A 57,534-nucleotide genomic window follows, 5' to 3' on the forward strand; every position below is an offset into this window, starting at 1 on the left:
ACTGGAACGCATCCTTCCGCACAAGGACGTCGATGGTTTCCACCCTTACAACCTGGGCCGCCTCGCCCAGCGTCTCCCCCTACTCCGCCCATGCACGCCGAAAGGCGTCATGACCCTGCTCTCGGCCAGCGGTCTCGAGGTACGCGGCCTGGACGCCACCGTGGTCGGCGCTTCCAACATCGTCGGCCGCCCCATGGCGCTGGAGCTGATGCTGGCTGGCTGCACCACCACGGTGTGCCACCGCTTCACCCGCAACCTCGAGTCGCACGTGCGCCGCGCGGAACTGCTGGTAGTGGCGGTGGGCAAACCGGGCATCGTCAAAGGCGAATGGGTGCGCGACGGCGCCATCGTCATCGACGTGGGCATCAACCGTGAGGAAGACGGACGCCTGGTGGGCGACGTGGCATTCGCTCCCGCCGCCGAACGCGCCGGCTGGATCACTCCCGTACCGGGTGGCGTCGGCCCCATGACGGTGGCCTCTCTGCTCGAGAACACCTTGTTCGCCGCCGAACTGCACGACGCCATGGCTCCCACCAGCGCCTGACAGCCGCGGGCGCATCGTCTAGAATGTCGCGCCCTTCCGCCACCAGCCGGAGCTCGTCCATGAGCGACAAGATGAACGTCGAAAGCTTCAATCTCGATCATACCAAGGTGAAAGCACCCTACGTACGCCTGGCCGACATCAAGGCCGGCGTGAACGGTGACCGCATTCACAAGTACGACATGCGCATCTGCCAGCCCAACCGGGACCACATGGAGATGCCCGCCCTGCACTCCCTGGAACACCTGATGGCCGAACTGTCGCGCAATCATTCCGACAAGGTCGTCGACATCAGCCCGATGGGCTGCCAGACCGGCTTCTACGTCGCCATGATCAACCACGATGACTACGACGACGTGCTGCGCCTCTTGCAGAACACGCTCGAGGACGTTCTGGCCGCCGATTCGGTACCGGCCTGTAACGAGATGCAATGCGGCTGGGCGGCCAGTCACAGCCTCGAAGGTGCCAAGGACATAGCCCGTGGCTTTCTTGCCAAGCGCGATGAATGGACCCAGGTCTTCGCCGAGCCGCACTGACCGTACCCTTTGACCTCGCCGGAGCTCACGGACAGATGAAACGCATCGGTATCATCGGCGCCATGGCCCAGGAAGTGGCCCACCTCGCTTCCCTGCTGCAAGACCGCCGCACTCGCACCCACGTCGGCTGCACCTTTCACCACGGTCGCCTGCATGGCGCGGACGTGATCATCCTGCAATCGGGCATCGGCAAGGTGAATGCCGCCATCGGTACGACCCTGCTGCTCGACGTCTACCAGCCGGAAGCCATCATCAACACCGGCTCGGCCGGCGGCTTCGGCGAGGGGCTGGGAGTCGGCGACATCGTGGTTTCCAGCGAAGTGCGCCATCATGACGTCGACGCCGTGGTGTTCGGCTACGAGCACGGCCAGGTACCGGACATGCCGGCCGCGTACCTGCCCGACGAAAGACTGGTGCAGGTCGCGCGCGAATGCGTCGAGGCGCTCGGCGAGGTGCGCGTGACGGAAGGCCTGATCGCTACCGGCGACGTCTTCATGGCCTGCCCCGAGCGGGTGGCCCAGACGCGCACGCGCTTTCCCACCATGCTCGCCGCCGAGATGGAGGCCGCGGCGATCGCCCAGACCTGCCATCTCTACGGGTGCCCGTTCGTGGTCATTCGCGCCCTGTCGGACATTGCCGGCGGCAGCGACAACCACCTCTCCTTCGCTCAGTTCCTCGACCAGGCCGCCGACCATTCCGCACGCATGGTCGAGGCCATGGTCGCCCGCCTGGCCACCCCCGCCCCTCAGGCGGACGCCGAGCCCGTCGCCGGCTGAACGCGTCGCTTTCGGAAACGGAGACGGCCGCCTCCGAGGCGGCCGTCGCCGTTCACGGCAAACGCTGACGCGCTCAGCCGCGCAATCGCCACGCCAAGGATTCGCCCGCCAGCAGCGGAACGATGCGCTGGCCGTCGGCATACGGCAGCGATGCCGGCAGCTCCCATGGCTCGCGTACCAGGGTGACATTGTCGCGGTTGCGTGGCAGACCATAGAAGTCGGGGCCGAAATGGCTGGCGAACCCTTCCAGACGATCCAGGGCATCGACCTGCTCGAAGGCCGTGGCATAGAGTTCGATCGCCGCCGGAGCCGTGTAGGCGCCAGCACAGCCGCAAGCCGATTCCTTGTCTCCCCGAGCGTGAGGCGCACTGTCGGTGCCCAGGAAGAACTTGGGGCTGCCCGAGGTGGCCGCGGCCAGCAACGCCTCTCGGTGACGCTCGCGCTTGAGGATCGGCAGACAGTAATAGTGAGGGCGTATCCCGCCCACCAGCATGTGATTGCGGTTGAACAGCAGGTGGTGGGCGGTGATGGTCGCTGCAATGGTGTTCGGCGCTTCGCTGACGAACCGGGCGGCATCGGCGGTGGTGATGTGCTCGCACACCACTTTCAGATCGGGGTGGCGCTCGACCAGCGGCTTGAGCACGCGCTCGATGAACACCGCTTCGCGATCGAAGATGTCGATTTCGCCGTCGGTCACCTCGCCGTGCACCAGAAGCGGCATGCCCAGCCGTGCCATGGCAGCAATGGCGGCATCGCACCTGGCCGTATCGGTGACGCCGGAGTCCGAGTTGGTAGTCGCTCCCGCCGGGTAGAGCTTCACGGCGTGCACGAGGCCGCTGGCATGGGCTCGTTCGATCTCTTCGGCCGAGGTGTTGTCGGTGAGGTAGAGCGTCATCAGCGGCTCGAAAGCGCTACCTTCGGGACGCGCGGCGAGAATCCGCTCGCGGTAGGCCAGCGCCTGCCGGGTAGTGGTGACGGGCGGTTTGAGGTTGGGCATGATGATCGCCCGGCCCATCTGGCGCGCCGAGGCGGGCACCACGGCCTGAAGCGCCGTGCCGTCGCGCAGATGCAGATGCCAGTCGTCGGGTCGCGTCAAGGTGATAGCGTTCACGGTCGTTCCTGTGGTCGGCATGGATTCGCGGATCGTTCGGAGATGACCAGTATACCGTACGGCAAAGCGCCTGAGCCGACCGACATCTTGGCCCAAGACGATCGTTCCCAGATCGGCCGACCACCCAAACGGCAGCAACGCCATGCGTTTTGCCGTATCATCGTCGCCGTTTGCCAGTCGGAGAGTCATCGCCATGCCCAGAGTCCGCCACTACGCCGACATCGTCGCCATCCTGGCCGGCCTGATGTGGATCCTGGTTTTCTGGTCGGTGAGCATCTCGGCGCACCTGGACAGCATGGAACCGGTGCTCGCCGCCCTGCTGCTGCTCGGCACCATGATTCTGTTGAGCTTCGCGCACCGCCCCATTCGCATCCACCTGAGCCGCTACCACGTACGCAAGCGGCGCACGGAAATGTGGATGCACATTCTGGCACTGCCCATGCTGCTGGCCCTGCTGCTGGGCGTGATACTGGAAGCGCTGATCACCCCGCTCAGCGGCCAGCAGAAAATGCTGCTGTTCAACGTGCTGGCCACCGCCGGCTGGGTCGTCTACGTCATGACGCTGGTGGTCAAGTTCGTGTTCCACCAGCTTCGCCGGCGCCGCCGGGGCTGACTGGCCAGGAGCCTGGCCTTCTAGAAGCGGTCGGCGCGGAAGGGCGCCATGTCCACCACTGGCGTCTCTCCTTCCATCATCTCCGCCAGCACGCGGCCCGTCACGGGTCCGAGGGTGAACCCCTGATGCCCATGACCGAAAGCGAACCATAACCCGTCATGGCGCGGTGCCGGACCGATCACCGGTTTCATGTCCGGCAGGCACGGCCGCGCACCCTGCCAGGGCTGCGGATCCAGGCGTTCGCCGAGACCGGGATAGAGGCGGCGCGCGGCGGCTTCGGCGGTGGCCAGCTGTCCGTAGCGAGGCGGGGCGTCGAGGCGTTCGAGCTCGGCGCCGGTCGTCAAGCGAGTACCGGCCTGCATGGGAGCCAGAATGTAACCGACTTCGACATCGGCCACCCAATGGGCCAGCCGAGTCGACTCGCCGCCGTCGAAATGCATATGGTAGCCGCGCTTGACGAAGGTGGGCAGACGATAGCCGAGGGTTCTCAGCCACGACCCCGACCACGGGCCCAGTGCGACCACCACATCCTGAGCCTCCTCGATGCCGGCATCCGTCTCGACGCGCCAGCCGCTGGCCGTCTGGGTCACCCGCTGCAGTGAAGCTTCGAGATAGCGCCCCCCTTCGTGCAGAAAGGCATCGGCATAGGCCCCGACCAGGGCGCCGGGGTCGACCACGCCCCAGGAGTTGGTCCAGTGAATGGCTCCCGCCAAGGCATCCGACAGGGCCGGTTCGCGACGCCGAAGAGCTCCACCGTCGAGCACCTCGTGCGTCACTCCGAACCGTTCGGCTGCATCGACGGCCTCCCCGGCACGAGCGGCGAGACCGGCCGAATCGCGATAGACCTCCAGCCAGCCATCCTTGCGCACCAGGTGGTCGGCATTCGCCGCCTCGATCATCGGCGCATGCTCTTCGGTCGCATGCATGATCAGCGACGCATATTCGGGAACGATGCGGGCATAGCGATGCCGTCCGGAGTGCCGCCAGTAATCGAACAGCGGACCGGCAGATTCGAGCATGCCGCGCCAGCCATAGCGGATGTCCGCCCGCCGATTGGGCAAAACGGCCAACAGCTTGCCAATGGACCGAGGAAACGGATAGGGGCGTACCGCCTCGCGCTGGATCAGTCCACCGTTGCCGAAGGAGGTTTCCTTTCCCGGGGCACGACGGTCCACCAGCGTCACCGAGCGCCCCCTCCGCGCCAGGTGCCAGGCAATGGACACGCCGACCATGCCGGCTCCCAGAACGATGGTTTCGCGAGACATGCTTCTCCTCCGGATGAACGAACGATGACCCCGCCGGCAACCGCTGGAGCGGCGATGAAAAGGACTGTCGCATCAGCAATGCCACTCGGGGCCGATCCGCCGACAGGTCTACGGGACCTACGGCGGCGAAGCGACATTCTAGCAGGCTGCTCGTAGCGGCGCCGAGCCACGGCGGACGACATTCAGCCCTCGGAGGCAGCGTCCTGCGCCTGAAGCTTGGTTCGAATGAAGTCGGAGTGACTGACGTGAAGCAGATCGGCAAGCCGACGGATACGGTGCTCCTCCAGGTGGTGCGCCTCGCCGTCGGCAAGTGCCAGGGTCCACATCATGCGTACCAGTTCGCAGCGGCTGGCATAACCGTAGTGCTGCTTGATGAGGCTGACGAACTGATAGTGGTCGACCGCTTGCTCCGCTTCCTCTCCGGCCAACTGCATCAGTTCGTCGAGGGCGGCAGCATCGAGAGAGAAGCGTCGTCCCAACTGCTCGCGCAGCAACGCCAGTTCGCGCTCGTCGAGATGATAATCGGCTCGCGCCACCTCGAAGAGCAGAGCCGCCGTTGCCAGCTCCAGAGTGGCGGTGGAAGTATCGGTATCGTTCCCCGGATCGGCCAGTGTCTGCTGAAAGAAACGTTGAATCTTGTCGAGCATGTCGGGCTCCTTAGCGGTACGCAGATGGGACAGAAGACGTCTGGCCACGTTCCCCGCCATCACCCCAGCGCGTCGGCAATGCCTTGAACCACATAGTCGCGGGCGACGCCGATGTGGTAATCGATCGCCTCGCGGCAGCGCCCCTCATCGCCACTCGCCAAGGCATCCAGCAGGCTCCAGTGGGAAGTCGCGATACTGTCCGGATCGGCATGAGTCTTGCCGATCAAGGCAATGCAGAGGCGCAGTTCGTGGGACAAGCCATCGAACGCCTTGAGCAGGCGACGGTTACCGGCCAGCTCGATCATCTGCCGGTGAAAGGCCAGGTCCTCTTCGATCTTGCGGCTCTCGCTATCGCTCGCCGCCGCCTCGCACATGCGCTCCACCTGCTCGAAGAGAACGCGTTCCGCCGCGGCATCATAGCGCGCCATCAGCCGCCCCATGGCGTGCCGTTCCAGGCACAGACGCAGATCGAAGACGTCTCCCAATTCGGCTGCATCCAACGCGCGCACGAAGAATCCGCGCCGCGGCTGCGAGACCAGCAGGCCGCGACTTTCGAGCAGCCGCGCCGCTTCGCGCACTGGAGCCCGGCTGACGCCCAGGTCACGAGCGAGCTGCACTTCGGAGAGGCGTTCACCGGGAGCGAACCGCTGGCTGATGATGGCCTGGGTCAGATAATCGGCCACCTGCTCGACCAGATTGCGCTGCTGGATGAAGGGCACGTGCCGGCTAGCGTCTGAAGATGGCGCGGACATGGCGAATCGACTCGAAGGATACCTGGCTACAGTATGAACGAAGCACCCTGTTTGTCGACCGTCGATTGACGACTGTCGACAGTATTTAGCGGCACTGCTATGTTCAGAACGGACCCGGAAAACAACGGTAACGATACCGGGCGCGACAATACCGCACCTCCGCTCGACAACAGCATCAACAAGACTGGAGCAGGACGATGAAGACACCTATCGCCATTGCCGTGGCCGCTGCGGCATCTCTTGGCACCACCGCCATCACGGCCGACGAGCCCAAGTCCGGCGGCGTGATCGACACCATCATTCAGCCGGAGCCGCCGGGCCTGGTACTGGGCATGATCCAGAACGCCCCCACCCGCACGGTGGCCGGCAACATCTACGAAGGCCTGCTGCGCTACGACACCGATCTGGAACCCATGCCACAGCTCGCCGAATCGTGGGAGATCAGTGACGACGGCCTCACCTACACCTTCCATCTGCGTGACGACGTCACCTGGCACGATGGCGAGCCCTTCACCGCCGAGGACGTGGTGTTCTCCGCCGACGTCTTCCATCGCGAGCTCAACCCCAGCGCTCGCGCGGTGCTGCAGCACATCGAATCCATCGAAGCCCTCGACGAACACACCGTCGAATTCACTCTCGAGAAGCCCTTCGGTCCCTTCCTGATCTCCTTCGAGGCCGGCACCTTCACCATGGTGCCCGAGCACATCTACGCGGGCACCGAGTTCCGCGACAACGAGGCCAACAATCACCCCATCGGCACCGGCCCATTCAAGTTCGACAGCTGGGACCGCGGCACCGTGATCCAACTGGTCAAGAACGAAGACTACTACGAGGAAGACCTGCCGTATCTCGACGGCATCAACTGGCACATCATTCCTGACGGCGCCTCGCGGGCCGTGGCCTACGAGAACGGCACCGTCGACGTGCTGCCCTACGGCACGGTCGAAAATTTCGACATTCCCCGTCTCACCGAGATGGACAATACCTGTGTGACCGACAAGGGGCACGAATACTTCAGCCCCTTCGCCATGCTGTGGATGAACAATCGCGAAGGCCCTACCGCCGACAAGCGCTTCCGCCAGGCGGTGATGTACGCCATGGATCGCGAGTTCGCCCGCGACGTGCTGTGGAATGGTCTGGGGCAGGTGCCGCTGGGTGCGTTCGGCTCCAATGCCAGGTTCCAGAACGACGATCTCGCCCCCTACGACCACGACCCCGAACGCGCTCGCGAGCTGCTCGACGAGATGGGTTATGACGGCGAGGAGGTGCGCCTGCTGCCGCTGCCCTACGGCGAGACTTGGACGCGCTGGGCCGAGGCCGTGCAGCAGAACCTGAAGGAAGTGGGCATCGAGGTGCGTACCGAGGCCACCGACGTGGGCGGCTGGAACCAGCGCCTGGGCGACTGGGATTACGACCTCGCCTTCACGTACCTCTACCAGTACGGCGATCCCGCCCTGGGCATCTCGCGCACCTACCTTTCCGACAACATCGAGAAAGGCTCGCCCTGGAACAACGTCGAGGGCTACGAGAACGAGCGGGTCGACGAGCTGTTCAACGCTGCCGCCACGGCCTTCCCCGATGAAGAGCGCGAGAAGCTCTACCACGAGGTGCAGGAAATCCTTCAGGAGGACGTGCCGGTAGGCTGGCTGCTGGAGCTCGGTTTCCCGACGATCTATCGCTGTGACGTCAAGAACCTGGTGACTTCCGGCGTCGGAGTCAACGATGGGTTCAAGGACGCTTGGCTCGATCGCTGATGGCCAGCCCATGATCGGTGAAGGACGGCGGACGCCGTCCTTCACGCCACGCACGTCGTCCGAGGCACTCGCATGCTCTACGCTCGACTGATCGCTTCACGGCTCGTCAAGGCCGTGATCGTGCTCTTCCTCATCATCATCTTCAACTTCGTCCTCATCCAGCTGGCCCCCGGGGATCCGGCTGCCATCCTGGCCGGCGAGGCCGGTGCCACCGACGAGGAGTTCCTGAACCAGCTACGCGAGCGTTTCGGGCTCGACCAGCCGATGTACGTGCAGCTCTGGCATTACGTCTCGGGCATCGCCACGCTGGATTTCGGTTTCTCCTATCGTCAGCAGATGCCGGTGCTCGACCTGATCCTGGCGCGCCTTCCCGCCACGCTGCTGCTCACCGGCACCGCCTTCGTGCTCTCTCTGGGCCTGGGCATCCTCGCCGGCTCCTTGGCTGCCGCCCGTGTCAAGAAGCCCTCCGGCTCGCTGATCATGGCACTGGCCCTGCTCTTCTACGCCACGCCGCTGTTCTGGGTCGCACTCATGGCCGTGGTGCTGTTCTCGGTCTACCTGGAATGGCTCCCCGCCTACGGCATGCTCACCGTCGGTGCCGGGCATACCGGGCTGGCCCTGGCGCTGGACGTGGGCAAGCACCTCATCCTGCCCGCCACGACCCTCGCGCTGTTCTTCATGGCGATCTACACGCGCATGACCCGCGCCTCGATGATCGAGGCGTCGCAGCAGGACTACGTCAAGACGGCCCGCGCCAAGGGACTCAGCAACGGCGTCATCCAGCGACGTCATATCCTGCGCAATGCACTGTTGCCGATCATCACCCTGGCCGGCCTCCAGGCGGGACAGATGGTGGGCGGTGCCATTCTCACCGAGACGGTGTTCGCCTGGCCCGGAATCGGCCGGCTGATGTTCGAAGCGTTGCAGCAACGCGACTACAACCTGCTACTCGGCATCTTCTTCTTCTCGGCGGCGCTAGTGATTCTCTTCAACATCGTCACCGACCTCGTCTATCGCCTGGCCGACCCGCGCATCAAGGAGGCCCCATGAGCTTCTTCGCCCGCTTCGCCCAGAACCGCGGCGCCCTGATCGGCGTGATCATCCTCGCAGTGATCATCGCCATGGCGGCCCTGGCACCGTTTCTCTACCCTGAATCGCCCTGGCGCATGGTACAGCGCCCGTTCCTCCCACCGCTGGAAATGGACGGTTTCCCGTTGGGCACCGACACCATGGGCCGCAACGTCGCTGCCGGTCTGATGCACGGCGCCTGGGTATCGCTGCTCATCGGCTTCGTCTCGACCAGCGTCGCCCTGCTCATCGGCGTTCCACTCGGCGCCGTGGCCGGCTATTACGGCGGGCTGATCGACGACGGCCTGATGCGCTTCACCGAATTCTTCCAGACCATTCCCAACTTCGCGCTGGCCATCGTGCTGGTGGCCATCATGCAGCCCAGCGTGACCTCCATCGTACTGGCCATCGCTCTGGTGAGCTGGCCGCCGGTAGCACGCCTGGTGCGGGCCGAATTCCTGTCGCTGCGCCATCGCGAGTACGTGGAAGCCGCCCGCCTGGTAGGCCAGGGCAACGCCACCATCATCCTGCGCCAGATCCTGCCCAACACCCTGTCGCCCATCATCGTGCTCGCCTCGCTGATGGTGGCCACCGCCATTCTGCTGGAATCCGCCCTCTCCTTCCTGGGGCTGGGCGACCCCAACGTGATGTCCTGGGGCTACATGATCGGCGCGGCGCGCACCGTGATCCGGCAGGCCTGGTGGCTCAGTTTCTTCCCCGGGGTGGCGATCTTGCTCACCGTGCTCGCCCTCAACCTGGTCGGCGAAGGGCTCGATGACGCCCTCAACCCCAAGCTCGCTCGCGAACGCTCATGAGCTGCACGCAGGAGAACGTCATGACTGAGACCGTATTGAGCATTCGCGACCTGACTCTCGCTCTGCCCAAGGGGGCCGACCGGGCCTTCGCCGTGGAGCACGTCAGCTACGATGTGAGCGAGGGCGAAATCCTCTGCGTCGTCGGAGAATCCGGCTCCGGCAAGTCGATGGCCGCCAACGCCGTAATGGGGCTGCTGCCCAAGGGAGTGCACGCCACCGGCGGTGAAATATGGTTCGGTGGCCAGAACCTTTTGACCCTCGACGAACGAGCCCACCGCAGCTTGCGCGGCCTGCGCATCGGCATGATCTTCCAGGAACCGATGACCGCACTGAATCCGCTGATGCGCGTGGGAGCCCAGATCGCCGAGGTGTTCGAAGCCCACGGCCGCCATACCCCGAAGGAGCGCCAGGCACGGGCCCTCGCTCTGCTCGAGGAGGTCGGCATTCCCCAGCCGGAGCGCGCCATTCGCGCCTACCCGTTCCAGCTCTCCGGTGGCCAGCGTCAGCGGGTGATGATCGCCATGGCGCTGGCGCTGGAGCCGGAATTGCTGATCGCCGATGAGCCCACCACGGCACTCGATGTCACCACCCAGGCACAGATTCTGAAGCTGATCCGCGATCTTCAGCAGCGACGCGGCATGGCAGTGATGTTCATCACCCATGACTTCGGCGTGGTCGCCGAAGTCGCCACCCGGGTGTGCGTGATGCGCGAAGGCGAGATCGTCGAACTGGGCGAGGCCCGGGAGGTGCTGGATCATCCCCGGCACGACTATACCCGGGCACTGATCGATGCCATCCCCAACGATGCCGTTCCCAACCGTCACCACGCTGCCGAAGCGCAGCCTCTCCTCGAGGTACGCCACCTGGACAAGGTATTCCGATCGCGTGGCGGGATGCTCAAACCCAGCCGGGAAGTCCACGCCCTCGACGACATCAGCTTCACTCTGAGCCGAGGCGAGACCCTGGGCATCGTTGGCGAGTCGGGCTCCGGCAAGTCGACGCTGGGTCGCTGCGTGGTGCGTCTGGAACGACCGGATAGCGGACAACTGTTGCTCGACGGGGTCGATTTCACCACCCTCAAGGGCGAAACCCTGCGTCGCGGGCGTCGCCGGGTGCAGATGATATTCCAGGATCCCTATGCCTCGCTGAATCCTCGCACCCGGGTCGGCCTGGCCATCGCCCAGGGCCCCATCGCCAACGGCGTGCCTCGCGATCAGGCCCTGGCCAAGGCCGACGAACTGCTGGAGCTGGTGGGTCTGGGCGGCGTGGCCGACCGTTTTCCCCACGAATTCTCCGGCGGCCAGCGCCAACGCATCGGCATTGCCCGCGCCCTGGCACTCGAGCCGGAGCTGATCGTCGCCGACGAAGCGGTCTCGGCACTCGACGTTTCCATCCAGGCGCAGATCCTCGAGTTGCTCGAACGGCTGCAGCAAACTTTCTCGCTGTCGCTGCTGTTCATCACCCACGATCTGCGCGTCGCCGCCCAGATCTGCGACCGGCTGATCGTCATGCAGCACGGTCGCATCGTCGAGCACGGCACCGCCGAAGCGATCTTCCGCACGCCTCGGGCCGCCTACACACGCGAGCTGCTCGAAGCCATTCCGGGGCGGGATGCCGTGCTGGCCAGCGCCTGATCCCCGCCCCTCTGCAAGGAGACCGAATGGACGCCCTCCTCAATGACATCGCCACCGTCGTCGGCCAAGGCAACGTGCTCACCGGCGCCGACGTGGTCACCCGCCGCGTCGACTGGCTGAGCGGCGAGCCCTGTCGTGCCGGCGCCATCGTGCGCCCGGCCGATACCGACGAACTGGCGTCGGTGATGCGCCTCTGTCATGCCGCCCGCCAGCCGGTGGTCGCCCATGGCGGGCTCACCGGCCTGGTCCACGGCGCCACGACCGCCCCCCACGAGCTGGCGATCTCGCTGGAACGGCTGAGCGCTATCGAGGCCCTCGACCCCATCGGCGGCACCCTGACCGTGCAGGCCGGAGTCCCCCTGCAGCGCGTGCAGGAAGCGGCCGAAGCCGAAGGGCTGCAGTTCCCCCTCGACCTGGGCGCTCGCGGCTCCTGTACCATCGGCGGCAACATCGCCACCAATGCCGGCGGGGTTCGGGTCATCCGCTACGGAATGATGCGTCAGCAAGTGCTGGGGCTCGAGGCGGTGCTGGCCGACGGCACCGTGGTCAGCTCGCTCAATCGCATGCTCAAGAACAACGCCGGCTACGACCTCAAGCAGTTGTTCATCGGCAGCGAGGGGACATTGGGTATCGTCACCCGTGCCGTCCTCAAGCTGCAGCCGCGCCTGCCCAGCGAACAGACCGCCCTGGTGGCCTGCCCCGACTTCGAGGCTCTCACCGCTTTGCTGCGCCACCTGGGCCATCGTCTGGGCGGCGCCCTGGGCACCTTCGAGGTCATGTGGGACAACCACTATCGACTGCTGACCGAGGAGAGCGGCCGCCACGCGCCGCCCCTGGCACTCGGCGCCCCCTTCTACGTACTGGTCGAATCCCTGGGACTGGATCCGGAGCGCAACGCCGTTCAGTTCACCGAAGCCCTGGAAGCCGCCCTGGCCGATCGTCTGATCAGCGATGCCGTCGTGGCCCAATCGGCCACCCAGCGCGACGCTCTATGGGCCATACGCGAAGACATCGAGGGCTTGCTCCAGACCCTCGCTCCACTCTTCACCTTCGACATCAGCCTGCCCATTGCCGAGATGGCGACCTACGTCGCAGAGCTCGAAAGCGCGCTGGCCCGCGACTGGCCGGAGGGACGGCTGGTGGTGTTCGGCCACCTGGGCGACGGCAATCTGCACGTCTCTGTCAGCGTGGGAAGCGCCGAGCGCGAGGTTCGCTGCGCCGTGGAGCACCTCGTCTACGCTCCGCTCACCCCACTGGGCGGTTCGGTCTCCGCCGAACACGGCATCGGCCTGGAAAAGCGCGACTACCTGTCGCTGTCGCGCAGCCCCGAAGAGATCGCGCTGATGCGCACCCTCAAGCGGGCCCTCGACCCTCACCATCTGCTCAACCCCCACAAGGTTCTGCCCCCTGCACCGGAGGACACCCCATGAGCGTCACTCTCACCACGCCCACGCTGGCCGACCGCCCCCATTGGGAGCGGCTCTTCCGTGGCTATGCCGACTACTACGGGCTGCCCGCCTCCCAAAGCACCCTGGATACGGTCTGGAACTGGATTCACGATGCCGAGGAGCCCTTCCACTGTCGCTTGGCAGTCACACCAGACGGCGAAGCCGTGGGGCTGATGCACTTCCGCGCCATGCCTTCACCGCTGCGCGGCACCCGGGTCGGCTTTCTGGACGACCTCTTCGTCGACCCGGGCCATCGCGGCAGCGGTGTCGTGGACGCCATGCTCGAAGGGCTCACCGCCGAAGCCCGTCACCTCGGCTGGCCCTTCGTACGCTGGATCACCCGCGAGCAGAACTATCGGGCACGTGCCGTCTACGACCGCTGGGCCACCCATACGGATTGGCAGACCTACCAGTTGGAAACCTGAATCGGTTGCTGGATCCCGGTCGCCCGTTCAGCATGAAACCACCCCACGACATCGAGAGGTTGCCATGCCCCGCTTCCCCGACCACCTGACCGGCCAAGGCCCCAGCAATCCCTTCCCGGGCATCAAGGTACTGGAGCGCCGCATCGGCCGCGAGATTCCCCATCGTCTGGGCTCCAACGAGGGCCTCGACATGCCCCACCGAGCCCTGCGCGAACGCTTCGGAGATGCCATGGTGGAGCATGCCTACTGCTACGGCGATGCCGAAGCGCTCGGCGTGCGCCAGCGGTTGTGCGAGCTGCACGGCTACCCGCTGGATGCCACTCTGGTGGATGCCGGCGCAGACAGCCTGATCGCCCTGGCATTGCGCACCACCTGCACGCCCGATTGCACGGTGGTGAGTGCTGCAGGCACCTACCCCACCTTCGGCTATTTCGCCCAAGGGCAGGGCTGCCGCCTGCAGGAGCTGCCCTATGTGGAACGACCCGGCCTGCTCGCTCCCGACCTCGACGCCCTTCTCGAGACGGCTCACGAGCGCCAGGCACGGCTGGTCTACCTGGCCAACCCCGACAATCCCAGCGGCCACCTTCATGACGATGAGGCCATTCGCCGGCTGCGCCGGGACCTGCCCGACGACTGCTGGCTGCTGCTCGACGAGGCCTACCACGACTTTCGCGACGACGCCGAGGCACCCTTCAGCCGCGAGGTGATTCCCGGCGTGATTCGTCTGCGCACGCTCTCCAAGGCCCACGGCATGGCCGGACTGCGCATCGGCTACGCCCTGGCCGAGCCCGACACCCTGGCCATGATGATGAAGGTACGCATCCACTACGCCGTATCGACGCTGACGCAGGCCGCCGCCGAAACGGTACTGGACCACAACGACGAGGTGCGCGAACACGTGAGTGCGGTGAAGGAGCGCCGTGAACGACTCGCCGGCCACTTCCGCAACCTGGGTGCCGAAGTCCTGCCCAGTGCCACCAACTTCATCGCGTTGCGGTTGCCCGACGCCGAACTCGCGAGCCGGCTTCACGGCGAACTGCTGGAAGCGGGACGCCTGATCGCCCGGCCCGCACACCCCGATCTCGGCCATATCCTGCGCATCACCGCCGTGGCCGACGCCTTGGAACCTGGCCGCTTTGCCATCCTCGAACGAGCGCTGGCCACCGTCTGAGCGCTCGGGTGGCGACGCTCAACACTGACGCGGTAGCGGCACGACCGCTGAGCGGCTGCGAACCCAGGCAAGCATGTCACCGACGGGCTGTGGGCGGGCGAACAGAAAGCCCTGGAACCCCCCACACCCCAGCTCCTGGAGAATGGCCAGTTGCTCCTGCGTCTCGACGCCCTCGGCCACCACCTTCAGCGCCAGCTGCTCGGCCAGGGTCACGATCGTCCGGGCAATGGGCTGTGCCAGCGGATCCTGGGTCAGGTCACGCACGAAGGCGACATCGATTTTCAGGGTATCGAGGGGCAGCGCCTTCAGGTAGGCCAGCGACGAGTAGCCGGTACCGAAATCGTCCAGGGCAAAACGGATCCCCATCCGGCGCAGCAGGGCCATCTTGCCGATGACGTCATCGAGCTCCTCCATCAACAGCGATTCGGTCAACTCCAGGGTCAGTCGATGAGGCGAGACATCGTGGCGCGTCAGCACCGACAACACCTGGTCGACGAAGTCGGGCTGCTGGAACTGCTGAACGCTGACGTTGACCGACAGCCGACAATGTCCAAGCTCAGGATGCCCGGACCACTCGGCCAGGGTGCGGCACGCCATTTCCAGCACCCATTCCCCCAACCTCACGATCAGGCCGCTCTGCTCGGCCAGGGGGATGAATACGCCCGGCGACACCAGACCGCGCCGCGGGTGCTCCCAGCGCACCAGCGCCTCGGCCCCGAAAACGACTTCCTCGGCATCGACCTGCGGCTGCACATAGAGACGTAGCTGTCCCTCATCGATCGCCACGCGCAACTCCCGCTCCAGGCGCAGCCGCTCCTCCAGGGCCACCTCCATGCCGGAATCGAACACGCTCGGGCAGCCATCCCCGCGGCGCTTGGCATCGAGCAGTGCCAGATCGGCCCGCTTGAGCAGCTCGTCGTGCCCCGACTCATCGCCCTCTATCACCAAGGCGCCGCCAGTCACTCGGCAAGGGTAGGCATGCCCCGCCAGCTCGTAGTCGCCGCCCAGCGCGGCCAGCACACGAGTCACCCATTGTCGCGCCACCTGATCGGCAATGTGGAAGTTGCCCTCGGCGAGGGGCCCCACCAGCAGCGCGAATTCATTGCCATCCAGCCTCGCCACGGTCCCTGAATCGGCGGCAAGATCGTGGAGCCGGCCAGCCAGCTGGCGCAGCAGTTCATCGCCCATGGCATGCCCGAGGCTGTCATTGAGCAGCTTGAAGTGGTCGACATCGACCAGCACCAGCAATGCCGGGCCGCATCGCTGCTGCCGCATGCTCTCCAGCATCTCATCGAGGCGCTCCTGCAGGGCTCGCCGGTTGGGCAGTCCGGTCAGGTTGTCATGGTAGGCGAGATGCTGAATGTGCCGTCGAGTCCGAACTTCGGCACTGATATCGGTCAGCATGGCCACGTAGTCACGCGTCGTTTCATCGGCATAGTTCACGCGGCTGATGCCGAGCCTGGCCGGAAAGGTCGTGCCGTCGCGGTGCCGTGCTTCGATGGTACCGCGCCAGGAACCATCCCGGTTGAGCGCCTCCTGAATGCGTTCATTGAGGGCCCTCGCATCCTCGGCATAGTCCAGTGTCCAGGCCGACACACCCAATAACGCCTCGGAGGAGACGCCGACCATACGCTCGAAGGCTGCGTTGCAGAGCCGGATTCGCGCCCGGTCATCGAACAGCACGATGCCATCCTGCAACGCCGAGATCACCTCTAGCAGACGGGCACGCGTCATGCTCTGAGACTGCTCGCTGACCAACAGGCGCCGCTGGAAATGCGTTCCCAGCAGGGTCAACAATACGATGGCCGCGGCACTGGCACTGACCAGATAGACCAGCCAGACGGAGTGCTCATGATGACGGGTTGCCATGGGGTCGATGGCCGCATCGGGGGCGAACCAGGCGGCGGCCATGGCTACGTAATGCATGCCGCTGATGGCTAGCGAGACGATGACCGCCGCCAGCACCGCACAGGCACGTGCCTTGGCGCCATTCGCTACGTAGCGACAGGCACGATACGCATACGTGCCCAGAACCCCGAACACCAACGCCACCAGCAACGAGAGCAGGAAGTATGTCGTGGCATAATGCAGCGTTGCCGACATGCGCATGGCCGCCATGCCCAGGTAGTGCATCGCGCCGATCCCGGTGCCCAGCGCCAGCCCAGCACTCAGCAGCATCCGGTGTGCGACCGGCTCATCCCGCGACACCACCCTCAGTACGACGAAGCTGCCGAGGATCGCCGGCAGGATCGACATCATCGTCAGGCCCGGAGCATGATCGAAGGGAAACGGCAACCGATAGGCGTGCATGCCGATGAAATGCATGCTCCACACACCGATACCCAGCATGAAGGCGCCAGCGGCAAGCCACACGCCCTCTCGGCGCGTGCGCCGGGCGGAGCTCACCAGCTTGCTGACATCGAGCCCGGTGTAGGCGGCGCTGAAAGCGACCAGCCAAGAAAGCAGTACGAGGTCGATACGATGCGAGCCCTGCAGCAGGCCAAGCGCTGCAGGCTCGTCGATGAGGCTGATCGGCATAGATGATTCACGTCAGGGTTTTTCGGCCATCCTACCGCAACGCTTGCCCCGCTCTACACCCTGTCATCGCCATCCACAGCACCCGCGGCCGCGCCCGGCACACCGAGATTTGACCCGGGCAGGCGGCTACGGCATTCTCGGTTGACCTCAAGAGACTGAACTGACAGAGGAAAAACGATAATGAACGGTTTTGCACGCAGCACGCTGGCAGTCGGCATCGCTTTCGCCCTGACCGCAACCGCCAACGCCTCGGAGTTCTCCGACATGGAGCCGGTCACGCTACGCCTGGCCCACGTCGTCAACGAACAGGACGGGTTTCACATCGCTGCCACCCGGTTCGAGGAACTGGTCGAGGAACGCACCGAAGGCAAGGTGGACATCGAAATCTACCCCAATGCCTCCCTCGGCGACGAACGCACGCTGCTCGAAGGCATGCAGATCGGTACCGTGGACATGGGCGTGATCACCAACGGCCCGGTGGCCAACTTCGTCGAGGAGATGGCGGTCTTCGAGCTGCCCTTCCTGTTCCCTTCGCCGGAAGCCGCCTACGAAGTACTCGACGGTCCCATCGGTCAGGAGCTGCTCGACAAGCTCAGCGAAGTCAACCTCAAGGGCCTGGCCTATGCCGAGCGAGGTTTCCGTAACCTGACCAACAGCGAACGCCCGGTCGAAACCCCCGAAGACCTCGACGGCCTGCGCATTCGGGTCATGGAAAACCCCGTCTATACCGACACCTTCCGCGAACTCGGCGCCAATGCCGTCCCGATGGCCTGGACCGAAGCGCTCACCGCCATGCAGCAAGGTACCATCGACGGCCAGGAAAACCCGGTCAACGTCATCCATTCCTTCAAGCTCTTCGAGACCCAGGACCACATGACGCTGTCGCGGCATACCTATGCGCCGGCCATCTTCGTCATGGGCATGAGCGTATGGAACGAACTGCCAGCAGCCGCTCAGGAAGTCATGGCGCAAGCCGCCCAGGAAGCCGCCGAGCACGAGCGACGGGTCAACGCCGAGATGGAATCCGAGCAGCTCGCCGAGCTGCGTGAAGCCGGCATGCAAATCGTCGAGGAGCCCGACATCGGGGCGTTCCAGGAAGCCGTGGCACCGGTCTACGACCAGTACGGCGAGCAGTTCGGCGATTACCTGCCGCGCATCCGCGAGGCGCTGGAATGAGCGTCGCCCGGCATGCATAGGTTGCTGGATCTGCTGGAACGCCTCGAGCGAGGCATCGACGCCGTCATTCAGCCCGCGGTCTTCGCGGCCATGGCGGCGTTGATCGCTGTGATCACCCTGCAAATCGTCTCTCGCGTCTTCTTCACGGCCGTAGGCTGGACCGAGGAAGTCGCGCGTTTTCTGCTGGTATGGATCACCTTCCTGGGAGCGACCGTGGCCTTCCGGCGCGGTCGCCACATCGCCGTGACGTTCGTGATCGATGCACTGCCCGAGCGCCTGCAGCGGCATGCCCGGATTCTCGCCATGGTGGCGGGGCTGGCGTTCCTCATCGCATTGGCAGTGATCGGTCAGCGCTACATGCAGGCGCAGAGCTTCCAGAAGTCCGCTTCGCTGCGCCTGTCCATGACCTGGGTCTACGCGGTAATCCCCTTGAGCGCGGTGGTGATGGGCAGCTATGCCCTGATCGACGTGATTCGCCTGCTGGTCAGGGGCTCGCCGGTCGCCAGCAGCGTTGACGACGAAGGGGATTCTCCATCATGACCGCTCTGCTCTTCGCCCTGTTCTTTGCACTGATGCTGCTGGGAGTCCCCATCGCCCTGGCCATCGGCGCCAGCACTCTGGTGGCGCTTTCCGTCCAGGGCGTGCCGCTGATGGTGGTCACCCAGCAGATGTTCCAGGGCATCAATTCCTTCGCCCTGGTGGCGGTGCCCATGTTCATCCTGACCGGCGACCTGATGGCCCAGGGCAAGGTCAGCGAACGGCTGGTGAACTTCGCCGATTCGCTGTTCGGCTTCCTCAAGGGCGGGCTTTCCATCGTCTCGGTGGGAGCCGGCATGTTCTTCGCCGCCATTTCCGGTTCCGGCGCCGCCACCACCGCAGCGGTGGGCTCGACATTGGTCCCCGAGCTGCGCAAGAAAGGCTACGAACCGGCATCGGCAGCCAGCCTGATCGCCGCCAGCGGTACCATCGGCGTGGTCATTCCACCCTCGGTGCCGATGATCATCTACGCGGTGATTGCCCAGCAGTCGGTATCGACGCTGTTCCTGGGCGGGATCCTGCCCGGCATCGCCATGGGGCTGGGGCTTGCCGCCATCGCCATCTACCAGGCTTACCGACGCAACTACCCACGTGGCACCGCACTGTCGACCGCCACGATCTGGCGTACGTTCAAGAGCGCCAGCTGGGGACTCGCGACCCCGGTGATCATCCTCGGCGGCATCTTCTCGGGCGTGTTCACACCCAGCGAGGCGGCAGTGGTCGCGGTGAACTACGCGCTGCTGGTGTCATTGTTCGTCTATCGCGACCTGAGCCTTGGCGACGTTTACCGCATCCTGATCCGCTCGGCGATCACCACCTCGGTGATCATGCTGGTCATCGCCACGTCGGCGGTATTGAGCTGGACGCTATCCAGCTGGCAGGTGCCGGGCGCCATTGCCCAGGCGGTGCTGTCGCTTTCCACCAATCCCTACGTCATCATGCTGCTGGTGGTGGCCGTCATCCTGCTCACCGGGGTCTTCATCGAAACCGCCAGCGCACTGATCATTCTCACCCCAGTATTGCTGCCGCTGGTGACTCAGCTGGGCATCGACCCCATCCACTTCGGCCTGATCATCGTGGTAGGGCTGGCCATCGGCATGATCACCCCTCCGGTGGCGATCAACCTGTACGTCGCCTCGTCGGTGACCCAGCTACCGCTGGAACGAATCACGCGGGCCATTCTGCCTTACCTGCTAGGGTTGATCAGCGTGCTGCTGCTGGTGGTCTACGTGCCCATCCTGCTCGGCCTGTCGGGATGACCGACGCTTGTCTACCGCCATGCCGACGCGCCATCATGGCGGCATCGACGTCATCCGATGGAAACCGCTCTTCTCAGGAAGGACACACCATGCATCGATCTTTGCTCCCCATGGCCGCGCTGGTGATCTCCCTGCTCGCGGGCTGCACGACCTATACCTTCGAAGACGGACACCGCGAGACGGTGTGGGGGGTCCCGGCCGAAGACGAAACCACGACCCGGGAAGAGCGCGAATCCCAGCCGCCTCGCTATCGCGAGCCGGGCGAGATCCCGGAGCGCGAGTGACCCGCCCTACGACTCGAGGCGGTCGTTCGAGCCTGGGTAGCGCAACACCACGCTGAGATTGTTGGCCGGCATCTCCACCGTCTCCGTCAGCCGCAAACCGTAGCGACGAGCTTCGTCCGCGACGGCTTCGAGATCGCGTACGCCCCAGCGCGGATCGCGACGTCGTAGATCGGCATCGAAGGCCGCATTGCTGGGCGCGGTGTGTCCACCGTTGCGCCGATAGGGGCCATAGAGATAGAGCACGCCTCCGAGCGCCAAGCGTTCTGCCGCGCGCGCCATCAACGCTTCGGTCACGCGCCACGGAGCGATGTGCACCAGGTTGATCGCCACGACGGCATCGAATGGGCCTGCCGGCCAGGTGCTGGCATCCGTGGTATCCAGACGGATCGGCGCGGCCAGATTGGCGAGTTCGGTATGGGCCCGCCAGGCCGAGATGGAAACCAAGGCAGCCTCCTGGGCATCGCTGGGCTGCCACTGCCAGCCCGGCATGGCATCGGCACAGTACGCGGCGTGCTCGCCGCTACCGCTGGCCACTTCCAGGATACGAGCCTGGGCCGGGAGCAGCCGTTGCAGCACCTCGCGAATCGGCTGACGATTACGAGCCGCCGCCGGCACCCGTTGACGATGATCGGGCATGGAATGTCAGACCCCCATCCGTCCCCAACGACATCGACCACCCACAAGGTGGTCGATGCAAGGCGTCAAGCCCGTGGGGCAGGCCCACGGACACCCTCGGGCCGATGATCACTCGGCCTGTTGTTGCTGTTGCTGCTGTTGCTGCTGTTGCATCTGCTCCTGCATCTGGCGCATCTGCTCTCGTTGCGCCTGCATCTGGCGCTCGAGCTCATCGCGCTGCTGCTGAGTCAGGGTCGCCTGTAGCCGAGATTGCATCAGCACGCTCTCGGCGCTCATTTCCCCGGTGAGATCGCCCAGGCGATCGGCATCGCGGCGGATGCTTGCCTCGTCGTAATCGGCCCCGACCTGTTCCTGCAGCTGCGCCTGAAGCGTTTGTGCCTCGCTCTCCAGTTCCTGGAGGCGTCCCTGGGTGTCCTCGAGCAGAGCCAACAGCTCCTGCTCCTGGGACTCGTCAAGATCGACCAGTTCATCGAGCTGGCTGACCTGATCCTGTGCACTGGGCGGCTGCTGCTGAGGCATCGCTTGCTGGGCAGTGACGACGGCAGGAGCGACGAGCGCCACGGTCAAGGCGGAAACGGCGAGAGACTGGCTTACGGACATGAAAACTCCATTGCTGAAACGTAAAGATGGCGAACGGGGGAACCGACCGGGAACCTGGCCGCCACGCACACGATGGCATGCTCCCCAGCACGATCAACCCCTCTGATCGCCAACCCCAACCTGCGACAACGTCATGACGCCCGCGTTCACTCTGTCACCCCCGAATGCACCCTTCGGCCATCGTCGCCTTCTTCGCACCCGCTTCATCGTTCCAGAATGTCGGCCAACTCACTGACACGATGAGCTTCTTCAGGTAGTATGCGCGACTTTGCGGCTGCTGCCCGAAGCCGCATAGCCATTCCAACCAAGGTTCGAGCTTGCTATGAATGCCGTCGTTCTGGCCATCCTGGTCATGGTCTCCCTGAGTCTCGCCCGTGTCTCCGTGGTCTTCGCCCTGATGGTCGCCAGCCTCGTCGGCGGCCTGTATGCCGGCATGCCGCTCGGAGAGGTCCTCGACGCCTTCAACGACGGCCTCGGCAACGGGGCCACCATCGCCCTCTCCTACGCCGTGCTGGGCGCCTTCGCCGTGGCGCTGTCACGCTCTGGCATCACCGAATTGCTGGCACGCCGCGCCATACGTCGCCTGGGCCTCGACGACGACGGGCAAAGCCATCGACTCGTCGTCTACACCCTGCTCGGGGCCCTGCTCGCCGCCGCAATCAGCTCGCAGAACCTCGTTCCGGTACACATCGCCTTCATCCCGGTACTGGTGCCGCCGCTGCTCAAGCTCATGAACCATCTCGACCTCGACCGGCGTGCGGTCGCCTGCGTGATCACCTTCGGCATCACCGCTCCCTACATGCTGTTGCCGGTGGGTTTCGGTGCGATCTTCCTCAACGATCTGTTGCTCGCCAACCTCAACGAGAATGGCGCCGAACTCGGTCTCCAGGTCACCCGAGGCATGGTGCCGATGGCCATGCTCATTCCCATCGGCGGCATGCTCATCGGCCTCGCCGTCGCGGTGCTGTGGAGTTATCGTCGCCCGCGCCGATACGCGGATCGTGACCTCTCCCACGGCGACGAGACGCCGGCCGAGGCGGCGAGTCACCTGGCCGGCTGGCAGAAGCTGACGATCGCTGCAGCTCTCGTCGGCACGGTTGCAGTGCAGCTGCTCTCCGGCTCGATGCTCCTGGGTGGATTGTTCGGCTTCGCCTTGCTCTCCGTGAGCGGCGTCTTCCGCTGGCACGAGCAGGATGGCATCTTCACCGAAGGCATGCGGCTGATGACCCTAGTCGGCTTCATCATGATCTCGGCGGCGGGCTTCGCCAGCGTCATGCAGGCCAGTGGCCAGGTGGAAACCCTCGTCGCCGGCTCCACCGAACTGATCGGCGACAACCAGGGCCTGGCCGCTCTGATCATGCTGCTCGTCGGACTGTTCATCACCATGGGCATCGGTTCATCCTTTTCGACCATCCCGATCATCGCCTCGCTCTACGTGCCCCTGGCCCTGAACTTCGGCTTCTCGCCCATGGCCACCATCGCCCTGGTGGGCACCGCCGCCGCACTTGGCGATGCCGGCTCTCCCGCCTCGGATTCGACTCTCGGCCCCACCGCCGGCCTCAACGCCGACGGTCAGCACGATCATATCTGGGATAGCGTGGTACCCACTTTCCTGCACTACAACATCCCGCTGATCGCCTTCGGCTGGCTGGCCGCCATGATCCTGTAACCTTCCGCGATGCGACGGCGAGCGCCGTCTCGCCGCTCTCTTCGTGCGACGCTTGACGGCAATCGAACGAGGACACCTTGCCCTTCGTCACTGCGCTGCAGCATAGTGGTCCATGGCGCGATCCGTCGACCGCCGCGACAGGAGACAGGGGATGCCCGAACGCCGTGATTCCACCCGTACCGCCTGGCACGCCCTCTCGGGCGACGCTACTCTCGAGAAGCTGGAGGCCTCCCGCGACGGCCTCTCCGCCACGCAGGCCGCCTCGCGGCTGGCCGAGTTCGGCCCCAACCGGCTGCAGCAAGAACGGGCTCGACCCTGGTGGCGGCGCCTACTGACGCAGTTCGACAATCTCCTGATGCTGATCCTGATCGTGGCTGCCCTGGCGAGCCTAGGGCTCGGCCACGCCCTGGACGCCGCCGCCATCATCGGCGTGGTCCTGATCATTGCACTGATCGGCTTCATCCAGGAGGGCAAGGCCGAACATGCACTGGAGAGCATCCGCGACATGCTCTCGCCCCAAGCCAAGGTGCTGCGCGACGGCAAGCGCCAGGTCGTTCCGGCCGCAGACCTGGTGCCCGGCGATGTGGTGCTGGTGGAGAGCGGCGACCGCGTTCCCGCCGACCTGCGCCTGCTCGAAGCCAAGCGCCTGCGCACCGAGGAAGCTGCGCTGACCGGCGAGTCGACGCCCGTCGACAAGAGCATCGATCCCGCAGCAGAGGATGCCGAGCTCGGGGATCGTACCGGCATGGCCTATGCCGGCACCCTGGTCGTGCAAGGAGCCGCCCGGGGGCTGGTGGTGGCCACCGGCGAGGCGACCGAGCTGGGCCGTATCTCGGAGATGCTGCGCCAGGTCGACAAGCTCAGGACCCCACTGCTCCAGCAGCTGGACCGGGCGGGACGCGTGCTGGCACTGTGCATTCTCGCGGCGGCCGCCTTCACCGCTCTGTTCGGAGTTCTGGTCCACGACGAGCCGGTCACGGCAATGTTCATGGCCGCCGTAGGCCTCGCGGTGGCAGCCATTCCCGAAGGGCTGCCGGCCATCGTCACCATCGGCCTGGCACTCGGCGTACAGGCCATGGCACGGCGCAACGCCATCATCAGGCGGCTGCCCGCCGTCGAAACCCTGGGCTCGATCTCCACCATCTTCACCGACAAGACCGGCACGCTGACCCGCAACGAGATGACCGCCCTGGCGATCTGGCTGCCGGAAGGCGAAGTCCGCATCTCGGGCGTCGGCTTCAGCCCGGAAGGCCGATTCCACACGGTCCGCGGCGACGAGCCCGAGCCGCACGCGCTCGACCCCGACGAATGCCATGCACTCCGCCACTTCCTCGAGGTGGGCGTACTGTGCAACGACGCCGAACTGGTCCGGGACGACGGTCGCTGGATCATCCACGGCGACCCAACCGAAGGCGCTCTGGTGGTGGCCGCCGCCAAGGCCGGCCTCGACGCGACGACTCTGCGTAACGACCATGACCGCCACGACGCCATTCCGTTCGAGTCCGAGCGCCAGTACATGGCCACCCTGCACGAGGAGAAAGGCGAGCGACGGCTGCTGGTCAAGGGAGCCCCGGACCGACTGCTGGAGATGTGTCATCGGGTGCGCACCGACAGCGGAGACGTCGATCTCGATCGCGAGGCGTGGGAAGCCCGCATCCATGCGCTCTCCGCCCGCGGTCTGCGCGTCCTGGCGCTTGCCGAGAAACCGATCCATGACATCGCGGAATTGACCGATGCTCACGCCGAGGAGGGGCTGATTCTGCTCGGCTTGATCGGCCTGCTCGACCCGCCCCGCGAGGAGGCCATTGAGGCGGTGAAGCAATGCCTCAGCGCCGGCATTCGCCCGGTGATGGTCACCGGCGACCATGCCGTCACCGCCCTGGCCATCGCCCGCCAGCTCGGTTTCGCCCATACCGAGCGCGCTCTGACCGGCCGCGAGGTGGAAGCCATGTCCGACGAGGCGCTCGAGGCGTGCATTCTCGAAGTGGACGTCTTCGCCCGAGCGGCACCGGAACACAAGCTGCGCCTGGTGCGGGCGATGCAGGCTCACGGCGGTATCTGCGCCATGACCGGCGATGGCGTCAACGACGGCCCGGCACTCAAGCGCGCCGACGTCGGCGTGGCCATGGGCATTCAGGGCACCGAAGCGGCGAAGGAAGCCGCCGAGATGGTGCTCGCCGACGACAACTTCGCCACCATCGTCGGCGCCATCCGGGAGGGTCGCAAGGTCTACGACAACATCCGCAAGACCATTACCTTCCTGTTGCCCACCAATGGTGGCCAGGGGCTGGCCATCATGCTCGCCGTGCTGGCCGGCGGCGAGCTGCCGGTGACGCCGCTACAAGCCCTGTGGGTCAACATGGTGGTGGCAGTGACACTCGGGCTCGCCCTGGCCTTCGAGGCGGGCGAGCGCAACTTGATGCAGCGCGCGCCCCGCGACCCCAACGCCGCTCTGCTCGATCTCTTCCTGCTGTGGCGCGTGCTGTTCGTCTCGATCCTGCTTCTGATCAGCGTATTCGGTATCTTCTGGTGGATCGGCGAACGTCAGGGCGGCAGTCTCGAAATGGCTCGCGCCGGCGCAGTGAACATGCTGGTGACCGGCAGTGCTGCCTATTTGATCAACAGCCGCTTCCTGCTCGGCAGCACCCTATCCTTGCATGGCCTTTTCGGCAGCCGGCCGGTATGGCTCGCCATCGGACTGGTGATGGCCCTGCAGCTGGGCTGGACCTATCTGCCCTTCATGCAGCTGATTTTCGGCAGCGCCGCTCTGGGCCTAGACCACTGGCTGGCGATCCTCGCGGGCGGCATGGCCATCTACCTGGCCGTCGAGCTGGAGAAATGGGTGCTGCGACTCCGCGCCTCGAGCCGAGAGCCGACAACGGCCCGCCGGACCGAGGACGTCCACGAGCATGCAGGCACGCAGAGATAGCACTTCCTATCCCCGCCGCTTGGTCCGGGCCGTGGCTTCGGCGCCGAGCGGGTCTTCCGGCCACGGGTGCTTGGGGTAGCGGCCGCGCATCTCCTTGCGTACCTGCGGGTAGGCGTTGGCCCAGAAGCTCGCCAGGTCGGTGGTGACCTGAAGCGGCCGGCGCGCCGGCGAGAGTAGATGCAACAGCACCGGCACGCGACCATCGGCAATGCATGGCGAACTCCGCCATCCAAACGTCTCCTGAAGCTTGACGGCCAGTACCGGCTCGTTGCCCTCGAGGCAGGGCGTATAGTCGAGACGCGCGTGCGACCCGCTAGGCACCGCCAGCCGTTCGGGAACCAGTTCCTCGAGACGACGACGCAGCGGCCAGTCGAGGGTGTCGAGCAGGTAGCGCTCCAGGGGCAGCGTGTCGATGGCATCCAGCCGGGTGATACCCTCCAGATAAGGCCCCAGCCAGTCTTCGAGCCGCTCGAGCAGCGCCGCCATCGACCAGTCCGGCCAGGTCTCGCCGAACTCGCGACGCAACAGGGCTACCCGTCCGCGCAGCTGGTCGGCCGCCTCACCGAAGGGCAGTCCCCCGCGACGACGCAGGGCGTCCAGCAGTGCCCCGCGTACCGCGTCGGTCGGCATGTCGGTCAACGGTTTACGCGCCAGCACCACCGCACCCAGGCCGCGGACCCGCTCACCGACCAACCGACCCTGCGCCTCGGACCACTCGATTCGCGACTGCCAGGTCGCGGTTTCCGGATACAGTGCCGTCAATCGCTCGGCATCGAGAGCCACGCTGCGAAAGATGCGCGCCCCACTCGCCTCGCCGTCGAGTTCTACGGCCACCAGCAGGGCGGCGTGGGCCAAGGGATGCGACTCGGGCAGCACGGCCAGGCCACCGCTGGCCAGGCGAAAGCGCCCTGGCTCGAGGCGTTGGGCAATGCGCTCCGGATAGGCCAGCGCCAGCAGTTCGCCCAGCGGCTTCAGACTCGCCACCTCGAGCCGGCAGCCACCGATGCGAGCCAGGCGCTCGGCATCGCGCAGCCATTGTCGATGATCGCGCGGAGCTGCCAGCCGCACTTGCAAGGCGACCTCGATGTCGCGCTCGCGGTCGACATCGCGTCCTTCCAGCAGGGCGACCAGCGCACAGGCCAGAGGCCGCGCGCCGAACTCGGCGGCTCGCTCGAGCATCACGGCCAGGCGCGGATGGGTCGGCCAGCGAGCACAGGCACGTCCCAGATCGGTCAGGAGAGAAGCGGTATCGAGCACGCCGAGACGTGCCAAAAGCTCGCGCCCGGCTGCCAACGCTGCCTCGGGCGGCGGCGTGACCCAGGCGAGAGACGTCGGATCGACGATGCCCCAGCGTGCCAGTTCGAAGGCGAGCGGTGCCAAGTCCGCCTGGCGGATCTCCGGCTCGCCGTGAGGCACGAGCGGCTGTTCCTCGGGCCACAGCCGCACGCACAGTCCCGCCCCCTGTCGCCCTGCACGGCCGCGACGCTGATCGGCACTGGCCCGATTGACCCGCCGCGTCTCCAGGCGGGTCAAGCCGGTGCGCGGCTGGAACACCGGCACCCGCTCCAGGCCGGCATCGACGACGATACGTACGCCATCCACAGTGACGCTCGACTCGGCGATGGCAGTGGCCAGCACCACCCGACGCCAACCTCGCGGATCGGGACGCAGCGCCCTGCGCTGGACCTCCAGCGGCAGTCGGCCGTGCAGCTCATGGATCGTCAGATCGGGCGCTCGCTGAGCCAGCTCGCGGGACAGGCGGCGAATCTCGGCCACGCCGGGCAGGATCACCAGGGCATCGCCCTCCTGCGCCGCCAACGCCTCGAGTACGACTCGAGCCTGCTGGCCGGCTGCATCGACGTGGCCGTTCAAGAGTCGATAGCGCGTCTCGACGGGAAAACTGCGCCCCGGACAGTCGATGACGGGGGTGGCCGCACCCAGCACCGCCAGCAGAGCCTCGACATCCAGGGTGGCCGACATCACCAGCAGTCGCAGGTCGTCACGCACCGACTGGGCATCCAGAGCCAGGGCCAGCCCCAGGTCCGCCTCGAGGCTGCGCTCGTGGAACTCATCGAACAGGATCCCGGCCACGCCGTCGAGCAACGGATCGTCCTGGATCATGCGCGTCAGCACGCCTTGAGTCACCACTTCCAGCCGTGTGCAGGGGCCCGTGCGGCTTTCGCCACGCAGGCGATAGCCGACGGTTCGGCCAACCGCCTCACCGAGCGTGTCCGCCATGAAGCCGGCGGCCAGCCGTGCAGCAACGCGGCGCGGCTCCAGCAGCAGCAGCTTGCCGCCGCGACACCAGGGCTCGTCGAGCAGAGCCAACGGTACGCGAGTGGTCTTGCCGGCACCGGGTTCGGCGACCAGCAGCGCACGGGAGTGCCCGCGCAGCGCTTCACGGATGGCGTCGAGGCGAGCGTCGATCGGCAGGGCTGTCATCGCGATCCCGGCAACGTCATGACTCGCGCGACCGGACCCCGCAGCCCTTGAGAATCACCCGGGTCAGGAAGGCGGTGATCTCCTCGACGTCGGCATCGCTGAGTTCATCCTTGCCGGTGATGCCGAGCACCTGGGCTTCGAAGTCGGCGTAGTGCTGGGTCGCCGACCAGATCAGGAAAATCAGCCACACCGGATCGACCGGGTCCATCAGGCCACTCTCGGCCCACTGCTCGAAGATGCGCGCGCGTGCCTGGACCCAGTCGCGCAGTTCGCCGCTCAGATAGGCCTGCAGGAAAGGAGCGCCGCCGAGGATCTCGGCCGCGAACAGGCGCGAGCCCTCCGGGTGGCGACGCGAGAGCTGCATCTTGCTGCGGATGAAGGCCTCGAGCACCTCGGCCGGGTCGTCATCCACCGAGATGTCGTCGAGCAGGGCGTTCCAGCGCGCCATCATGCGCTCGAGCAAACGCACATAGAGGCCGCGCTTGCTGCCCATGTAATAGAGCACGTTGGACTTGGGCAGCCCCGCCGCCTCGGCGATGGCCTGCACGCTGGCCCCCCTGTAGCCGTGACGAGCGAAGACCCGCTCGGCGGCGGCGAGAATCTCGCGCTCGTTGCGCGCCCGCGTGGCACCGTTGCTCGCGGCCATCGTCTGCGGTTCATTCACGTCTTCGGTTTCTGGCAGCTCCGACATCGACATACCCCGCCTGCTTGGAAGGCAAGAGAGTGCCTGAGCGCCGGCCTTCCTGCAAACGCCGGCTCCGGCGCGCAGTCAATCGCCGTCGAACACGACGAGGTGCGCCGGGGACAGGTCGAAACGGATCGGCACCGAGTCAACCGACCAACGCCGATGGCCCTGTCCCAGCTCGGCCTCACAGGCCCTTGCAAAGTGCGGCAATCTGACCCATGCTGAAAACATCCTGACCATTCGGTCAACGCATCGAAACAACCATCGGACCCTGACTCCGTCGACCCACGACGTTCCACCACAAGCCTGACAAGAAGAGACGGCGATGATCGACTTCCTGCTCAACGGGCAGCCCCGCCACTGTGCGGCCTCGCCCGATACCAGCGTGCTGGAGATGCTGCGCGAGAACCTCGGCCAGACCGGCACCAAGGAGGGGTGCGCCAGCGGCGATTGCGGCGCCTGTACCGTAGCCATCGGCGAGACCGATGCAGACGGCCGGCTGCACTACCGCAGCGCCAACGCCTGCATCACCCCGGCCCACCAGCTCAACGGTCGTCATCTGGTGACCGTCGAGGGACTGGCCGATGGCGACGACCTGCATCCTGCCCAAGCCGCCATGGTCGCCTGTCATGGCAGCCAGTGCGGCTTCTGCACGCCGGGCATCGTGATGTCGCTGTTCACCCTGCACGAGGCGCAGCGCGGCGGGGACCTGGCGCCGCTCACCCCACAGCGGCTCGAGGCAGCGCTCGGCGGGAACCTGTGCCGTTGCACCGGATACCGGCCGATCCGCGATGCCGCTCTGACCATGACCGAGCATCCCGAACGACGCCCCCAGTGGCTCGACGCCGCGGCACCGCGCCCCGCCGCTCCGTCTTCCGATGCACCTTTCGCGCAGCCCGAGACCCTGGCCGAGCTGGTCGAACTGCGGCGCCGCCATCCCGAGGCTCGCCTAGTGGCCGGCGCCACCGACCTGTGGCTCGAGGTCACTCAGCGGCTCACGCGCTTCGAGCGACTGATCGACGTGACCCGCGTCGCCGAACTGAACGCCATCGAGGAAACCACCCTGGACGATGGTCGCCATGGCTGGTGGATCGGCGCGGCCGTTACCTATGCTCGCCTCGAACCGCTACTCGAGGAAAACGTCGAGCCCTTCGCCCACCTGCTGCATCGACTGGGCTCGGCCCAGATCCGCAACCGCGGCACCCTGGGCGGCAACATCGCCAATGCCTCGCCCATCGGCGATACCCCACCGGTGCTGCTGGCGCTCGGCTCGCGCCTGTGGCTGGCCGGCCCGGAGGGCGAACGCGAGCTGCCGCTCGACGACTTCTTCCTCGGCTACAAGCAGACGGCACTGCGCGAGGGCGAGACCATCCGCGCAGTCTTTCTGCCCAGACCCGAAGCGGAGTGCCACCTCAAGGTGTGGAAGCTCTCCAAACGACGCGAGGACGACATCTCCGCCGTGCTCGGCGCCTTCGCCTGGCAGCTCGAGGCGGGCATCCTGCGCAACGTGCGCCTCGCCTTCGGTGGCATGGCCGCGACGCCCAAACGGGCTGCACAGGCCGAGGCCGCTCTGGAGGGCCAACCGCCCACGGCGGCCGCCTTCCGGGCCGCGCGCCAGGCTCTCGGCGACGATTTCCAACCGATGTCCGACGTCCGCGGCAGCGACCACTATCGGCAGCTGTCGGCCGCCAACCTGCTCGAACGTCTGCGCCTGGTCATCGCGAAACAAGACTCCGATACGTCCCGGGAGGTGATGCTCCATGCGTACGCTCACTAAGCTGGATAGCCCGGCCGGCGAAACGGCCGACCTCGACCAAACGGCGGCACGCAGCCGCGAGACGCAGCGGGGCCGAATCGAGGGCGATGGTCCGCTGGCCAGGGAGGCCGATACGCGCGCCGTGGCCGGAAACCGACATGCCCAGGCCCACGAGAGCGCGGTCAAGCACGTCACCGGCCGCGCCGCCTACATCGACGACCTCAAGGCGCCGGCGGACTGCCTCCACTTGGCACTCGGTCTCTCGCCGGTGGCCCATGGCCGACTGACCCGGCTCGATCTGGCGAAGGTCCGTGCCATGCCTGGCGTGGTGGACGCGGTCGGTTTCCATGACGTGCCCGGCCACACCGACATCGGTCCGGTATTCCCCGGCGATCCGCTGTTCGTATCGGATACGATCAGCTACGCCGGCCAGGTGCTGTTCGCCGTGGCCGCCGAGAGCCATCGTGCCGCCCGCGAGGCCGTCAACGCGGCAATGGCCGAGGGAGTCGCCGAGATCGACGAACGACCGGCGAGCCTCGATCCAGTCGCGGCCGCCGAGCGCGGCGAGTTCGTGCGCCCCACCCACGTCCAGCAGAGCGGCGACTGGGAGCGAGCGCTGGCCGATGCCGCCCATGTCATCGAGGCCGAGCAGTTCGTCGGCGGTCAGGAGCACTTCTATCTCGAAGGGCAGGCCTGCCTGGTCCAGCCCACCGAAGACGAGGGCGTCATCGTCCACACCTCCAACCAGCACCCCAGCGAGACCCAGAAGCTGGTCGCCGAGGTGCTGGGCATTCCCTTTCACGCCGTCACCGTGGAGGTACGCCGCATGGGGGGAGGCTTCGGCGGCAAGGAGACCCAGGCCTCGCCCTGGGCCTGCATCGCCGCACTGGTGGCCCGGCGTACCGGGCGCACCACCCGCATCCGCCTGCCGCGCGCCGAGGACATGCGCGTCACCGGGAAGCGCCATCCCTTCAACAACCGCTATCGGCTGGGCATCGATGAGGCGGGCGTCATCCAGGGCGGCGAGATCACCGTGATCGGCGACTGCGGCTACTCGCCGGATCTCTCCGAGGCCATCGTCGACCGCGCCATGTTCCACAGCGACAACGCCTACTCGCTGGGCGAAGCCCGCGTCACCGGCCACCGTGCCCGCACGCACACCGCATCCAACACCGCCTTTCGCGGCTTCGGCGGCCCCCAGGGCATGATGGCGATCGAAGCAGCGATGGACGACATCGCTCGGCGTATCGGCGAAGATCCGCTGACGATACGCAAGCGCAACTTCTACCGCCCCGGCCGCCAGACCACCCATTACGGCCAACAGGTGGACCAGATCGGCCTGCTGCACGAGCTCGTCGAACGGCTCGAAGCCAGCAGCGACTACTGGACGCGACGTCACGCCATCACCGACTTCAACGCCGAGAGCCCCGTCATCAAGCGCGGCCTGGCACTCACCCCGGTGAAATTCGGCATCTCCTTCACCGCCAAGCATCTCAACCAGGCCGGCGCGCTGTTGCACGTCTATACCGACGGCAGCGTGCAGATCAACCACGGCGGCACCGAGATGGGCCAGGGTCTGCATACCAAGATCTGCCAGGTAGTCGCTCGTGAGCTCGGTCTCGACCTCGGCACCGTACGCATCACCGCCACGCGCACCGACAAGGTGCCCAACACCTCACCCACCGCGGCCTCCAGCGGTGCCGACTTGAACGGCCAGGCCGCTCGCGATGCCTGCGTCAGGCTCAAGCAGCGCCTGTTCGATTTCGCCCACGAGCATCTCTACGAGGACCAGGGGCTGGACCGCGAAGACATGCGCCTGGAGGAGGGATACCTGGTCGCCGGCCTCGGCGAGAGCGAGCGCCGCATCCCCTGGGGCGAGCTGGTCCAGGCAGCTTACCTGAATCGTATCTCGCTCTCCGAAAAGGGCTTCTACGCTACCCCGCTGATCCACTACGACCGCGCCACCGGCCAGGGGCGCCCCTTCTACTACTACGCTTTCGGCGCCGCCGTCGCGGAGGTCAGCCTGGACACTCTCACCGGCGAATACCAGGTGGACCGGGTCGACATTCTCCACGACGTCGGTGATTCCCTGAACCCCGCCATCGACATGGGCCAGGTCGAGGGCGGTTTCATCCAGGGCGTGGGCTGGCTGACCAGCGAGGAACTGAAGTGGAACGAGACCGGTCGGCTGCTCTCCGATGGCCCGGCGACCTACAAGATCCCCACCTTCGGCGACCTGCCCCCGGTGTTCAACGTCGAGCTGATGGAAGGCCACCCCAACTCCATGGCCAGCATCTACCGCTCCAAGGCAGTCGGCGAACCGCCCTTCATGCTCGGCATGGCGGTGTGGTCGGCACTGCGCGACGCCCTGGCAAGCCTCGCCGAGTATCGCGAGACGCCACGCCTCGACACCCCGGCAACGCCTGAGCGGGTACTGCTGGCCGCCGAGGCGCTGCGCGCGCGCCATGCCCAGGGAGTGCCGTCGCAGGAGAAGGCGACATGAGCGTCCGACCCGAACCCTGGCACGCCGCACTGCACCGCCTGCAGCGCGAGGGCCAGCCCCACGTGCTGGCCACCCAGGTGACCAGCGCCGGCTCCACGCCCCGCGAGCCCGGGGCGCGCATGGTGATCACCGCAGACGCCGTCTTCGATACGCTGGGCGGCGGCAACTTCGAATGGCAGACCATCGCGGCGGCCCGCGAACGGCTGGCGAGCAGCGAGGCCGGCATGAGCCTCGAGGCCTTCTCGCTCGGCGGACGCAGCGGCCAGTGCTGTGGCGGCTTCGTCAACGTCCTGCTGGAGGTCTTCCCCGGTAGCCAGGCTAGCCTGGCAGTGTTCGGGGCCGGCCACGTGGGACAGGAGATCGTGCGCCTGAGCGCGCCGCTGCCGTGGCGGGTAGTCTGGCACGACAGTCGTGACGACGCCTTCCCCGACTGGGCCGCCGACCAGCCGCGCCTGACGTATCGCCACGCACCGGACCCAGGCGCCGCGGTGGCCGCTCTGCCCGCCGGCTGCCACGCCCTGGTGCTGACCCACGATCACACCGAGGACCGCACCCTGATCGACGCCCTGCTCCACCGTGACGACATGGGCTCGATCGGCCTGATCGGTTCCAGGAGCAAGTGGGCTAGCTTCCGTTCGCGGCTCGTCGATGCCGGCCACGATGAGGCCGCTCTGGCGACGGTACGCTGCCCCATCGGCACGGCGGCGGGTGGCACCGGTGGCGACAAGACGCCCTACGCCATCGCGTTGGCCGCCCTCGCCGAGCTGCTACCGCTGGTGGGCCATGGCGAACGCGCCGACCAGCGCGGCCTCGATCCAGCTGAACTGCGCCAGATATTTGGCTAGCGGCTTCTTTAGACAGGAGCTATGCCGCGGCCAGGCCTTCGCGAAGGCGCTGCAAACCCATCCTTGGGCGCTACATTTGCCATCCATGGCAAATGACCTTCGCTGCGACCTGACCCCGGCCGCTCCGGTGCCATGCTCATGCAAGCGTAAGATTCTATCGACAACGAGCCTGACCTCATGACGACCCACGATACGCGCGTACTGCGCGCCGAACTGCTGAGTTTCGACGCCGACCCCGGCGAGAATGACACGCCGGCTGAGGGCAGCGTGCGCCACATCCCGGACGGCGCCCTATGGATCGAGGACGGCCGCATCCGTGCCGTCGACGACTATGCCCGCCTGGCACCCGAGCTACCCGAAGGCATCGAAGTCACCGACCACCGGGGCAAACTGATCGCCCCCGGTTTCATCGACAGCCACGTACACTACGTGCAGTTGGAGATCATGGCCTCCTACGGCCGACAGTTGCTCGATTGGCTCAACGAGTACACCTTTCCCGAGGAATGCCGCTTCGCCGAACGGGAGCATGCCGAGCGCCTGGCCGACGCCTTCCTCGACGAGATGCTGCGGGTCGGCACCACCACCGCCCAGGTATTCTGCTCCAGCCATCCGGTTTCCGTAGATGCCTTCTTCACGGCGAGCCAGCGCCGCGGCCTGTGCATGCTCGCCGGCAAGGTGCTGATGGACCGCCATGCGCCGGAAGCGCTCACCGACGACACCCAAGGTGGCATCCGCGACACCGAACGCCTGATCGCCGACTGGCACGGCAGGGAACGCCTCGGCTACAGCGTGACACCGCGCTTCGCCCCGACCTCCACCCGCGGGCAGCTCGATGCCGCCGGAGGGCTGTTGCGCAACGACGCGACCCTGTGGCTGCAAACCCACCTCGCCGAAAACACCGGCGAGCTGGACTGGGTGGCGGAACTGTTCCCCGAGAGTCGCGACTACCTCGAGGTCTACGAACGGTCCGGTCTGGTGGGGCCGCGCAGTACCTTCGCCCACGGCATCCACCTCGACCGCGCGATGCGCGAACGACTCGCCAACCGCGGTGCCAACCTGGCCTTCTGCCCCAGTTCCAATCTCTTCCTGGGCAGCGGCCTCTTCGACCGCCTGGCCGCCCGCGAGGCCGACCTCAACGTCAGCTATGCCAGCGACGTGGGCGGCGGCACCGATCTCTCGGGACTGGCCACTCTCAAGACGGCTTATCAGGTAGGCCAACTGCGCGGCCAGCCGCTGACTGCCTGGCAGGGCTTCTACGGGCTCACGCTGGGCAACGCCCGAGCGCTGTCGCTGGACGACCGCATCGGCCGTCTGGCCAAGGGGATGGACGCCGACTTCGTGGTGCTCGACCCGCAGGCCACCCCACTGCTCGCCCGACGCACGTCGCGCTGCCGGAGCCTCGGCGAAACCCTCTTCGCGTTGATGATGCTGGGCGACGACCGCAGCGTGGCCGAGGCCTGGGCGGGGGGCATTTGCCAACACCGCCGCGCCGGCTGAGAGAATCTCGTATACAGAAACGTCAGCCACGGCGGCTGAGATCCACCGAATCGCCGCTCTTTAGCAAGCGGCGACTCGGTTTTCTGCGTCCATAGCGTGATTAACACTCTCGAAATCCCCACAGAATGGAACGATCGTCAAGAACCTCTCTGTATCCCCGGCGTTGAAGTCGCGTATACCACATTGGTCGCAGCACACCTGTCCAAACGGTCAATACCCAGCTAGGCTGTGCCCATGCCTTCTGACCATTCGGTCAATGCAAGGCGTTCACGGCACTCCCACTCCAACAACAAGGGATCCCCGCTATGGAACCAACCTCGACTCCCCTTGCCGATCAGGGCGCGGCCTCCCGTCCCTCCGATCCCCACTGGCTGGACCGCTACTTCGGCGTGACCCGACGCGGCTCGTCCCTGCGCACCGAGATACTCGCCGGTATCGCCACCTTCCTGGCCTCGATGTACATCATCGTGGTGAACCCGGCGATTCTTTCCGATGCCGGAATCCCCTTCTCGGCGGCCCTCTCCGCCACCGTGCTGATCAGTTTCATGAGTAGTCTGGCCATGGGACTCTATGCACGAAACCCGATCCTGGTGGCCCCGGGCATGGGCATGAATGCCCTGTTCACCTACACCCTGGTGCTCGGCGCCGGCCTCTCCTGGGAGGTGGCACTCGGCTGCGTCTTCTGGTCCGGGGTGCTGTTTGCGACGCTGGCGGTGTTCAACGTGCGCAAGGCGATCATCGAGGCGATTCCCGCCTCGCTGCGCTACGCCATCACCTGCGGCATCGGGCTGTTCATCACCTTCATCGGCTTCAAGAACGCCGGCTTCATCGTCGGCAGCGACGCCACCCTGGTCACACTGGGGAGCTTCGAACCCTCCCTGATCACCTTCTTCATCGGCATGATGGCCACGGCGATCCTCGTGATCCTGCGCTTCAACGGTGCGCTGATCCTGGGCATCGCCCTGACCACGCTGCTGGCAACGCCCATGGGGCGGCTATGGGGCGGAGATGTCGTGGTGGAATGGAGCGGTCTGGCCGCCTGGCCCGACTTCGGCGCAGTGATGCAGGTGGACATCTGGGGAGCGCTCGAGGTCGCCTACCTGCCGTTCATCTTCGTGATGCTGTTCACCAACTTCTTCGATGCGCTGTCGTGCTTCATGGCGCTCTCCGAGTCGGCCGACCTCAAGGACAAGGACGGCAACCCGCGTAACCTCAAGCGCTCAATGACCGTGGATGCCTTCGCTTCGATGATCGCCGCCCCGCTCGGCACCAGCGCCGCCCAGACCTTCATCGAATCCGGCGCCGGGGTCGCCCAGGGTGGACGCACGGGGCTGGTCGCCGTGGTCATCGCCCTGCTCTTCCTGCCCTTCCTGTTCCTGTCGCCGCTGCTGTCTCTGGTACCCAGCATCGCCACGGCGCCGGCGCTGGTGCTGGTGGGGCTGTTCATGATGGCCCCGATCGGCAAGATAGAGTGGTCACGCTTCGAGCAGGCGTTTCCGGCCTTCCTGGCCATCATTCTGATGCCGCTGACCTACTCGATCACTCTCGGCATCGCTTTCGGCTTCCTGAGCTTCGTGATGATCCAGCTGTGCACCGGTCGCCTGTCCGCCATCAAACCGGCCATGTGGGTCTCCGCGGCACTCAGCGTAGTACTGCTGGTCACCACGCAGTAGGCCGACACGCATCGCCCGGACATCCGCTTCGGGCGATGCGAGCCTCACGACCGCCCACCGAGAGGCTAGAAGAAGGCACGGCTCACTGGCGATGCAGGATGGCATCGACGATGCGGAACGCGACCAGCAATAGCAGCACCGCCAGGAAGAGACTGGGCATGAGGTAGTCCGCCCGAGTCAGGATCCACAAATGCGTGACCCCCAGCGCGGCGGAGACGTAGACGAGGCGATGCAGCCAGTGCCAAGCATGCTCTCCCATTGCCTGACGCACCCGCTTGAACGAAGTGACCGCGAGCGGAACCAGCAGCGTCAATCCCGCCACGCCGTAGCGAACGTAGGGAAGGTCGACCATGTCCTTGACGATCCACGGCCAGTCCCAGTACTGATCCAGTCCGATCCAGCTCAGCATGTGAGCGAGTAGCCAGAAGAACGCCCACAGGCCGATCTGACGGCGCGCGATCATGAAGCCCACCCAGCCGGTGAGGCGGAACGCCGGGCCGAAGGCGATGGTGGTGAGCAGCAGGATCAGACCGGTACGGCCAGTGAAATGCACGACCGCTTCGCTGGGCACTGCACCCAGATCGCCATAGAACCACTGCCAGCCGATCCACAGGCCCGGCGTGGCACAGCCAGCCAGCACCAGCAGGCGAAAGGCGGTAATGCAGGATCGCGCGCTGAGCATCCCCTCTCCTTGCGTCACGGAATGGAAATTCCGGCTCAGTAGTGGCGATCGAGGTCCATGCCGGAATAGAGGTCGGCCACTTCGTCGCCGTAGCCGTTGAACATCAGCGTCTCGCGCTTGCCGCGCTCGCCGATGCGCCGCTCGCGAGCCTGGGTCCAGCGGGGATGGTCGACGTGGGGATTGACGTTGGCGTAGAAGCCGTACTCTTCGGGATTCTGCGCCACCCATGAGGGCGTAGGTCGCTCTTCCGTCAAGGCGATGCGCACCACCGACTTGATGCTCTTGAAGCCGTACTTCCAGGGCACGACGAGACGAATCGGCGCACCGTTCTGATTGGGCATGATCTCGCCGTACATGCCCACCGCCAGCAGCGTCAGCGGGTGCATCGCCTCGTCGATGCGCAGCGCCTCGCGGTAGGGCCAGTCGAGGATCGAGCGGCGCTGTCCACGCAGATTGTCGGGGTCGTGGATCGCTTCGAAAAGCACGTACTTGGCCCGCGACGTGGGCCCGTGACGTTCGAGCAGGTCGCGCAGCGGAAAGCCGATCCATGGGATGACCATGGACCAGGCCTCCACGCAGCGCAGGCGATAGATGCGCTCTTCCAGAGTCTCTCTGGCCAGCACGTCCTCCAGAGCCAGCGTACCGGGCTTGTCCACCTCGCCCTCGACGGTCAGCGACCAAGGATCGGTGACGAGCTTGTGAGCGAAGACCTCTGGATCGCTCTTGCGGTTGCCGAGCTCATAGAAGTTGTTGTAGCTGGTGGCATCCTCGTAGTCGGTCGTCGCCTCGCCACCCGCCAGCCGCCGAGTGTCCAAGTCGTCGTCCAGCCGACCTTGCAACGCCTCCCGCCAGGCCGCGGCATCGCGCGGCCACAACAACCCCGGTGCCGCCGCTGCCGCCCCCAGGGCAACCCCGCGTCGCAGGAAGCGACGCCGTGCATCGAACAGCGCCTTGGGCGTCACCTCGGATTCCGGCAGGGCCGGATAGCGATAGCGAGACATGGATCCTCCTGGGCGCTCCTGGAGCGGGCAGTGTCACCACCTCGTACAGAGACTGTCCAGTACTCCGGCAACGGCTCGAGCGAAAACTTGACCTGGAGCAAGGAGCCTCGTTATCCGAGTATTGTGCTTGGTTGATAATGATCAAGTGCGAGCCATAACCTGTCTTCGGCACACGATGCAACCCCACCAAATAGTGGGAAAAAAGACCAAAGCGCCGTGACCACCGACCATCAGGGAGAACGATCATGATCCATGCCGCCATGCTGAAACCGGCTCGCCTCGTCGCCGCCGTCGCCCTCGGCAGCACCCTCGCCGCCGGTACCGCCGTGGCCGACGACGGACTCGGCGATTACCGCGACCGCTTCGAGCCGCTGCCCCACCTACCGCCGATTCCCGCCGACAACTCGTTGACGGAAGAGAAGGTCGAACTCGGCAGCATGCTGTTCTTCGAGCCGCGCATCTCCTCCAGCGGCGTGATCAGCTGTGCCACCTGCCATAACCCAGCGCTGGGCTGGAGCGATCGCATTCCGCGCGCCACCGGTCATGACGGCCAGATCGGCGCACGCAACACGCCCACGGTGCTCAACGCCGGCTTCCTGGGCTCCCAGTTCTGGGACGGCCGCGAACCCGATCTGGAAGGCCAGGCGCTGGGACCGATCGAGGCGGACGTGGAAATGGCCATGGACCTCGAGCAGGCTCTGGAGCGCCTGGAAGGCTTCGACGTCTATCAGGAGAAGTTCGCCGCCGCCTACCCGGATGCCGAGGATCCCATCAACGCCGACAACCTGGCCAAGGCCATCGCCAGCTTCGAACGCACCCTCAACACGCCCGACTCGCCGTTCGACCGCTACCTGCGCGGCGACCTGGAAGCGCTCAGCCAGCAGCAGAAAGACGGCATGGTGGCCTTCGTGGACAACGGCTGCATCGCCTGTCACCGTGGCCCAGCGCTCACCGACAGCAACTTCCACGCCATCCAGGTGCCGGGCTCCACCGACGTGGGCCGCTTCGACGTCACCGGCGACGAAGCGGATCGCCACAAGTTCCGCACCCCGACACTGCGCAACGTGGCCGTCACCTATCCCTACATGAACAACGGCGCTACCGAAACTCTCGAGGAAGCCGTGACCATCATGGGCCAGGAGATGCTCAACCGCGACCTCGAAGAAGAGACCGTCGACGACATCGTCGCCTTCCTGCACTCCCTCACCGGCGAAATGCCCGAATTCGAGGTTCCGGCCCTGCCGTAACCCGCACCGAAACGATACGCAACGCACTCGCCCCCGGCTCGCCGGGGGCTTCTCGTTTCCTTCCCTGTGGCGGCATTCTCACCGGCACTCGGCGAGTTGCCGCAATAGCTCCAGGCGCCGCGTCTCGCCGATGAAGGCAGCGTCGATCGCGCTTTCCGCCAGTTGAACGAAGGTCTCGCGAGACCAGTCGAAAGCCCGCTGACAGGCACGAAAGTTGTCGAGCATGCCGCCACCGAAATACGCCGGATCATCGGAATTGAGCGTCAGCCGAAGACCGGCATCGAGCAGGCGCGGCAAGGGATGATCCTCGATGCGCTCGACCACCTTGAGACGCACGTTGGAAAGCGGACAAACGGTCAGCACGACCCGATCGTCACGCAGTCGCTCGACCAGTTCGGGATCTTCGAGACAGCGCACGCCGTGATCGATGCGGCAGACGTCCAGCAGGTCGAGCGCCTCACGAATGTACTCGGGCGGCCCCTCCTCGCCGGCATGCGCAACCCGTGGGATGCCGAGCATCCGCGCCCGTTCGAAGACCTCGCGGAACTTCGATGGAGGATGCCCACGCTCGGCACTGTCCAGCCCGACGGCATCCAGCGTCTCCCAAAAGGGCGCCGCACGCTCCAGGAGCTGCATCGCTTCCTGGGCAGGACGATCGCGCAGGAAGGCCATGATCATCGCCGTGGACAACCCCAGCTGTCGCTCGGCCTCGCGGCGTGCGGTACCGAGCCCTTCCATCACCGTTTCCAGCTCGACACCGCGGGCCAGATGAGCCTGGGGATCGAAGTGCATCTCCACGTGCACGACGCCCTCTCGGTGAGCTCGGCGAAAGTAGTCCATGGCCAGGTCATGGAAATCCTCGGCGGTACGCAGCACGCTCATGCCCTGGTAGTAGAGCTCGAGGAAAGAGGGCAGATCGGCGAAGTCGTAGGCGGCGCGAACCTCGTCCACGTCAGCGTAGGGCAACGTGACCGCATTGCGACGGGCAAGCGAAAACATCAGCTCGGGCTCGAGCGTTCCCTCTATGTGCAGGTGAAGTTCGGCTTTCGGCAACCGCTTGAGAAAATCATCCATTGCGCACCTCGTTGGGCATCGTCGTCGCTTTCCCGTCATCCTGACCGATCGCACAATATCGTGCAAAGTCGGTCAGTTCGCCTTCCACCAGGTGCGCACGATGCGTCACTCCGGGCGGCGCGACGGAATCGTCATCCAACTGGTGGACGAGAAACAGCGCCGTTCGGCCGCGCAGCCAACCATCCAGCCTGGGCACCAGCGATGCGAGAGTCGCTCTATCGAGGCCGGCAAACGGCTCGTCGAGAATGACCAGACCAGGATCGCGCAGCCACAGCCGAGCCAGTGCCAGCCGCCGAGCCTGACCGCCGGACAGCGCATGCCCCCCCTCTCCCACCGGTGTCGCCAACCCGGCCGACAACGCCTCGGCCCAGTCGGCCAGCGTCGCCCAGTCGAGCGCTTGCCACAGTCGTTCGTCGGTTGCAGCGGGATCGGCGATGCGCAGATTGTCGGCCAGGCTTCCCTCGAAGAGATCGATGCGCTGCCCCAGCAAGGCGACGCGCTCACGCAAGGAGCCCTCGTCGATCTCCGCCAGCGGAATGTCATTCAAACGAATGTCGCCCGTGTCGGGCAGCAACTGTCGCGTCAACAGTGCGGCGATGGTGCTCTTGCCGGCCCCCGAAGTGCCCGTCAACACCAGACGCGAGCCGCCCTTCAAGGACAGGCTCACCGCATCCAACGCCATGTGCCAGGCGCCCGGATAGCGTAGGCCCACTCCCTCCAGCGACAGCTCGAGAGGCCCATCCGCGAGCGGCCGGGAGCGTCCGGATGGAGCGCGCCGCTCGGCGGCTTCCAGGGCGTTGAGGCGCTCGGCGGCTGTCCGTGTCGTTCCCAGTGACGTGAAAGCGTTGGGCAGCAAGGCCAGGGCTTCGCCAATGGCCAGCACCGCCAGCGGCAGCATCACCATCACCGCTCCGCTCACGGCATCGTGCTGCCACGCCGCAGCGGCCAGCCACAGGGTGGCCAGCATGGCCAGTCCCACCACCAGACCCACCAAGGCCGAGCCCAGGGCGGTACAGCGAGCGAGCCGCCGCTGGGCGGCATGCAGTCGGCGTTCGCACGCCAGGAGCCGATGGCGGTGCCGCGCCGTGCAGTCATGGGCCTCGAGCTCCGCCAAGCCCTGCAAGTGCTCGACCGATAGGCTGCGCAAGCGCTGGCGATGCTCGACCTGGGCCCGGCTCGCCGCCATGCCGAGCCATGCCTGACCGAAGGACAGCCATAGCCAGGCCAGCACCAGGCCGGCTCCCACCAATCCCGCCAGCGTCGGCAGCCACAGCGCCAGAAACGCGGTCAACGAGCCGATCAGGGCCAGCGCGACCAACGGCGGCGCCAGCAAGCGCAGGTAGAGACCGTCCAGGGTATCGATATCGGCAGTGAGGCGAGTCAACCAGTCGCTGGACCGCTGCTTCGCCAGGGTGGCACCGTCCAGACGCGACAGTACGGCGAACAGCGAGCCACGCAGGTCCGCCAGCAGACGCAACACGGTATCGTGGTTGTAGAGCCGCTCCAGATAGCGCGCCACGGTTCGGGTCACGGCAAAGGCGCGAATGCCGCCACCGGGGACGTGAACGTCGAGGCCGGCCCTGATCGCCATGCCGGTCAGGGCGCTCGCGGTGATGAACCAGCCCGAAAGCGCCAGCAAGCCGATGGCGGCCAGCAGCGTCAACCCCAGCAGCCCGGCCCCCACCCAAAGGCGCCGCCGACGCCGTGCCAGCAGGCGCAACCACGGGCGCAGGGCCCCGATGCCCAGCCCATCACCCATCGTTCGCCTCCCCGGGCAGTTCGCGGAGACGCCCGCCAGCGATGTACTGGCATCGTGATGCCAGGCGCATCAGTGCCGGATGGTGCGTGGCAATGACCAGTGCACGTCCCTCGCTGGCCAGAGTCTGCAGGGCTGCCACCACCTGCCCCTCGCTCATCTCATCGAGATGGGCAGTCGGCTCATCGAGCAACAGCAGGTCCGCTTCGCTCAGAAACAGCCGTGCCAGCGCCACCCGCTGGGCCTGACCGCCGGAGAGCCCGCTGCCGCGCTCGCCCAGGGGGGTATCCAGCCCATTGGGAAGCCTTGCCAGCAGCTCGGCCAGGCCAACTTTGGCCAGCGCTGCTTCGAGCTCGCCGTCGCTGGCATGGGGAGCCGTCAAGCGCAGGTTGTCCGCCAAGCTGCCCTGAACCAGCCACGGCCGCTGATCCAACCATGCCAGCCGCAAGCCGGGCCTGACGCAGCGCCGGCCCGAATCGGGCCCCACGAAGCCGGCCAGCAGGTGCAACAGGGATGACTTGCCGCCACCCGATGGTCCGGTGATCGCAAGCGTTTCGCCCGGCAGCACGGTCATGTCGAGAGGACCGAGCACCCGCCCGCGCCGTGGATGAGCCAGCGTGACATCGACCAGACTCACCAGCGCAGAGTCGCCAGGAGTGAGCGACGCCCTGTGACGCTGGGGATGCGGCCGCTCTGCAAGCAGCGTGAGCATGCCCCTGGCGGCCCCCAGGGCGGCGGCACGATCGTGATAGTGCTGGGCCAGGCTGCGCAGCGGCTGAAAGAACTCCGGAGCCAGCAGCAGTATCAGCAGGCCGCTGAACAGGGTCAGCTCGGACGACGGCCCGTAGCCGATGTAACCGAGCAGGCCGAACCCCACGTAGACGGCCACCACGGCGATGGCCACCGAGGCGAAGAATTCCAGCACCGCCGAGGAGAGAAACGCCAGACGCAGCGGACGCAGGCTGAGCCGCCGGTAATGGTCGGCCGCCGCTTCCACCTCGCGCGTGGCTTCGGTCGTACGGTCGAACAGCTGCAGCGTGGTCAATCCTCGCACGCGGTCCAGGAAATGCCCGGACAGCCGCGTGACGGCGGCAAACTGCTCACGGTTTACCCGCTCGGCACCGACCCCCACCAGGGCCATGAACAGGGGAATCATGGGCGCTGCCAGCAGCAGGAAGAGCGCGGCCAGCCAATCGAGCCACGCCACGCACGACACGATCGCCAGCGGAGTCGCCACCGCCAGGATGCACTGCGGCAGAAAACGCGCGATGAACCCGTCGAGCGCCTCGACCTGTTCCACCAGTTGGCTTGCCACTCCACCCGCCGGATACGCGGCGCCCCGCACCGGCCCCAGTGCTGCCAGATGGGCCAGCAATTCGGCACGCACACGGGCGCGGACCCGCAGACTCGCCTCCTGCCCCGCCACCTCCTGCGTCCACTGGGCCAGGGCGCGCAGCACGAGGCATGACGCCAGAGCGAGAAAGGCCGGCGTCAGCGACGCCAGTTCGGCATTGGCCACCAGCAACTGGCTGACGATCCATGCCAGCAGAGCCAGCTGTACCAGAGTCGCCGCACTCGCGGCAAGGCCTGCCGCCACGGCGAGCAACAGCCAGCCACGCTGCCGTGCAGCATGGTGGGAGAGCCAGCGCTGAGCATCGGGAGCGCCAGCCATCGCGTCAGTGATAACCGTCGTCGGGCCGTACCTTGCCGCGGAAGACCCAGTAGGTCCAGGCGGTGTAGGCCAGCACGATGGGAATCACGAACAGCACGCCGATCAACAGGAAGAGCTGCGAACCCGGCGCCGAGGCGGCATCCCAGATGGTGTGATCGGGCGGCACGATCACCGGCCACTTGCTCGCCACCAGGCCCAGATAGGTGAAGATGAACAAGCCCAGGGTCGCCACGAAGGGCTGCCCTTCCTGACGACGGCGCACGGCTCTCCACAGCCACAGCGCGCAACCCAGCGCCAGGGCCGGCAGCACCCAGATCACCGCGAGATGGTCGAACCAACGGCTGCGCACCGCGCCATCCACGAAGGGCGTCCACACGCTGATGGTGGCAAACACCGCCAGCACGCCGACCAGCAGTGGCGGTGCGATTCGATAGGCCCACGCCTGAACGTGGCCCTCGCTCTTGAGAATCAACCAGGTAGCGCCGAGCAGCGCATAGCCGATCATCAGCCCCAGCCCGGTCAGCACCGTGAACGGGGTCAGCCAGTCGAGGGCACCGCCCACGTAGGTGAAATCCTCCACGGCGAAGCCCTGGATGTAAGCCCCGACCACGGCCCCCTGGGCAAAGGCCGCCACGGCGGATCCCCAGCAGAAGGCCCGGTTCCACCAGCGACGACTGCGCCGCGCCTTGAAGCGAAACTCGAAGGCGATGCCCCGGAAGATCAGCCCCGCCAGCATCAGGAACACGCCGATGTACAGGGCCGGCAGGAATACCGAATAAACCAGCGGGAAGGCCCCTAGCAGTCCCGCACCGCCGAGTACCAGCCAGGTCTCGTTGCCGTCCCAGACCGGTGCCACCGAATTCATCATCACATCGCGCGAGGTTTCATCGGGCGCGAAGGGATAGAGAATCCCCAGCCCCAGGTCGAAGCCATCCATCAGCACGTACATGATCACGCCGAAACCGATGATCAACGCCCAGATGATGGAGAGATCGAAGAATTCCATGGTTCACTCCTTCCAGGTCGGGGATGCATCGCTTTCGAAGCTGACATGCGCAGCCGAAAACGGCCGTTTGGCGTGCTCCGCCGAACCGGGTTCCGATGCCTCCGGCAACATGCCCTCACGAACCACCCGGGTCAGGTAATACACCCCGGCCCAGAAGACCACGGCGTAGACCGCCACGTAGCCCACCAGGGTGAACAGCGCCATTCCCCCGGTCAGCGACGGAGTGACCCCTTCGGCATGGGTCATCATGCCGTAGACGAGCCAGGGAGCCCGCCCCGACTCGGTGACGATCCAGCCGGCCAGCACCGCAACGAAGGGGGCAATGCTCATCACCCGCAGAACCTGCAGAAACCCACGGTGAGAGTAGAGGCGCCCGCCCCGGCGCAGCCACAGCCCGGCCACGACGACGGCAATCATCAGCAAGCCGAGCCCGACCATCACCCGGAAAGACCAGAACACCAGCCATACCGGCGGCTGCTCCTGGGGAGAGACCTCGCTGATGCCCGGCACCTCCCCAGCGGGGTCGTGCGCGAGAATCACGCTGGCCAAACTCGGGATGCCCACTTCCAGACGATTGGTCTGCGCCTGCTGGTCGGGAATGGCAAACAGCAGCAGGGGAACATGGGAATCCCGCTCCCAGTTGCCTTCCATGGCGGCCACCTTGGTGGGCTGGTGCTCCAGGGTGTTCAGTCCGTGAAAGTCGCCCACCACGGCCTGGGCGGGCGCCAGTACCAGCAGCAGCCACAGGCACATCGACAGCGCCCGGCGATTGGCCTCCACATCGCGACCGATCAGCAGATACCAGGCACTCACCCCGGCCACCACGAATCCGCCGGTCAAGAACGAGGCCATCACCATGTGGGCGAAACGCCAGGGGAAGGAGGGGTTGAAGATCGCCTCGAACCAGTCGGTCACACGGAACTGGCCGTCGACCAGCACGGCTCCCGCCGGCGTCTGCATCCAACTGTTGGCGGCCAGAATCCAGAACGAGGAAATGAACGTTCCCAGCGCCACCATGAGGGCCGCGAAGAGGTGCACGCCCTGGGGTACCTTTCCCCTGCCGAACAGCAACACGCCGAGAAAGGCCGCCTCGAGAAAGAACGCCGTGACCACTTCGTAGCTGAGCATCGGCCCCAGGAAATTGGCCGCCGCCTGGGAAAAGTGGCTCCAGTTGGTCCCGAACTGGAACGACATGACGATGCCCGACACCACTCCCATGCCGAACACCACGGCGAAGACGCGCGTCCAGAACTGTGCCAGGCGATCCCAGACCGGATTGGCGCTGCGGTAGAAGAGCCCGTGCAGCAGGGCGATGTAGGAAGCCAAACCGATGGTGAACACCGGAAAGATGGCATGAAAAGAAACCACGAAGGCGAACTGCAATCGCGATAGCAGCAGGGGATCCAACTCCATGACGCTTGCCTCGGAACGCTGGGTGATTCAAGGCCGTCACAAGGGATGCGATATCGCGCGGCTACCGCGTCTTGTTCTTCGGGCGACGTCCATCGACGAAGCCCTGGCGCATTCCGCTTGGACACTCGGCTCGGCACCAGCCCGTTCCCGGTAGCATTGTTGGCGATGATGAAAGCGCTCGAGGGAATAAACTTATGCCAAGCGACTCGTTCATGATACGTCTATGGACACGATTGGACGCCATGAGTTTGCGTTTTCCGAGGCGTCGCATTGTCGCATGAAAGCGGCTCAGGCCGACACGGAACCAACCACCAACTGGATCATGAACGCCGTATAGCCCACGAACAGCGTCAGCAGCGCCAGCCCTTCCAGACGGTTGATGCGTCCCGGTCGTCCTCGCCAGCCCAAGGCGAACACCGCCATGAGAGCGGTCATGGCGGTCATCATCGTCCAGTCGCGCAGCAACACTTCGCGGGCCACCTCGATGGGCGCAAGGAGGCCGGCCACACCCACGACCCCGAGCGTGTTGAACAGGTTCGAGCCCACCACGTTTCCCAGCACCAGGTCATGTTCACGGCGTCGCAGGGCACTGATCGAGGAGGCGAGTTCCGGCAGCGACGTACCCACCGCGACTACCGTGAGCCCGATGATCAGGTCGCTGACGCCGAAACCTTCGGCGATGGCCACGGCTCCCCAGACCAGCAGGCGCGAACTGGCGATCAGCAAGACCAGGCCGATCGCCGTCCAGGCCAGGCCAGCACGCAATGACATGGGGTGCGCTGCCAGGCTCTCCTGGGTTTCCCCCGCCAGCGGATCGTTGCCGCTGCGGCGCGCCTCGACGATGGAGTAGCCGATGAAACCCGCCAACAGCGCCAACAACAGCGCCCCCTCGACACGTGCGATCACGCCTCCCCACATCAGCAGCGCCGACAGCAACGTCACCGCCCCCAGCACGGGGAGCTCGCGACGCACCACGCTGGAGTGCACCGACAGCGGTGCCAGCAAAGCCACTAGCCCCAGAATCAAACCGATGTTGGCGATGTTGGAACCATAGGCATTGCCCAGTGCCAGGCCGGGGTTTCCCTGCCCGGCGGCCAGGGCGGAAACCATGAGTTCCGGCGCCGAGGTGCCAAAGCCGATGACCAACATGCCAATGAGCAACGGCGACAGCCCCAGGCGCTGCGAGCTCGATGCAGCACCCTCCACGAAGCGCTCGGCACTCCACACCAGCAGTACGAGTCCGGCAACGATGGCCATGGCGGGAAGGATCATGTCAGCTCCTGGTTCACATTCGCGAACGAATGTTTGTCTATGGTACGCCCGGCGTCAACATGTCACACTTTGCGGGCCGAGCACATCCGGCCCGGCAGGCGCCATCCGGTGCCTTCTTTCGTCCACTTTCAGGTCGTCATCGTCGGTGCCAAGGCTTCTTCCCATCGCAGCACTGCCGCCAGCCGCCCCCCTGGCCGATCGTTCGCCTCCCGAGGCGGATCGAGCGCGTCGACGCCTGCGTGCCTGCCACCAGTGCGACTGGCTGGTCACGTTACCGCCGTTGAGACCGGGGGAGAAGGCCGACTGCCCGCGTTGCGGCCATACCCTGATCACTCGACATCGCTATCCTGCACAGCGCAGCATGGCACTGGCGATATCGGCACTGATCGCCCTGTTTGCCGCCATCGCACTGCCTTTCGTGAGCTTCAGCGTCGGCGGCATCGGCAATCGCATCGAACTGACCCAGACCGCCACCGCGCTGATCGGCTTTCACCAGCCCATCGTCGCCATCGCCGTCATCCTGACCATCGTGGTACTCCCCGCCGTCTACCTGATCGGAGTCATCTGGCTCCAGTTCGGCCTGCTGCGCGGCGCACCGCTACCCATGGGACGCAGCATCGCCCGCTCGCTGGCCCACCTGCACCCATGGATGATGGCCGACGTCTTCATCGTCGGCGCCCTGGTGAGCCTCATCAAGATTTCCGGCATGGCCGAGGTGGAGCTCGGCGCCGCCTTCTGGGCTTTCTGCACCTTCGCGGTGCTGCTGCTGGTCACCACGCAGTCCGTGGACGCCGACTGGCTGTGGTTTTCCCTGGCCGGTGAGCCGCGAGCACCGGCAGGCACCCGCACCGGCACCACGGCAGCTCCCCAGGGGCTCACCGGCTGTCCGACCTGCGGCTTGATCAACCGCCTATCCAGCAGGGGGCACGGCCTGTGCCGACGCTGCGGCGAGCCTCTCCACACGCGTCATCCGCACAGTCTGCAGCGCACCTGGGCCCTGCTGGCCGCCGCCGCCGTGCTGTACGTGCCGGCCAATGTCTACCCGATCATGACCACCACCAGCCTGGGCCACGCCTCGCCATCGACCATCATCGGCGGCGTGGTGGAACTGATCCAGATGGGCTCGTGGCCGGTGGCCACGGTGATCTTCGTCGCCAGCGTCATCGTGCCGGTCGGCAAACTGGTCGCTCTGGCCTGGCTATGCCTGGTGGTATCGCGCAGCAATGAGCTCAATGCGGGCGCACGAACCCGCCTCTACCGGCTCACCGAATTCATCGGCCGCTGGTCCATGGTCGATGTCTTCGTGGTCGCCATCCTGGTGGCATTGATCCGCGCCGGCACGCTGATGTCGATCACGCCCGGCCCGGCAGCCCTTGCCTTCGGTGGCGTGGTAGTGCTTACCATGCTGGCCGCCATGACGTTCGATCCCCGCTTGATCTGGGACTCTCCCCTTCCTCGTTCGAGCGTCCGGCAGACGGCTGCCCGGCGTGGAGAAGCGCGATGACCGAACCTCACCACGATGCCAAGACTGGCGACGACATGCAGCAGGCTCGCGCCACGCCTCAGGCGCGCCTCTCGCCGATCTGGATCGTCCCCATCGTGGCGATCCTGATCGGCCTGTGGCTGGTCTACGACAACTACCGCAGTCGTGGCCCGCAGATCACCCTGATCATGGACAATGCCGAAGGCATCGAGGCGGGCAACACCCTGATCAAGACCCGCAACGTAGAAGTGGGACGAGTCGAACAAGTACAGCTGGCCGAAGACCTTTCCCATGCCGTCATTACTGCGCGAATGGAGCCCGATACCGAAGCCCTGCTGCGATCGGACAGCCGCTTCTGGGTGGTCAAGCCGCGCATCGGCAGGGAAGGCATCAGCGGCCTGAACACCGTATTGTCGGGCGCCTACCTTCAGCTCGAGGCCGGCACGGAAGATGCCCAAGCCCGCGAATTCGAGGTCAGCGACCAGCCCCCGGTGGCACCGGCTGGCGCAGCGGGCATTCGTCTCAACCTGATCAGTCAGCTCGGCAACTCGCTTCGCCCCGGCGATCCGGTCACCTACCAGGGGTATACCGTGGGCCGGGTCGAGGAAGCCAACTTCGATGCCGATGACCAACGCATGCATCATCGAGTCTTCATCGAAAGCCCTTATCACGAACTGGTGACCGACAGCACCCGTTTCTGGTCAGCCAGCGGCATCGACCTGCGCCTCGATGCCGACGGCATCAAGGTCAACGTCGAATCGCTGGAAGCCCTGCTGGGTGGCGGCATCACCTTCGGCGTACCGGAAGAGCTGCCACGCGGTCGCAGCGTGGAGCCGGATACCACCTTCACGCTCTATGCCGATGAAGAGAGCGCCCGCCAGGGTACCTTCAACCGCTACCTGGAGTACGTGCTGCTGGTCGACGACTCGGTACGCGGTCTCTCTCGGGGAGCCCCCGTGGAATTTCGCGGCGTACGCATCGGCACCGTGGCCGCGGTGCCGTGGAATTTCACGGCTACGCAGCCCGACTCGCGCAACGGTTTCTCGATACCCGTGCTGATTCGCATCGAGCCCCAGCGACTGGGGATCGAGAACCAGGAGATCGAACTGGAAGAATGGCGCGAGCGATTCGACCGCCTGTTCGCAGAAGGATTGCGTGCCTCTCTGAAGAGCGGCAACCTGCTGACCGGCGCCCTCTTCGTCGACGTCGATTTCCAGCGCGACCTGGCCGGAGAGCACACCCCCGTGACCTTTGCCGAACGCCAGGTCTTCCCTACCACCACGGGCGGCTTTGCGCGCATCGAAGCGCAGGTCACGACGCTGCTCGACAAGCTCAATGCCCTCGAAGTCGAACCGCTGTTGAGTAGCCTCGACCGTAATCTGGCAGCCTCGGAATCCACGCTCGACGAAGTGCGCGAGGTCTCTCGTTCGCTGCAGGCATTGCTCGACGATCCACAAACGCGCAACCTGGCCGGCAACCTCAACGCGACGCTGGAAACCCTGGACGAAACCCTGCAGGGGCTGTCGCCGGACTCCGTCGCCTATCGCGAGCTGACCGCCACCATGGCGCGTCTCGAGCGTCTGATGCGCGACTTGCAGCCCGTCGCCCGCACGCTGAACGAGAACCCGCGGGCGCTGCTGTTCGACAGTCTGGAAGTCGACGACCCGATGCCACGCGCACCGCACCGCCCCTGAGCCAGGAGGATGCCAAGAATGCATGCCACCCAACCGGCCCGTTGCGCGCTTCTCGTGCTTTGCCTGCCGCTCCTGCTGGTGTGGCTGAGCGGCTGCGCCAGTTCGGCCCCACCCGCACAGCGCTACGCACTGCCGACCTCGCCGGCAGCGGCGACGCCTCCACCGGACTCGCCGACGCACGTGATTCAGGTGACCCTGCCACGCGTGGCCGATTATCTGGACGTCGAAGGCATCGTCCTGCAACTCGATGACATCACGCTGAACGAAGCGCGCCAGCATGTCTGGGCCGAGCCACTCCCACAGCAGTTGCGGCGCACCTTGCACGCGCGGCTCGCCACCAACCTTCCGGATACCCGGCTGCTACGCAGCGACGATGCCCCGTCCGCCGATGCCCTGACACTGCATCTCGATGTCGACCGTTTCCAGGGCTTCCACGATGGCACCGCCCGCGCCGAAGGTCAGTGGCAACTGCGCGACCCAAGCGGCCAGGCGCTGATCGTCGAAGACTTCAGTGCCTCCACCGAGCTCGCCGATGACGGCTATCCGGCACTGGTCCGCGCCCTGGGGAAGAGCTGGAGCCAGGTCGCCGACCGGATCGGCCGGACGATTCGCGACCGTCTCTGAGCGGCATCGAAGTCATCGGCTGCATTGCTTCGCAGGGTATGGCATAATCGTCCGCGCGGCATTGCACGGTTCCTCCTGCCGCACCCCCGATTCCGACTTTCTCACGCCCCGGCCCGGGACTGGCCATGCAACCCCTTGCATGGCATGGCCGAGGCGTTTCCCGGAGAACGCATGACCTTTTCCGAACTCGGCCTGCGGGCCGAATTGCTGCGTGCCGTAGAGGCACAGGGCTACACCACCCCGACTCCCATCCAGCGCCAGGCCATTCCCGCCGTACTGCGTGGCGGAGACCTGCTGGCCAGCGCCCAGACCGGTACTGGCAAGACCGCCGGCTTCACCCTGCCGATGCTGCAGCGCCTGGCCGACGGTCGCCGCCCGGCGAAGCGCCAGGTACGAGCCCTGGTACTGACCCCGACCCGCGAACTGGCCGCCCAGGTGGGCGAGAGCGTGGCCGACTACGGCCGCCACCTGACCCTGACCAGCCACGTGATCTTCGGCGGCGTAGGCCAGCAGCCCCAAGTGGATGCCCTGCGCCCCGGCCTGGACGTCCTCGTCGCCACGCCCGGCCGGCTGCTGGACCTTCAGCAGCAAGGCCACGTCGATCTGTCGGCGGTGGAAATCCTGGTGCTCGACGAAGCGGACCGCATGCTCGACATGGGGTTCATCCATGACATCAAGAAAGTGCTGCGTATGCTCCCTGGAGAGCGCCAGAACCTGCTCTTCTCGGCGACCTTTTCCAACGAGATCCAGGCACTCGCCGGCAAGCTGCTGAACGCCCCCGAAACCATCGAAGTCGCGTGTCGCAACACCACCGCCGAATCCATCGACCAGGCCGTCTACCGCGTCGACCGTGAGCGCAAGCGCGACCTGCTCGCCCACTTGATCACCCACCATCAGTGGTATCAGGTGCTGGTATTCACACGCACCAAGCACGGCGCCAACCGCCTGGCCGAGCAGCTCTCGAAGCAGGACATCCCGGCCATGGCGATCCATGGCAACAAGAGCCAGTCGGCACGTACCCGCGCGCTCTCTTCTTTCAAGAGCGGCGAGCTGCAGGTTCTGGTAGCCACCGACATCGCGGCCCGCGGCCTCGACATCAGCGAACTCCCCCACGTGGTCAACTTCGAGCTGCCCAACGTCGCCGAGGACTATGTGCACCGCATCGGGCGTACCGGCCGCGCCGGCAGCGACGGCCAGGCAGTGTCGTTGGTCTGCGTCGACGAGCATGGCCTGCTCAAGGGCATCGAGCGGCTGATCAAGCGCGATCTTGAAAAGCGCATCGAGCCGGGATTCGAGCCCGATCCCAACGCCAAGCCGGAACCCATCGAAACCGGCCGACGCAACGGAGGCGGTCGGGGTCAACCGCGCAAGCCCAGGGCGACCGGCGACCGGCAGGGTCCCTCTCGCCAGAGCGAGGATTCCGGCCAGGCAGCGCGCCGCCAGCGACGCCGCCCGCGTGCCCGCCAGGCCTGACCCAACACATGGCACACGGCGGAAAAGTGTGCCAATGTAATGCCCCTCTTCATTCCTAGCCGCAGGAGAATGGCGTTGCGATGAGCGGATACCGGCAGCCCCACAATCGGATCCTGTCGCCATGCTGAAGTGGTTAACCGGCAAGAAAAGCGTAACGGTCTGGGCCATCAAACAGATCGACGACGGTCTGTTGCACCTGTGCGGGCAGGCTCGAATCGAGGCCAGGGGGAAACGCAGCGAGGTGCTGTCGCAAATCGCCAGCGGATGCTTCGAAGGGCCCGTCAATATGGCGAGCAATGGCCTGATCCTCAATGCCAGGCAGTTTGCCGCGCTGATTCCCCTCGAAGACCTCGAGCTGGATTCCCACGGCACCGCACACTGGCAGGGTCGCATCTGGGATCTGGCCCAGGTTCCGCAACGCTGCTGGACTTTCGATGGCCGGCTCACCGTGCAACGCCAGGTGCAAGACGGTCAGGTCGTGCTGACGAGTACCGAAGACGTCTCGGACATTCGCCGCCAGGCGCATTCGAGCAACGATCCGGGCGTCGTCAAGTTCGGTATCTACGGCGCCGAGGAGCATCCCTTGCTGACGCCCAAGGAGCACGAGGTCCGACCCGCCCCTTCGCATTCCAACCGGTCAAGAGAGTGGCACGGTGACGACGACGAGCGATAGCGAAAACCGTCGGCGTCTCGTCCTCTTTCTGGTGCTGATGGTGCTGGTGGGGCTCAATTTACGGCCGGCCCTGTCTTCGCTGGCTCCCCTGCTCGTGCGCATTCAGACGACGACGGGGCTCTCGGCGCTAGCCATTGGCGCGCTCACCACGCTACCGGTACTCTGTCTGGGCCTGTTCGCACCGCTGGCACCCTGGCTCAGCAAGCGCCTGGGAGCGGAGCGCACCCTCGGCCTCGCACTGGGCATGCTGGCTGTCGGCCTGGTCTTGCGGGGCCTGCCTCCCAACCCTTTGCTGTTCATCGGTACCCTGCTGGTGGGCGCTTCCATCGGCGTAGCCGGTACCCTGCTGCCGGCACTGGTCAAGCGAGAAATACCGGGGGGCGCCGACTTGATGACCGGCGTCTATACCATGGCGCTGTGCCTGGGCGGCGCCCTGGGTGCGGGGCTGAGCATTCCTCTGGCCGAGTGGTTGGGCAGCTGGCGTCTCGGCCTGATCAGCTGGGCGGTGCTGGCCGTAGCGGCGATGATTGCCTGGCAACGTTGCATGCCGCGGCGGCAAGCTCCACCACCGTCTTCGGGTGGCGGCTCGATGCGCGACCTGCTCGGTCAACCGCTGGCTTGGCAGGTGATGCTGCTGATGGGGACCCAATCGTCGATCGCCTACATCATCTTCGGCTGGCTACCCACCCTGCTGCAGCTCCGCGGCTACTCGGACGCTCAGGCCGGTTGGCTGATGAGCGCCTCTGTCATGGTGCAGCTGCTCTCGGCGCTGGGCGCGCCCTGGCTGGCCCGCCTCAGCCGCGACCAGCGTCCGGCGCTGCTGATGGTGCTGGGCTGCGTGGCCTGTGGCCTGTGGCTGTTGCTGCTCGGCCCGGAAAACTGGCGCTGGGCCGGCGTCGTCTTGCTCGGTCTGGGTCAGGGCGGCAGTTTCAGTCTGACGCTTTCGCTCATCGTGCTACGCACGGCCACTTCACGCCTGGCGGGCAAGCTTTCCGGCCTGACGCAAGGCGGCGGCTACACCCTGGCTGCCATGGGGCCTCTCGCCGTGGGCTTGCTGCTCCAGTTCGAAGCCTCGCTGCCCGTTCTGACCGCAGTCCTGCTGGCAATCACCGCCACTGCCGCCGGCCTCGCACTGTTGGCAGGACGCAACCTCCGTCTCGACATCGACGAGCACGGAGAGCTGATCACCCGTTGATCGCGCCCGTCCGACAAGGGGCCTCGCCGACCCAGCGGAGTGGCAGGATGGTATCATCCTGCCCATGCCCCGACTGGAGCCACCATGCCAACACCCAACCTCATCGACCAGCCCGTACTCATGCTCTACGTGGGCGGCACCATCGGCATGGTGGAAACGACACGCGGCCTGGCTCCCGGCAGCGACTTCTCGCGCCGCCTGAGCACCGCCCTGGCCCGTCTGCCGGCATCGCGCCAGGCCAAACTGCCCGACCTCGTGATTCGCGAAAGCGCCCACCCCATCGATTCCAGCAGTGCCACGCCAGCCGACTGGCAGCGACTCGGTAGCGAGATCGCTGCCGCCCTGCCCCAGCATGCCGGCGTGGTGGTGCTGCACGGCACCGACACCTTGGCATGGAGCGCCTCGAGCCTGGCCTTCCAGCTGCAGGGCGTCGACCGTCCGGTGGTGGTGACCGGTGCGATGCGACCGCTGGGCTCGGAGGGCAGCGACGCCCTCGACAACGTCGAACTGGCGCTGCAATTCGCCGCACGACCGGCGCTGCAGGAGGTCGCCGTAGCCTTTGGCAATCGACTGCTGCGCGGCGCGCGCAGCCGCAAGGTCGCCGGCCGGGAAGCCTTCGTCTCGCCCCACCATCCACCGCTCGGCGAGCGAATCGACGGCGAGGCCATGCTCTTTCCGGCACATGGCCTCGCCATCCAGCAGGGTAAAACGCCCCATTTCGAACTTGCCGACTATGCCGGTCTGGCCGAGGGAGGAGTGGTCCGTATCGTGCTATGGCCGGGCATTCAAGCGTGGCAGGTCGCAGCCTGGCTCGAAGACCGACGCGTGAGGGGCGCACTGCTCGAGGTCTGGGGTGGCGGCAACGCCCCCGATGATCCATGCCTGCTCGCCGCTTTCGCCCGTGCCCGCAGCGAGGGCAAGCTGCTCGCCGCAGTCAGTCAGTGCCCAGCCGGCGGCGTGACCCTGGGGCGATATGCGGCGGGCATGGGGCTGGCCGAGGCGGGAGTGCTCTCGGGCGACACCATGACCCCGGAAGCCGCTTACACCAAGCTCGTGCATCTCCTGGCCCTCCCGTTGGACGATGACGAGCGCCGTCGACGCTTTCTCGCCTCCTTGGCCGGTGAGCGTTGACGCCACGTGAACGTCTAACGTATCGAAGCGCGCCGTTGCCGCACCGAACGTCTAAGCTTTGTCCGAAACGTCGTCGAGCGATGGTCAGACAAGGCAACTATCGGTGAAAAGACGGACTGGGCTCGCACGCGAGTTGACGTGGTGATCAATGAGTACTTTCGCGCACGAGCCGATTTTTCAACGCCGTATGACCGAGCGCAGGCAGTTTTCAGACACAGCGTAGGCTGAAGACGACCCCCAACCCAGGAGTACTCCCATGGAACATCCCGTGCATCCTTTCACGGAACTCTTCGAGCAATTGGGCCTGCCCGCCGACGAAGCCTCCATCAAGGCCTTCATCGAGCGCCATGCACCGCTGTCGCGGGAGATTCCCTTGCACCAGGCGCCGTTCTGGAACGAGGCCCAGTCCGAGTTCCTGCATGAAGCGCTCGACGAGGATGCCGACTGGGCGGAAGTCGTCGACCACCTCGATGCCTCGTTGAGAAAAGGTTGAGTCTGACATGGCTCAACCTTAGGGGGAGTGACGCCGCCCGAGAGTTCGCTATCATAGGTT

Annotated in this window: 48 protein-coding genes (1 of these 48 cut by a window edge); 31 read left to right on the plus strand and 17 right to left on the minus strand. The window is 65.9% G+C overall.

The annotated features are described in order from the left end of the window. The 3 genes in view from folD to mtnN are tightly spaced (at most 59 nt apart) and all read left to right on the plus strand, a layout consistent with a single transcriptional unit that may run on beyond the window. A protein-coding gene (folD, locus tag BLP96_RS11125; RefSeq protein ID WP_089686131.1) for a bifunctional methylenetetrahydrofolate dehydrogenase/methenyltetrahydrofolate cyclohydrolase FolD crosses the window boundary here: on the plus strand, window positions 1-544 show its 3' portion. 329 nt of this gene lie to the left of the window's left edge; only the last 544 of its 873 coding nucleotides appear in the window; its start codon lies off the left edge, out of view; it ends in the stop codon at window positions 542-544. Window positions 545-603: 59 nt separating this feature from the next. Next, on the plus strand, window positions 604-1,077 hold the full coding sequence (locus BLP96_RS11130) for an S-ribosylhomocysteine lyase (RefSeq protein ID WP_089686133.1): 474 nt from the start codon (window positions 604-606) through the stop codon (window positions 1,075-1,077). A 35-nt stretch (window positions 1,078-1,112) separates the two neighbouring features. Further along, entirely contained in the window at window positions 1,113-1,853 is a 741-nt protein-coding gene (gene mtnN / locus BLP96_RS11135; RefSeq protein WP_089686135.1) for a 5'-methylthioadenosine/S-adenosylhomocysteine nucleosidase, read from the plus strand. A 73-nt stretch (window positions 1,854-1,926) separates the two neighbouring features. On the opposite strand, the gene pyrC is transcribed toward mtnN, so the two are convergent. Next, window positions 1,927-2,964: a dihydroorotase gene (pyrC, locus tag BLP96_RS11140; RefSeq protein WP_089686137.1), complete on the minus strand. Its 1,038-nt coding sequence runs from the start codon at window positions 2,962-2,964 to the stop codon at window positions 1,927-1,929. Between the two features lie 193 nt (window positions 2,965-3,157). Between pyrC and BLP96_RS11145 the strand changes: the two genes are divergently transcribed. After that, window positions 3,158-3,577 carry a hypothetical protein gene (locus BLP96_RS11145; RefSeq protein WP_089686139.1) on the plus strand — a complete coding sequence of 140 codons (420 nt, stop codon included), beginning with the start codon at window positions 3,158-3,160 and terminating at the stop codon, window positions 3,575-3,577. A 20-nt stretch (window positions 3,578-3,597) separates the two neighbouring features. Here BLP96_RS11145 and BLP96_RS11150 read toward each other — a convergent pair whose 3' ends face one another. The 3 genes from BLP96_RS11150 to BLP96_RS11160 form a co-directional block, all read right to left on the minus strand. Continuing rightward, window positions 3,598-4,842, minus strand: coding sequence for an NAD(P)/FAD-dependent oxidoreductase (locus BLP96_RS11150; RefSeq protein WP_089686141.1), 1,245 nt, complete (start codon window positions 4,840-4,842; stop codon window positions 3,598-3,600). A 182-nt stretch (window positions 4,843-5,024) separates the two neighbouring features. Beyond that, window positions 5,025-5,489, minus strand: a complete 465-nt coding sequence (locus BLP96_RS11155; protein ID WP_089686143.1) for a tellurite resistance TerB family protein — start codon at window positions 5,487-5,489, stop codon at window positions 5,025-5,027. Between the two features lie 59 nt (window positions 5,490-5,548). Continuing rightward, entirely contained in the window at window positions 5,549-6,241 is a 693-nt protein-coding gene (locus BLP96_RS11160; RefSeq protein WP_089686145.1) for a GntR family transcriptional regulator, read from the minus strand. 197 nt (window positions 6,242-6,438) lie between these two features. Between BLP96_RS11160 and BLP96_RS11165 the strand changes: the two genes are divergently transcribed. From BLP96_RS11165 to BLP96_RS11195, 7 genes are all read left to right on the plus strand, one after another. Next, window positions 6,439-7,995 (plus strand): ABC transporter substrate-binding protein, encoded by a 1,557-nt coding sequence (locus BLP96_RS11165; protein ID WP_089686148.1) that lies wholly within the window; start codon window positions 6,439-6,441, stop codon window positions 7,993-7,995. 72 nt (window positions 7,996-8,067) lie between these two features. Further along, complete coding sequence (locus BLP96_RS11170; RefSeq protein ID WP_089686150.1) at window positions 8,068-9,045, plus strand: ABC transporter permease; 978 nt, start codon at window positions 8,068-8,070, stop codon at window positions 9,043-9,045. Continuing rightward, complete coding sequence (locus tag BLP96_RS11175) at window positions 9,042-9,878, plus strand: ABC transporter permease (protein WP_089686152.1); 837 nt, start codon at window positions 9,042-9,044, stop codon at window positions 9,876-9,878. The genes BLP96_RS11170 and BLP96_RS11175 overlap by 4 nt, the downstream gene beginning before the upstream one ends. A gap of 20 nt (window positions 9,879-9,898) precedes the next feature. After that, window positions 9,899-11,512: an ABC transporter ATP-binding protein gene (locus BLP96_RS11180; RefSeq protein ID WP_089686154.1), complete on the plus strand. Its 1,614-nt coding sequence runs from the start codon at window positions 9,899-9,901 to the stop codon at window positions 11,510-11,512. A 26-nt stretch (window positions 11,513-11,538) separates the two neighbouring features. Continuing rightward, window positions 11,539-12,942, plus strand: a complete 1,404-nt coding sequence (locus BLP96_RS11185; protein WP_089686156.1) for an FAD-binding oxidoreductase — start codon at window positions 11,539-11,541, stop codon at window positions 12,940-12,942. Further along, window positions 12,939-13,385 (plus strand): GNAT family N-acetyltransferase, encoded by a 447-nt coding sequence (locus tag BLP96_RS11190; protein ID WP_089686158.1) that lies wholly within the window; start codon window positions 12,939-12,941, stop codon window positions 13,383-13,385. The genes BLP96_RS11185 and BLP96_RS11190 overlap by 4 nt, the downstream gene beginning before the upstream one ends. A 64-nt stretch (window positions 13,386-13,449) precedes the next feature. Then, window positions 13,450-14,556, plus strand: a complete 1,107-nt coding sequence (locus BLP96_RS11195) for a pyridoxal phosphate-dependent aminotransferase (RefSeq protein WP_089686159.1) — start codon at window positions 13,450-13,452, stop codon at window positions 14,554-14,556. An 18-nt stretch (window positions 14,557-14,574) separates the two neighbouring features. On the opposite strand, the gene BLP96_RS11200 is transcribed toward BLP96_RS11195, so the two are convergent. Further along, entirely contained in the window at window positions 14,575-17,094 is a 2,520-nt protein-coding gene (locus BLP96_RS11200) for a bifunctional diguanylate cyclase/phosphodiesterase (RefSeq protein WP_089686162.1), read from the minus strand. Between the two features lie 180 nt (window positions 17,095-17,274). Here BLP96_RS11200 and BLP96_RS11205 point away from each other — a divergent pair, with 180 nt between their 5' ends. The 4 genes from BLP96_RS11205 (at window position 17,275) to BLP96_RS11220 (ending at window position 20,350) form a co-directional block, all read left to right on the plus strand. Then, complete coding sequence (locus BLP96_RS11205) at window positions 17,275-18,270, plus strand: TRAP transporter substrate-binding protein (RefSeq protein WP_089686164.1); 996 nt, start codon at window positions 17,275-17,277, stop codon at window positions 18,268-18,270. A gap of 12 nt (window positions 18,271-18,282) precedes the next feature. Beyond that, window positions 18,283-18,810, plus strand: coding sequence for a TRAP transporter small permease (locus BLP96_RS11210; RefSeq protein WP_089686167.1), 528 nt, complete (start codon window positions 18,283-18,285; stop codon window positions 18,808-18,810). Then, the gene (locus tag BLP96_RS11215; RefSeq protein ID WP_089686169.1) at window positions 18,807-20,066 is read left to right on the plus strand and encodes a TRAP transporter large permease; all 1,260 of its coding nucleotides are present in this window, start codon (window positions 18,807-18,809) and stop codon (window positions 20,064-20,066) included. The genes BLP96_RS11210 and BLP96_RS11215 overlap by 4 nt, the downstream gene beginning before the upstream one ends. A gap of 89 nt (window positions 20,067-20,155) precedes the next feature. Continuing rightward, a complete protein-coding gene (locus BLP96_RS11220; protein ID WP_089686171.1) occupies window positions 20,156-20,350 on the plus strand; it encodes a hypothetical protein in 195 nt (64 codons plus the stop codon). A gap of 6 nt (window positions 20,351-20,356) precedes the next feature. Here BLP96_RS11220 and BLP96_RS11225 read toward each other — a convergent pair whose 3' ends face one another. Both BLP96_RS11225 and BLP96_RS11230 read right to left on the minus strand, forming a co-directional pair. Then, window positions 20,357-20,986 carry a DUF938 domain-containing protein gene (locus tag BLP96_RS11225; RefSeq protein WP_089686173.1) on the minus strand — a complete coding sequence of 210 codons (630 nt, stop codon included), beginning with the start codon at window positions 20,984-20,986 and terminating at the stop codon, window positions 20,357-20,359. A gap of 108 nt (window positions 20,987-21,094) precedes the next feature. Next, entirely contained in the window at window positions 21,095-21,586 is a 492-nt protein-coding gene (locus BLP96_RS11230) for a hypothetical protein (protein ID WP_089686175.1), read from the minus strand. A 322-nt stretch (window positions 21,587-21,908) separates the two neighbouring features. Here BLP96_RS11230 and BLP96_RS11235 point away from each other — a divergent pair, with 322 nt between their 5' ends. Next, window positions 21,909-23,255, plus strand: a complete 1,347-nt coding sequence (locus BLP96_RS11235) for a Na+/H+ antiporter family protein (RefSeq protein WP_089686177.1) — start codon at window positions 21,909-21,911, stop codon at window positions 23,253-23,255. A gap of 151 nt (window positions 23,256-23,406) precedes the next feature. Next, window positions 23,407-26,184 (plus strand): cation-translocating P-type ATPase, encoded by a 2,778-nt coding sequence (locus BLP96_RS11240; protein ID WP_089686179.1) that lies wholly within the window; start codon window positions 23,407-23,409, stop codon window positions 26,182-26,184. A 6-nt stretch (window positions 26,185-26,190) separates the two neighbouring features. Here the strand turns inward: BLP96_RS11240 and hrpB are convergent, their stop codons facing one another. Next, on the minus strand, window positions 26,191-28,626 hold the full coding sequence (gene hrpB / locus BLP96_RS11245) for an ATP-dependent helicase HrpB (protein ID WP_089686181.1): 2,436 nt from the start codon (window positions 28,624-28,626) through the stop codon (window positions 26,191-26,193). Between the two features lie 16 nt (window positions 28,627-28,642). Then, window positions 28,643-29,272, minus strand: coding sequence for a TetR/AcrR family transcriptional regulator (locus BLP96_RS11250; protein WP_245682233.1), 630 nt, complete (start codon window positions 29,270-29,272; stop codon window positions 28,643-28,645). Window positions 29,273-29,636: 364 nt separating this feature from the next. Between BLP96_RS11250 and xdhA the strand changes: the two genes are divergently transcribed. The 5 genes from xdhA to BLP96_RS11275 all read left to right on the plus strand — a co-directional run bounded on the left by xdhA (window position 29,637) and on the right by BLP96_RS11275 (window position 37,585). Next, on the plus strand, window positions 29,637-31,088 hold the full coding sequence (gene xdhA, locus BLP96_RS11255) for a xanthine dehydrogenase small subunit (RefSeq protein WP_089686183.1): 1,452 nt from the start codon (window positions 29,637-29,639) through the stop codon (window positions 31,086-31,088). After that, on the plus strand, window positions 31,072-33,570 hold the full coding sequence (gene xdhB, locus BLP96_RS11260; RefSeq protein ID WP_089686185.1) for a xanthine dehydrogenase molybdopterin binding subunit: 2,499 nt from the start codon (window positions 31,072-31,074) through the stop codon (window positions 33,568-33,570). Before xdhA ends, xdhB begins: the two co-directional genes overlap by 17 nt. After that, on the plus strand, window positions 33,567-34,415 hold the full coding sequence (gene xdhC / locus BLP96_RS11265) for a xanthine dehydrogenase accessory protein XdhC (protein WP_089686187.1): 849 nt from the start codon (window positions 33,567-33,569) through the stop codon (window positions 34,413-34,415). Before xdhB ends, xdhC begins: the two co-directional genes overlap by 4 nt. A 177-nt stretch (window positions 34,416-34,592) precedes the next feature. Further along, entirely contained in the window at window positions 34,593-35,912 is a 1,320-nt protein-coding gene (gene guaD / locus BLP96_RS11270; RefSeq protein WP_089686189.1) for a guanine deaminase, read from the plus strand. A gap of 305 nt (window positions 35,913-36,217) precedes the next feature. Next, window positions 36,218-37,585 carry an NCS2 family permease gene (locus tag BLP96_RS11275; protein WP_089686191.1) on the plus strand — a complete coding sequence of 456 codons (1,368 nt, stop codon included), beginning with the start codon at window positions 36,218-36,220 and terminating at the stop codon, window positions 37,583-37,585. 82 nt (window positions 37,586-37,667) lie between these two features. Here the strand turns inward: BLP96_RS11275 and BLP96_RS11280 are convergent, their stop codons facing one another. Both BLP96_RS11280 and msrP read right to left on the minus strand, forming a co-directional pair. Continuing rightward, complete coding sequence (locus BLP96_RS11280; protein ID WP_089686193.1) at window positions 37,668-38,267, minus strand: protein-methionine-sulfoxide reductase heme-binding subunit MsrQ; 600 nt, start codon at window positions 38,265-38,267, stop codon at window positions 37,668-37,670. Between the two features lie 35 nt (window positions 38,268-38,302). Further along, entirely contained in the window at window positions 38,303-39,268 is a 966-nt protein-coding gene (gene msrP / locus BLP96_RS11285) for a protein-methionine-sulfoxide reductase catalytic subunit MsrP (protein ID WP_089686197.1), read from the minus strand. A 245-nt stretch (window positions 39,269-39,513) separates the two neighbouring features. Between msrP and BLP96_RS11290 the strand changes: the two genes are divergently transcribed. Continuing rightward, window positions 39,514-40,515 (plus strand): cytochrome-c peroxidase, encoded by a 1,002-nt coding sequence (locus tag BLP96_RS11290; RefSeq protein WP_089686200.1) that lies wholly within the window; start codon window positions 39,514-39,516, stop codon window positions 40,513-40,515. A 78-nt stretch (window positions 40,516-40,593) separates the two neighbouring features. On the opposite strand, the gene BLP96_RS11295 is transcribed toward BLP96_RS11290, so the two are convergent. The 6 genes from BLP96_RS11295 to BLP96_RS11320 all read right to left on the minus strand — a co-directional run bounded on the left by BLP96_RS11295 (window position 40,594) and on the right by BLP96_RS11320 (window position 48,708). Further along, window positions 40,594-41,589, minus strand: a complete 996-nt coding sequence (locus BLP96_RS11295) for an adenosine deaminase (RefSeq protein WP_089686202.1) — start codon at window positions 41,587-41,589, stop codon at window positions 40,594-40,596. Then, window positions 41,582-43,348 (minus strand): thiol reductant ABC exporter subunit CydC, encoded by a 1,767-nt coding sequence (gene cydC, locus BLP96_RS11300; protein WP_089686204.1) that lies wholly within the window; start codon window positions 43,346-43,348, stop codon window positions 41,582-41,584. Before cydC ends, BLP96_RS11295 begins: the two co-directional genes overlap by 8 nt. Continuing rightward, window positions 43,341-45,017 carry a thiol reductant ABC exporter subunit CydD gene (gene cydD / locus BLP96_RS11305; RefSeq protein WP_089686206.1) on the minus strand — a complete coding sequence of 559 codons (1,677 nt, stop codon included), beginning with the start codon at window positions 45,015-45,017 and terminating at the stop codon, window positions 43,341-43,343. Before cydD ends, cydC begins: the two co-directional genes overlap by 8 nt. Window positions 45,018-45,021: 4 nt before the next feature. After that, window positions 45,022-46,023 carry a cytochrome d ubiquinol oxidase subunit II gene (gene cydB, locus BLP96_RS11310; RefSeq protein ID WP_089686208.1) on the minus strand — a complete coding sequence of 334 codons (1,002 nt, stop codon included), beginning with the start codon at window positions 46,021-46,023 and terminating at the stop codon, window positions 45,022-45,024. Between the two features lie 3 nt (window positions 46,024-46,026). After that, window positions 46,027-47,436, minus strand: coding sequence for a cytochrome ubiquinol oxidase subunit I (locus BLP96_RS11315; RefSeq protein ID WP_089686210.1), 1,410 nt, complete (start codon window positions 47,434-47,436; stop codon window positions 46,027-46,029). A gap of 288 nt (window positions 47,437-47,724) precedes the next feature. Then, window positions 47,725-48,708 (minus strand): calcium/sodium antiporter, encoded by a 984-nt coding sequence (locus tag BLP96_RS11320; protein WP_089686212.1) that lies wholly within the window; start codon window positions 48,706-48,708, stop codon window positions 47,725-47,727. Window positions 48,709-48,853: 145 nt separating this feature from the next. On the opposite strand from BLP96_RS11320, the gene BLP96_RS11325 reads away from it, so the two are divergent. The 8 genes from BLP96_RS11325 (at window position 48,854) to BLP96_RS11360 (ending at window position 57,474) form a co-directional block, all read left to right on the plus strand. Next, window positions 48,854-50,212: a paraquat-inducible protein A gene (locus BLP96_RS11325; RefSeq protein ID WP_245682232.1), complete on the plus strand. Its 1,359-nt coding sequence runs from the start codon at window positions 48,854-48,856 to the stop codon at window positions 50,210-50,212. Then, complete coding sequence (pqiB, locus tag BLP96_RS11330) at window positions 50,209-51,885, plus strand: intermembrane transport protein PqiB (RefSeq protein WP_089686214.1); 1,677 nt, start codon at window positions 50,209-50,211, stop codon at window positions 51,883-51,885. The genes BLP96_RS11325 and pqiB overlap by 4 nt, the downstream gene beginning before the upstream one ends. Window positions 51,886-51,903: 18 nt before the next feature. Further along, entirely contained in the window at window positions 51,904-52,509 is a 606-nt protein-coding gene (locus BLP96_RS11335) for a PqiC family protein (RefSeq protein WP_089686216.1), read from the plus strand. 171 nt (window positions 52,510-52,680) lie between these two features. Then, the gene (locus BLP96_RS11340; RefSeq protein WP_089686218.1) at window positions 52,681-53,982 is read left to right on the plus strand and encodes a DEAD/DEAH box helicase; all 1,302 of its coding nucleotides are present in this window, start codon (window positions 52,681-52,683) and stop codon (window positions 53,980-53,982) included. Between the two features lie 121 nt (window positions 53,983-54,103). Then, window positions 54,104-54,655 carry a hypothetical protein gene (locus tag BLP96_RS11345; protein ID WP_089686220.1) on the plus strand — a complete coding sequence of 184 codons (552 nt, stop codon included), beginning with the start codon at window positions 54,104-54,106 and terminating at the stop codon, window positions 54,653-54,655. Window positions 54,656-54,692: 37 nt separating this feature from the next. Then, window positions 54,693-55,850: a CynX/NimT family MFS transporter gene (locus tag BLP96_RS11350; RefSeq protein WP_089686267.1), complete on the plus strand. Its 1,158-nt coding sequence runs from the start codon at window positions 54,693-54,695 to the stop codon at window positions 55,848-55,850. Window positions 55,851-55,934: 84 nt separating this feature from the next. Beyond that, window positions 55,935-56,981, plus strand: coding sequence for an asparaginase (locus tag BLP96_RS11355; protein ID WP_089686222.1), 1,047 nt, complete (start codon window positions 55,935-55,937; stop codon window positions 56,979-56,981). A gap of 256 nt (window positions 56,982-57,237) precedes the next feature. Beyond that, window positions 57,238-57,474 carry a DUF2789 domain-containing protein gene (locus BLP96_RS11360; RefSeq protein ID WP_089686224.1) on the plus strand — a complete coding sequence of 79 codons (237 nt, stop codon included), beginning with the start codon at window positions 57,238-57,240 and terminating at the stop codon, window positions 57,472-57,474. Window positions 57,475-57,534 lie beyond the last annotated feature (60 nt).

Source organism: Billgrantia gudaonensis (assembly GCF_900100195.1).
Taxonomy (GTDB): domain Bacteria; phylum Pseudomonadota; class Gammaproteobacteria; order Pseudomonadales; family Halomonadaceae; genus Halomonas; species Halomonas gudaonensis.

Excerpts from the sequence above, each read along its gene's own strand:
- BLP96_RS11130 (WP_089686133.1), top strand. The coding sequence starts at position 604 with ATGAGCGACAAGATGAACGTCGAAAGCTTCAATCTCGATCATACCAAG.
- mtnN (WP_089686135.1), top strand. The coding sequence starts at position 1,113 with ATGAAACGCATCGGTATCATCGGCGCCATGGCCCAGGAAGTGGCCCAC.
- BLP96_RS11145 (WP_089686139.1), top strand. The coding sequence starts at position 3,158 with ATGCCCAGAGTCCGCCACTACGCCGACATCGTCGCCATCCTGGCCGGC.
- BLP96_RS11150 (WP_089686141.1), bottom strand. The coding sequence starts at position 4,842 with ATGTCTCGCGAAACCATCGTTCTGGGAGCCGGCATGGTCGGCGTGTCC.
- BLP96_RS11155 (WP_089686143.1), bottom strand. The coding sequence starts at position 5,489 with ATGCTCGACAAGATTCAACGTTTCTTTCAGCAGACACTGGCCGATCCG.
- BLP96_RS11160 (WP_089686145.1), bottom strand. The coding sequence starts at position 6,241 with ATGTCCGCGCCATCTTCAGACGCTAGCCGGCACGTGCCCTTCATCCAG.
- BLP96_RS11165 (WP_089686148.1), top strand. The coding sequence starts at position 6,439 with ATGAAGACACCTATCGCCATTGCCGTGGCCGCTGCGGCATCTCTTGGC.
- BLP96_RS11170 (WP_089686150.1), top strand. The coding sequence starts at position 8,068 with ATGCTCTACGCTCGACTGATCGCTTCACGGCTCGTCAAGGCCGTGATC.
- BLP96_RS11175 (WP_089686152.1), top strand. The coding sequence starts at position 9,042 with ATGAGCTTCTTCGCCCGCTTCGCCCAGAACCGCGGCGCCCTGATCGGC.
- BLP96_RS11180 (WP_089686154.1), top strand. The coding sequence starts at position 9,899 with ATGACTGAGACCGTATTGAGCATTCGCGACCTGACTCTCGCTCTGCCC.
- BLP96_RS11185 (WP_089686156.1), top strand. The coding sequence starts at position 11,539 with ATGGACGCCCTCCTCAATGACATCGCCACCGTCGTCGGCCAAGGCAAC.
- BLP96_RS11190 (WP_089686158.1), top strand. The coding sequence starts at position 12,939 with ATGAGCGTCACTCTCACCACGCCCACGCTGGCCGACCGCCCCCATTGG.
- BLP96_RS11195 (WP_089686159.1), top strand. The coding sequence starts at position 13,450 with ATGCCCCGCTTCCCCGACCACCTGACCGGCCAAGGCCCCAGCAATCCC.
- BLP96_RS11200 (WP_089686162.1), bottom strand. The coding sequence starts at position 17,094 with ATGCCGATCAGCCTCATCGACGAGCCTGCAGCGCTTGGCCTGCTGCAG.
- BLP96_RS11205 (WP_089686164.1), top strand. The coding sequence starts at position 17,275 with ATGAACGGTTTTGCACGCAGCACGCTGGCAGTCGGCATCGCTTTCGCC.
- BLP96_RS11210 (WP_089686167.1), top strand. The coding sequence starts at position 18,283 with ATGCATAGGTTGCTGGATCTGCTGGAACGCCTCGAGCGAGGCATCGAC.
- BLP96_RS11215 (WP_089686169.1), top strand. The coding sequence starts at position 18,807 with ATGACCGCTCTGCTCTTCGCCCTGTTCTTTGCACTGATGCTGCTGGGA.
- BLP96_RS11220 (WP_089686171.1), top strand. The coding sequence starts at position 20,156 with ATGCATCGATCTTTGCTCCCCATGGCCGCGCTGGTGATCTCCCTGCTC.
- BLP96_RS11225 (WP_089686173.1), bottom strand. The coding sequence starts at position 20,986 with ATGCCCGATCATCGTCAACGGGTGCCGGCGGCGGCTCGTAATCGTCAG.
- BLP96_RS11230 (WP_089686175.1), bottom strand. The coding sequence starts at position 21,586 with ATGTCCGTAAGCCAGTCTCTCGCCGTTTCCGCCTTGACCGTGGCGCTC.
- BLP96_RS11235 (WP_089686177.1), top strand. The coding sequence starts at position 21,909 with ATGAATGCCGTCGTTCTGGCCATCCTGGTCATGGTCTCCCTGAGTCTC.
- BLP96_RS11240 (WP_089686179.1), top strand. The coding sequence starts at position 23,407 with ATGCCCGAACGCCGTGATTCCACCCGTACCGCCTGGCACGCCCTCTCG.
- hrpB (WP_089686181.1), bottom strand. The coding sequence starts at position 28,626 with ATGACAGCCCTGCCGATCGACGCTCGCCTCGACGCCATCCGTGAAGCG.
- BLP96_RS11250 (WP_245682233.1), bottom strand. The coding sequence starts at position 29,272 with ATGGCCGCGAGCAACGGTGCCACGCGGGCGCGCAACGAGCGCGAGATT.
- xdhA (WP_089686183.1), top strand. The coding sequence starts at position 29,637 with ATGATCGACTTCCTGCTCAACGGGCAGCCCCGCCACTGTGCGGCCTCG.
- xdhB (WP_089686185.1), top strand. The coding sequence starts at position 31,072 with ATGCGTACGCTCACTAAGCTGGATAGCCCGGCCGGCGAAACGGCCGAC.
- xdhC (WP_089686187.1), top strand. The coding sequence starts at position 33,567 with ATGAGCGTCCGACCCGAACCCTGGCACGCCGCACTGCACCGCCTGCAG.
- guaD (WP_089686189.1), top strand. The coding sequence starts at position 34,593 with ATGACGACCCACGATACGCGCGTACTGCGCGCCGAACTGCTGAGTTTC.
- BLP96_RS11275 (WP_089686191.1), top strand. The coding sequence starts at position 36,218 with ATGGAACCAACCTCGACTCCCCTTGCCGATCAGGGCGCGGCCTCCCGT.
- BLP96_RS11280 (WP_089686193.1), bottom strand. The coding sequence starts at position 38,267 with ATGCTCAGCGCGCGATCCTGCATTACCGCCTTTCGCCTGCTGGTGCTG.
- msrP (WP_089686197.1), bottom strand. The coding sequence starts at position 39,268 with ATGTCTCGCTATCGCTATCCGGCCCTGCCGGAATCCGAGGTGACGCCC.
- BLP96_RS11290 (WP_089686200.1), top strand. The coding sequence starts at position 39,514 with ATGATCCATGCCGCCATGCTGAAACCGGCTCGCCTCGTCGCCGCCGTC.
- BLP96_RS11295 (WP_089686202.1), bottom strand. The coding sequence starts at position 41,589 with ATGGATGATTTTCTCAAGCGGTTGCCGAAAGCCGAACTTCACCTGCAC.
- cydC (WP_089686204.1), bottom strand. The coding sequence starts at position 43,348 with ATGGGTGATGGGCTGGGCATCGGGGCCCTGCGCCCGTGGTTGCGCCTG.
- cydD (WP_089686206.1), bottom strand. The coding sequence starts at position 45,017 with ATGGCTGGCGCTCCCGATGCTCAGCGCTGGCTCTCCCACCATGCTGCA.
- cydB (WP_089686208.1), bottom strand. The coding sequence starts at position 46,023 with ATGGAATTCTTCGATCTCTCCATCATCTGGGCGTTGATCATCGGTTTC.
- BLP96_RS11315 (WP_089686210.1), bottom strand. The coding sequence starts at position 47,436 with ATGGAGTTGGATCCCCTGCTGCTATCGCGATTGCAGTTCGCCTTCGTG.
- BLP96_RS11320 (WP_089686212.1), bottom strand. The coding sequence starts at position 48,708 with ATGATCCTTCCCGCCATGGCCATCGTTGCCGGACTCGTACTGCTGGTG.
- pqiB (WP_089686214.1), top strand. The coding sequence starts at position 50,209 with ATGACCGAACCTCACCACGATGCCAAGACTGGCGACGACATGCAGCAG.
- BLP96_RS11335 (WP_089686216.1), top strand. The coding sequence starts at position 51,904 with ATGCATGCCACCCAACCGGCCCGTTGCGCGCTTCTCGTGCTTTGCCTG.
- BLP96_RS11340 (WP_089686218.1), top strand. The coding sequence starts at position 52,681 with ATGACCTTTTCCGAACTCGGCCTGCGGGCCGAATTGCTGCGTGCCGTA.
- BLP96_RS11345 (WP_089686220.1), top strand. The coding sequence starts at position 54,104 with ATGCTGAAGTGGTTAACCGGCAAGAAAAGCGTAACGGTCTGGGCCATC.
- BLP96_RS11350 (WP_089686267.1), top strand. The coding sequence starts at position 54,693 with ATGGTGCTGGTGGGGCTCAATTTACGGCCGGCCCTGTCTTCGCTGGCT.
- BLP96_RS11355 (WP_089686222.1), top strand. The coding sequence starts at position 55,935 with ATGCCAACACCCAACCTCATCGACCAGCCCGTACTCATGCTCTACGTG.
- BLP96_RS11360 (WP_089686224.1), top strand. The coding sequence starts at position 57,238 with ATGGAACATCCCGTGCATCCTTTCACGGAACTCTTCGAGCAATTGGGC.